We start from the raw sequence: 57,671 nt of genomic DNA, 5'->3' as shown, positions 1-57,671 counted from the left end.
TCGGGGAGGAACTTGGCCTGGTGGGGACCCTGGTGGTCCTGATACTTTTTGCCATTCTGGGCATCGCCATTTTCCGGGTGGTGGTCCGGCAAACCGACCCGTTCCAGCGCACGCTTGCCGGTGGGATCATGGTTTGGCTGCTGGGCCAGGCAAGCATGAATATGGCGGTCGTAACACAGCTCCTCCCCGTGGTGGGTGTACCGCTTCCCTTCATCTCTTACGGTGGTTCAGCACTGATCATGTCGCTCTGCGGTATCGGCGTAGTCTTGTCTTTGGCCAGAGGCCAGTTGCCGCCGCAGCAACGTCCTCGTTTCCTGCCCCGCCGTTCTCCAAAAACCGCACGAAAGCGTACCTAGTACTTCATGACTCCTGACTCCCGCAACGCGTCCAAGCCTTTGTCCGTCGTCCTTGCAGGCGGCGGTACTGCCGGGCACGTGAGCCCGCTGCTGGCCATCGCCGATGCCATCAAGGACAAGCGCCCGGATGCTTCCATCCTGGCTGTCGGCACGCCGTCGGGCATGGAAACGCGGCTCATCCCGGCGGCCGGCTACGAACTGGCCACCATTGACCGGGTCCCGTTCCCGCGCCGGCCCTCTCTTGACCTGATCAAGCTTCCGGGCCGGTTGCTGGCCGCGGTCTCCCAGGCCGGCCGGATCCTGAAGGATGCCAACGCCGACGTCCTGGTGGGCGTAGGCGGCTACGTCTGCACTCCGATGTACCTTGCCGCCCGTAAACTCCGCATCCCCGTGGTGATCCACGAGGCCAACATGAAGGCCGGTTTGGCCAACCGGGTGGGAGCCCGATTCAGCAATCACGTCGCAGTGGCCTTCTCCGGCACCCGGTTGCGGGGCGCCCGTCATGTGGGCATGCCCATGCGGCGCGCCATTTCCGGTCTGCGCCGGGCAACGGCGGCACCTGCAGCAAAGGAAGCCTTGGGCTTTGACCCGAACCGTCCCGCGTTGATCGTCACCGGCGGGTCCTCAGGAGCCCTCAGCATCAACCGTTCCATCGCAGCGGCTTTGCCGGCCCTGGCGGCCGCCGGTATCCAGACCCTGCACATCACCGGTAACGGCAAAGCAGTCCTGAACGACGACGGCGGCCTGCTCGCTGCCGAGGGGTATCGCCAGGTTGAATATGTGGACGGGATGGAAAACGTCTACGCAGCGGCGGATGTCCTTCTTGCCCGCGCCGGCGCCGGAACTGTCAGCGAAGTGGCCGCCGTCGGAGTCCCCGCTGTGTTCGTGCCCCTGCCCATCGGCAATGGGGAACAGGCACTGAATGCTGCCCCGTTGGTGGATGCAGGCGGGGCACTCCTGGTTGCCGACAAAGACCTCAGCCCGGAATGGCTCGAGAGAGAACTCATTCCGCTGCTCTCGGACCACAGCCGGCTCGTCGACATGGAGCGCAAATCCGAAGCACTTGGTATAAGAAACGCCGATCAGCGCATGGCTGATCTAGTCCTGGAAGCGGTATCCGCATGACCACCAGCATCGCCCCCCTCGAGTCCTTGGGCCGTGTCCACTTCATTGGCATCGGCGGCGTGGGAATGTCCGCCGTCGCACGCATTATGGTGGCCCGCGGTGTCCCCGTCAGTGGTACCGATGCCAAGGACCTTCCAGTCATGCACGACCTCGCTTCGGCTGGGGCGCGCATCGCGGTGGGATACCACCAAGGCAACCTGGAAGACGCCCAGACGATCGTGGCGGGCTCGGCCATCCGCGCCGACAATCCGGAACTCGCCGCAGCGCGGGCCGCCGGGTTGCCGGTGTTGCACCGTTCCGAAGCTTTGGCAGCCACCATGGCCGGTCACCGTGTTGTGACAGTGGCGGGTACGCACGGCAAGTCCACCACTACCTCCATGATTGCCGTCCTGCTCAAGGAAGCCGGCGTTGACCCTTCCTTTGCCATTGGGGCCAACGTCCCGGCATTGGGAGTGAACGCAGCCCACGGGACTTCGGACATCTTTGTTGCCGAGGCGGACGAGTCCGATGGTTCCTTCCTCAACTACCGGCCGCTGATCGCCGTAGTAACCAACGTCGAAGCAGACCACCTGGACCACTACGGAACACCGGAAGCGGTCTTCGCCTCCTTTGACAACTTCGCGGCGCTCCTGCCGGCTGACGGCGTTCTCCTGGCCTGCGCCGACGACGCCGGCGCCAGGGCACTGGCCGAGCGCACAGCATCCCAGGGGACCACGCGGGTACTGACGTACGGGACTTCGGACGACGCCGGCATCCGGCTTTTCGACGGCGGTCCGGGCGACGTATCGGTGGCTGTCGGGGACAAGGTCCACAGGGTCGAGTTGCAGGTTCCGGGCCGTCACAACGCCCTGAACGCGGCAGCCGCGTTCGCGGTCGCCGTCGAACTTGGTGTGGAACCGGAAGCCGCCGCCGCAGCGCTGGGCCACTTCTCCGGAGCCTCGCGGAGGTTTGAGCTGAAAGGCCAGGGGAGGGGAGTGCGGGTCTACGACGATTACGCCCACCACCCCACGGAGGTTCTCGCAGCCTTGTCGGCAGCCCGTTCGGTAGCAGGCGGCAACAAAGTCCACGTCCTCTTCCAGCCGCATCTGTTTTCCCGTACGCGTGAATTTGCCAAGGAATTCGCCGAAGCATTGGACGCAGCGGATACTGCCTTGATCCTGGATATCTACGCTGCCCGCGAGGATCCTGTTCCCGGCGTTACCAGTGCCTTGATCGCCGATCAGCTGGCCACAGGACGGCTGGTGGCGGCCGGCGAAGCAGTGGACGCCCTGACGGCGGTCGCCCACGACGGCGACGTCGTCCTGACCGTGGGTGCTGGTGACGTCACTGCCTATGGGCCAGTGATCGTGGAGGCGTTGGGTGGCTAGCACCCGCAAGCCGACGTACAGGTCTGGAACGGAACCCCGGTCGGGTGCCTCGCGGCCGGGCAGCGGATCCGACCGCGTCATCAGCGCGCAACGCTCCATTGAGCCGGAGGGTAATTCCGTCGCGGCCCCGCCGCCAGCGGCCACCGGCGCATCCGCCACCGGCAAATCGGCCGCCTCCACCGCGTCCTCGGACAACGTCATTGTCTTTCCGGAGCCGAAGCGGCGGCGCCAACGGAGGCTGGTGATGTGGACGCTGTCCATCGTGGCAGCCGTGGTGGCGGCGCTGATCGCAGGAGCGGTCTTCTCGCCGGCGCTGGCGGTCAGGACCATCACGGTGGACGGCACCACGCTGCTGACGCCGGAGGACGTGCAGAAAGCTCTTTCGGGCCTCGAAGGCAAACCGCTGCCCCAGGTGGGTGAACAAGAGATCAACGAGCTCTTGAAGCCACTGGTGCAGGTTCGCTCGGCCACGATGGAGGCGCGGCCGCCGTCGGAGTTGCTGGTGCATGTCAACGAGCGCGTTCCGGTGGCCTTGCTGAAGCAGGGAGACTCCTACGTGATGGTTGATGTGGACGGAGTGCAGCTCGGGGCTACCAAGGACCAGTCAGCGGTGGCGCTGCCTTTGATCGATGCCGGAGCCGGAGCCACCAACACGGAGTTGTTCAAGGCCATTGCGGCCGTCCTGGACACCCTGCCGGCCGATGTCCGAGCCAAAATGTCCACGGCCTCTGCCGCCTCCCCGGACGCCGTGGAGCTGAAGTTGGTGGACGGAAAGACGGTAGTGTGGGGCAATGCCGAGGACAGGGAACTGAAGGCGAAGGCACTTGAAGCGCTGCTGAAGATGCCTGCGGACCCAAAGGTTAAAGTGAGCGTCTACGACGTCAGCGTTCCGCGGCATCCATTCACAAAATAAGCAGCTTTGAGGACGTAACCTGCGGCCGGCGGTGACCTTATTTCGCGGCAATCACACGACACGCGCAAGCGGAGATTGCATGTGCGAAGCATAGGAAATACCGTCGCAGTAGAGTTACTTGACATAACTATAACCTTCAACTAGAGGGTTAAGGTCCAAGGATTCACGTTGGACTCGATCAGTTTCGCTATAGGACACAAGCAAGGGGCACGAAACGTGGCAGCACCGCAGAATTACTTGGCCGTCATCAAGGTCGTCGGCATCGGCGGCGGTGGCGTGAACGCAGTCAACCGCATGATCGAGGTGGGCCTCCGGGGCGTTGAGTTCATCGCAATCAACACTGACGCGCAGGCGCTGCTCATGAGCGACGCCGACGTCAAGCTTGACGTCGGACGTGAACTCACGCGTGGCCTTGGCGCCGGCGCGAACCCCGAGGTGGGCAAGCAGGCCGCCGAGGACCACGCCGACGAGATCGAAGAAGTTCTCCGCGGTGCTGACATGGTCTTCGTGACCGCCGGTGAAGGTGGTGGCACCGGTACCGGTGGCGCCCCCGTGGTGGCGCGCATCGCCCGCTCGTTGGGCGCGCTGACCATCGGTGTAGTGACGCGTCCGTTCACCTTCGAAGGCCGCCGTCGTGCAGGGTCGGCCGAGGCCGGCATCGACGCCCTGCGTGACGAAGTGGACACCTTGATTGTCATCCCCAACGACCGCCTCCTGTCCATCAGTGATCGCAACGTCTCCGTCCTGGACGCCTTCCGTTCCGCGGACCAGGTGCTCCTCTCCGGTGTCCAGGGCATCACGGACCTCATCACCACCCCCGGCCTGATCAACCTCGACTTTGCCGACGTCAAGTCCGTCATGCAGGGCGCGGGCTCGGCCCTGATGGGTATTGGATCCGCCCGCGGCGAAGACCGCGCGGTCAAGGCTGCCGAGCTGGCCATTGCTTCGCCGCTCCTGGAAGCTTCCATCGACGGCGCCCACGGCGTCCTGCTCTCCATTCAGGGTGGATCGGACCTTGGCCTCTTCGAAATCAACGAGGCCGCCCGTTTGGTTCAGGAAGTGGCACACCCCGAAGCCAACATCATCTTCGGCGCAGTCATTGACGACGCCTTGGGCGATGAAGCACGCGTGACCGTCATTGCGGCGGGTTTCGATGACGTGAAGGCGACCTCGCCTTCCATGGACCAGTCGCGTCCGGCGCAGAACCCCGTCCCCTCGGATCGTCCCGCTGCGCCGAGCAGCGCGCCGTCGAGCGCCGCTGCGCCGCAGCACGCAACGGCCGGAATCGGTGCCGCAGGCTTGAGCAACTGGGGCCAGCAGCGTCCGTCGGCACTCCCTGCCGACTCCGGCTTCGACGTCGATCTCCCGGCGGTAGTGGAGCCCGATCTTTCGGGCAGCCGTTCCGACGACCTCGACGTCCCCGACTTCCTGAAGTAAACCGCGTTCGGAGACTCATTCCTGGTGTTCTGGTGGCGCAATGAAGTTCGGCCCGGCGTCTCTGTAGCCTTCACGGATACAGGCGCCGGGAACCTGGCTCTCCACGTGGGAGACAACCCCGCCGAGGTCCTGGCGCGTCGCGTTCGAGTTGAACAGGCCGCCGGATTGGAAGGCGGCAAATTCCAGTACATGAACCAGGTTCATGGCAACACCGTGGAGTTCATTGACATCCACAGGGCAGGGCCCACCGCCGACGCCATGGTTTCAGCGGTTACCGTTTCCAACACTGCTGCACAGCCATTGGCTGTCATGGTGGCTGACTGTGTGCCCGTGGTTTTCGTTGGGAACGGTGCCGATAACGAACCCGTGATCGCTGTGGCGCACGCTGGCCGGCCCGGTGTGGCTTCCGCCGTGGTACCCGCAACCGTTGAAGAAATGCGCAAGCACGGCGCAGTGGACATCCGTGCTTGGCTGGGCCCGTCCATCTGCGGTTCTTGTTACGAGGTTCCCGCGGAATTGCGCGATGAAGTCGCCGCCCTCGTTCCTGCTACCTGGTCAGCCACCACCTGGGGTACGCCCTCCCTGGACCTTCCCGCCGGCGTCAGGGCCCAGCTGGAAGCCATGGATGTCACCGTGGAGTACTCGGGGGAGTGCACGCTGGAGCACAATTCACTTTTCTCATACCGCCGGGACTCCCGGACGGGTCGATTTGCAGGTTTGGTGTGGACGCATGATTAGCCTTGGTCGCGACGACGAAAAGCGCGATGGCCTGACGGGCGATGCCCGGACCGCCGAACTCTCCCACCGGCTTGACGCGGTAAGGCGCCGGATTGAAGCCGCTGTCGCTGCTGCCGGACGGACTGACCCGCCACGGCTGATCGTGGTGACCAAGTTCCATCCCGCAGACGATGTACGCCGGCTGGCGGCACTGGGAGTGACCGATGTTGGAGAGAGCCGCGATCAGGAAGCGGCCGCCAAAAGCGCCGGTCTTCCCGACGTAGGCGTCCGATGGCATTTCATTGGGCAACTCCAAAGCAACAAGGCCAAGTCCGTCGTCAAATATGCTGCGTCGGTTCAGTCGATCGACAGGCTTCAGGTTGTCGACGCCCTGGCCAAGGCCGTCGCGAGGGAGCAGGATGCTACCGGGCGCAGCGACCTCGACTGTTTCATCCAGGTTGGTTTGGATGACGACGCCGGTGCCCACCGTGGAGGCGCAAGCCCCTCGGACATCGGGGTGCTGGCCGACAGGATCGAATCGGCTCCCGGCCTGCAGTTGTCCGGGCTCATGGCAGTAGCGCCGTTGGGAGCGGATCCGGAGGCGGCATTCGAGAAACTTGCCGGTATTTCGGAGGCCCTCCGGGCGACTTATCCAGCTGCCACACGGATATCGGCGGGGATGAGCCAGGACCTCGAAGCGGCAGTGAAATTCGGGGCGACACACCTGAGAATAGGCTCCGATATTCTCGGTTCCCGTCCAGCCGTGGGGTAGCGTCAAAGTATTGGAATGACGGGCCGGGGTTCCAATATGTCACGTCATGGCGGCCCGCCTACTGCAGAAACGATAGGAGTGCACCATGGCTGGCGCTCTGCGCAAGACAATGATCTATCTTGGGCTCGCCGACGGCGATGAACACTACGAATCTGAGCAGGCCGTCGCCTCGCACCACGACGAAGAACGCCCCCAGGCACAGGAACGGGAAGAGCGCAGGGCGCCTGCTCCCGTCCGGGAAGTTGTCCGTGAAATGCCCACTGTTGATGCTGAAGAGGAATACCGCGCACCCGTGACACCCATCAAGCGTGCGGCCTCCAGCCGCGAAGATGCCTCTGGCCTGAGGCAGATCACCACCGTTCACCCCCGTTCCTACAATGACGCCAAGACCATCGGTGAGAGCTTCAGGGATGGCATTCCCGTCATTATGAACGTCACCGACATGGGTGAAGCCGATGCCAAGCGCCTCGTGGACTTCTCCGCCGGCCTGGTGTTCGGCCTCCACGGCAGTATCGAGAGGGTGACCAACAAGGTCTTCCTGTTGTCGCCGTCGTATGTTGAAGTCATCGGAGATGACAAAAAGGCCAGCGAAACCCAAGCCAGCTTCTTCAACCAGAGCTGACATCGATCTTTTGCGGATGCCAGGCGGGTCAACCTGCCTGGCATCTGTGTTGCAATAGTAGGGACCGATCTGCATTCCGGAACAAGTGGGAGATCTGAGCTAACTCGTGGGCATTGTTTTCGGCCTTATCTATATTGTGTTGTTGCTGTTCTTCATTGCCCTGATCATCCGGCTCATCTTCGAATGGGTCCAGATGTTTGCCCGCCAGTGGCGGCCACGGGGTGTGGCGTTGGTTACAGCGCATGTGGTCTACTCCGTGACGGATCCTCCGCTCGGGAGGCTCCGGAGGCTGATACCGCCACTTCAGTTGGGCGGAATCTCCTTGGATTTGGGCTTCCTGATCCTGATTATTGCCGTCAGTATTGCTATGGCGGTAACCAGCAGCCTGGCGTAGCTGCTCCGCGGAACCCGGACCACCGATGGTCCAAAGGCCGCAAATTCGCCAATTCAACACGATGGTGTTGAATTGGAGGAACCAGATGATATTTAGGTACCGTAGTTTTGAACGGCCGGAAGGCCTACTGACTAACTAGACCAACGAGGTGACCAGATGGCTTTGACGCCAGAAGACGTTGTCAACAAGCGCTTTCAGCCGACCAAGTTCCGCGAAGGCTACGACCAGGACGAGGTAGATGACTTCCTCGACGAGATCGTGGTGGAACTTCGCCGCTTGAACCAGGAAAATGACGAACTTCGCAAGAAGCTCGGCGAAGCCGGTTCGGCAGTGCCTGCTGCAGCTGCTGCGGCGCCGGTGGTTGAGAAGGTTCCGGCCCCCGTCAAGGTCGACAAGGAAGCTGAAGCCAAGGCAGAAGCCGAAGCCAAGGCTGCTGAAGCTGCCAAGAAGAAGGAAGCCGAGCAGGCTGCGGCCGCCGCCGCCGCTGCCAAGGCTCCCGCTGCGAACAACAGCGTCACGCCCTCCGCTGAATCTGCTGCCGGTCTGCTTGCCATGGCCCAGCAGATGCACGACAAGCACGTCTCCGACGGTGCGCAGCAGAAGGAAAAGATCATTGCCGAGGCTCAGATCGAGGCTTCCAGCCTCGTCAACGACGCCCAGGAGAAGTCCCGCAAGATCCTCGGTGCCCTGGAGCAGCAGCGCTCCGTCCTTGAGCGCAAGGTTGAGCAGCTCCGTGGCTTCGAGCGCGACTACCGTTCACGCCTGAAGGCCTACATCGAAGGCCAGCTGCGCGATCTGGACGCCCGTGGTTCCGTTGCCGCCCCCGAGGTCGGCGAAGCAACCGCAGACGTTTAGCAAGTATTCTGAAAGCCGGTGGCTGAGGACTCCTCGGCCACCGGCTTTTGCTGTTAAAGCCCATGGCAGTACCCGCTACGCTTCCCGAATGAAAGCACTATGACCGATTTCACCGATGACGCCCCGCAGCCGGCGCCCGCCGCCCGCCGCAAGTGGCGCCCGGCCATGCTCTGGCTGTTTGCCGGCTTCGCCGTGTTTGCCTACACCTTTGACCAGCTCACCAAGCTTTGGGTGACCAGCACCATGACGGAGGGCGAGCGGATCCCCGTCCTTCCCCCGTTGCTGCACTGGTACTACATCCGGAATTCGGGTGCTGCATTCTCCATCGGCGAGAATGTCACGTGGATCTTCACGATTGTCATGGCTGTTGTTTCCGTGGCGATTCTCTTTCAGTTGCGAAAGTTGGGCTCGGCCTGGTGGGCGTTGTCGTTGGGCCTGCTGCTCGGGGGAGCGTTGGGCAACCTCACAGACCGCTTGTTCCGGGAACCGTCGTTTGCGATGGGACATGTGGTGGATTTCATCCAGCTTCCCAACTTCGCCATTTTCAATATTGCAGACTCAGCCGTGGTGTCCGGCGTTGTCATCATCTGCCTTTTGACGCTTCGCGGCATTGGGATGGATGGGACGCGCCAGACGTCCTCTCCCAAACCTGCCAACGGGTCAAAGGACGCCAATGATGCCAAGCCGGCCGGCGGTTCCACCGGGGAGCCTGCCGGTGAGTAGCCCTCTGGTAGTGCCCGAAGAACTGGCGGGGGTCCGGGCGGATGCAGGCCTGGCCCAACTGCTTGACATCTCGCGGTCGGCGGCGGCGCTGCTGATCGCCGAAGGCAATGTGACTGTAGGCGGCGTTGCGGTCGGCAAGTCGGCTAAGCTCGCCGCCGGCTCGGTGCTGGATGTCACCGTCCCTGATCGTAGGGACCCCTTGGAAGTGGTGGAGGAAGTTGTGGAAGGCCTGAAAATCCTGTTGGACGACGACGAATTCGTTGTCATCGACAAACCGGTGGGGGTCGCGGCCCATCCCTCACCTGGCTGGGTGGGACCTACGGTGGTGGGCGGCCTTGCTGGTGCCGGGTACAGGATCTCTACATCCGGCGCACCTGAGCGCGCCGGGATCGTCCACCGGCTCGACGTCGGGACATCGGGTGTCATGGTGGTGGCCAAGACCGAGCATGCTTACACCGTGCTGAAACGCGCTTTCAAGGAGCGCACGGTGGAGAAGGTCTACCACGCAGTGGTCCAAGGCCTGCCTGATCCCTTGGAGGGCACCATTGACGCGCCGATCGGGCGCCACCCAGGTCACGACTGGCGGTTCGCGGTGATCGAGGACGGCCGGCCATCAGTGACCCACTATGAGGTATTGGAAGCATTCGGCAAGGCAACCCTGGTGGAAGTACACCTGGAGACCGGCCGGACGCACCAGATCCGCGTCCACTTCTCGGCCTTGCGTCACCCGTGTGCCGGAGATCTCACGTACGGCGCGGACCCCCGTCTGGCAGCGACCCTGGGATTGACCCGGCAGTGGCTGCACGCTCGCCAGCTTGGATTCACGCACCCCGGCAGCGGTGAATGGGTGGAAGTGAGCAGCGAATATCCAGCGGACCTTCAGTACGCCCTGGATCTCCTCGCCACAGGCGCAGCCTAAGGAACCTCCGCCAGGGCCCGGGCCCCGCTGACCGACGGTAGACTGTCGTGGTGACTTCCAGCAATGATTCGTTCGTCCACCTGCACACCCATACCGAGTACTCCATGCTGGATGGAGCGGCCCGTCTGGGTGAGCTGTTCGATGAAACCGAACGTCTCGGGATGCCGGCCCTGGCCACCACGGACCACGGCTACCTGTTCGGTGCGTTCGACTTCTGGCGCAAAGCCACCGACAAGGGCATCAAGCCGATCATCGGCGTCGAAGCCTATGTCACCCCCGGAACCGCCCGCGGCGACAAAGAGCGTGTTCGCTGGGGCGACGAGAGCCAGCGCAAGGACGATGTGTCCGGTGGTGGCTCGTATACCCACATGACGCTCCTCAGTTACAACAATGTGGGTATGAGAAACCTGTTCCGGGCCTCGTCCATTGCTTCCCTCGACTCCGTTTTTGGTAAGTGGCCCAGGCTGGACCGGGAACTGCTCAACACGTACTCCGAAGGTTTGATCGCCACCACGGGCTGCCCTTCCGGGGAAGTGCAGACCAAGCTGAGGCTTGGCCTTTACCGCGAGGCCGTTGAAGCCGCAGCGGAGTTCCGCGACATCTTCGGGGCAGAGAACTACTTCTGTGAACTGATGGACCACGGCCTGGACATTGAACGTCGCGTGACCGGCGACCTCCTGCGCCTGGCCAAGGAGCTCAACCTCCCGCTGGTGGCTACCAACGATCTCCACTACACGCACGAGCACGATGCCAAAGCCCACGAGGCCCTGCTGGCAATCCAGTCCGGTTCCACGCTCCTGGAGCCCACGTATGACAACGGCGGCTCCCGCTTCGCTTTCTCGGGCAGCGGCTACTACCTGAAGTCTCCGCAGGAAATGCGGGAACTGTTCCGCGACCACCCCGAGGCGTGCGACAACACGCTGCTCATCGCCGAGCGCTGCGAAGTTTCCTTCAATACAGGCGCCAACTACATGCCCCGTTTCCCTTGCCCGCCCGGGGAAGACGAGACCTCCTGGCTGGTCAAGGAAGTAGACACCGGCCTCAAATACCGCTACCCCCAAGGCATTCCGGACAAGGTCCGCAAGCAAGCGGACTACGAGCTCGGCGTCATCACGTCCATGGGCTTCCCGGGCTACTTCCTGGTGGTGGCCGACTTCATCAACTGGGCCAAGAACAATGGCATCCGTGTGGGTCCCGGCCGTGGTTCCGGTGCAGGTTCCATGGTGGCCTACGCCATGCGCATCACCGACCTCGACCCCCTGCAGCACGGCCTGATCTTTGAGCGCTTCCTCAACCCGGACCGCGTTTCCATGCCCGACTTCGACGTCGACTTCGATGATCGGCGCCGCTCCGAAGTGATTGACTACGTCACCAAGAAGTACGGTGACGAGCGCGTGGCGATGATCGTCACGTACGGCACCATCAAGACCAAGCAGGCGCTGAAGGACTCCTCCCGCGTTCTGGGTTACCCGTTCAGCATGGGCGAAACCTTGACCAAGGCGCTTCCGCCGGCCGTCATGGCCAAGGACATTCCACTCGCGGACATCCAGAACCCGGAGTCCAAGCGCTACAGCGAAGCAGGCGATTTCCGCCAGCTGATTGCTACCGATCCCGAAGCCGCCAAGGTCTTCGAGACGGCCTTGGGCATCGAGGGCCTGAAGCGCCAGTGGGGTGTCCACGCTGCTGGTGTCATCATGTCCTCGGACCCCATCATCGATGTCATTCCCATCATGCGCCGTTTCCAGGACGGCCAGGTCATCACCCAGTTCGACTACCCGACGTCCGAAGGCCTCGGCCTGATCAAGATGGACTTTTTGGGCCTCCGAAACCTGACGATCATTTCGGACGCCCTGGAAAATATCAAGATGAACCGTGGCATCGACCTGGACCTGGAAAACCTCGAACTCGACGACGCCGCTTCCTATGAACTCCTTGCCCGCGGTGACACCCTGGGCGTTTTCCAGCTTGACGGCGGACCCATGCGGTCCTTGCTCAAGCTGATGAAGCCTGACAACTTTGAAGACATCTCCGCTGTCCTGGCGCTGTACCGCCCGGGTCCCATGGGCGCCAACGCCCACACGGACTATGCATTGCGCAAAAACGGGATCCAAGAGGTTATTCCCATCCACCCGGAGCTGGAAGAACCACTCAAGGAAATCCTCGGCGGCACCTTCGGCCTGATCGTGTATCAGGAGCAGGTTATGGCTGTGGCACAGAAGCTGGCAGGGTACTCACTGGGCCAAGCTGACATTCTTCGCCGTGCCATGGGTAAGAAGAAGAAGTCCGAACTGGACAAGCAGTTTGCCGGCTTCTCCCAAGGCATGCAGGACAACGGCTACTCCATGGCTGCCGTGAAGACCTTGTGGGACATTCTGCTTCCGTTCTCCGACTACGCGTTCAACAAGGCCCACTCGGCTGCGTACGGCGTGATCTCCTACTGGACGGCCTACTTGAAGGCGCACTACGCGCCGGAATACATGGCTGCACTGCTGACCTCGGTGGGCGATGACAAGGACAAGTCGGCCATCTACCTCAATGAGTGCCGGCGCATGGGCATCACGGTCCTGCCGCCGGATGTCAACGAATCCTCGCTGAACTTCACGCCTGTGGGTACGGATATCCGTTTCGGCATGGGTGCCATCCGGAACGTCGGTGTCAACGTGGTGGACGCCATGGTCTCAACGCGCGCCACAGAGGGCAACTACACCTCGTTCAAGGATTTTCTCTTGAAGGTTCCGGCTGTGGTGTGCAACAAGCGCACCATCGAATCGCTGATCAAGGCCGGCGCTTTCGATTCGCTGGGCCATCACCGCCGGGCCCTGGCCATGATCCACGAAGAAGCCATCGACTCCGTGATCACCCTCAAACGCAACGAGGCAATTGGCCAGTTCGACCTCTTCGCAGGCTTCGAGGACCAGGAGCCCGAAGCGTCGCTCACCACGGAAATCCCGGACCTGCCTGAGTGGGAGAAAAAGGACAAGTTGTCCTTCGAACGGGACATGCTGGGACTCTACGTTTCGGATCATCCCCTGCAGGGGCTTGAGGGCGTTCTCAGCCAGCACGCGGAACAGTCCATTACCTCGATCATCGGCGAGGATGGACCGCACGACGGCGCGATTGTCACCATCGCGGGCATGATCACCTCGTTGAGCCGCAGGATCGCCAAGGCCAGCGGCAACGCTTACGCCCGGGCGGAAATCGAAGACCTCGGCGCTTCCATGGAGGTCATGTTCTTCGGGCAGGTCTATGGTCCCATCGCCTCCGTCCTGGCGGAGGACCTCATTGTGGTGGTCAAGGGCAGGCTCCAGCGCCGGGACGATGGCGCAGTGACGTTGAACTGCATGGAGCTCTCAGTGCCGGACCTCAGCGAAAGCGTCAATGGTCCCGTGGTGATCACCATTCCCACGTTCAAGGCCACCGAAGCTGTAGTTACGGACCTGCGTGATGTGCTGCGCACTCACCGCGGGAACTCCGAAGTCCGGCTCAAGCTGATGGGCGATACCAAAGTGGAGGTCATGGGGCTGCCCGTGCATATGCGGGTCAACCCCAGCCCGTCCCTTTTCGGTGACTTGAAGGTCCTGCTGGGCCCGGCCTGCCTGGATAACTAGCGGCTAAAAGCCGCCAGGCCGGATTCCGCCCGGTCAGATTTCGTAGTCGAGCGGCGCCGGCTTGCTGTAACCGCCGCTGTGGTAAAGCAGGGGAGTGCCGTCGTCGCCTACTTGGCCATCGATGACCTCCACAACTACCACTGCGTTGTTCTCGAACGAGAGCCGCATCTGGATCTTGCCCACCAGCCAGCCACTGACATCCTTCAGGATCGGCACCTCGTGGGGTCCAGGTTCCCAATGGTCGCCTTCGAACCGGTCACGAGTCCGTGCGAAACGGTTGGCGAGGGCCTGGTTCTCAAGCCCCAGCATGTGGACGCCGATGTATTCGGCATTGGCTACGGCCGGCCACGAACTGGAGCTCCGGGCCATGTTGAAGGTGAACCGGGGTGGCTCGGCCGACAGCGACGCCACAGAGGTGGCGGTGAAGCCGAAGGGCTTTCCGTTCAGGTTCGCCGTAATGATGGCAACCCCGGCGGCATGCCTGCGGAACATCTCCCGGAAAGTCTGGTCAAAGCCGGATGGTTCGCTTGTCACGTTGGTGAATCTCCTGGACTGGGGGCTGAGTCTCCCTTCAGCGTATTCCTCCGGTAGAGCCGGGTCCTCATTTTGTTGAGCATGCATGAACCTTTGTTAATGTGAGGGGTATGACCGAGCCAACCGTGCACGTACCTGCTGTTGCCGAACCGGCTCCGGCCGCTCCTTCCCGCAGTTTCAAAGAGGCTCTCTGGCTTGTCCTTCCGCCGGCCGCCGGCGTCCTTCTTGGTGTGCTCTGGTGGCTGCTTGCTCCGGGTGGGCTCAATCTGGTCTCCGGCAACCCCGCGCTTGCCGACGCAGCGAATCCCGGGTCCTGGCTTCCACGCGACCTGGTCCTGGCGGGTTTGGTACTCGTGGCGGGGTGTTTCACAGGTGTCATGCTGGACGGGAAACTGCAGGGCCACAACGTGGGGCGACGATTGACATTCGCACTTGTTGGCGGCGCCCTGGGTGGCATCGTGGCGTGGTTGGTTGGCTTGCTGACCGCACAGCTGTTTGGTCCGGCCCCCAACCCCGCCCTTGGCCCGGGGTATGGATTCACGCTCCGTTCCTTCGCTGTGCTGGTGCTGTGGCCGGCCGCGACGGCGTTCATCACGTTCGTCCTGGCGCTGTTCGGAGTTCTTTCCAAGAAGCCCGTAAAATAGCCAAGTGACCACTTCTTCGGATACTTCCGCCCGCGCTGCTGCTTCCCTTGATTTCCGGAGCATCGATTTCCGGGGCCGCCACCTTTCCTTGGCTGAGCTGCGTGCCGCAGTCCCCAGGGCGCGCCATCAGACCATGGCCGACGCCGAGCAGAAGGTCCAGGACATCATTTCAGCTGTCCGCGGCCGTGGCTTTGCAGCCCTCGCTGAGCTGGCCAGGACGTTCGACGGCGTGGAACAGTCCCACCCGCGGGTTCCGGCTGAGGCGCTGACCCAGGCGTTGGCCGGGTTGGATCCCGATGTCCGCGCTGCTTTGGAAGAGTCCATCAGCCGCGCCAGGCAGTTTGCAGAGCAGCAGCGTCCCGCCAATGTGGACGTTGCCTTAGCCGATGGCGCCGTCGTCAGCCAGAACTGGATTCCGGTGGGCCGCGTTGGGCTGTATGTGCCCGGCGGGCTCGCTCCGTTGGCCTCTTCAGTGATCATGAACGTGGTGCCGGCAGTTGCGGCCGGGGTTGAGTCGATTGCGCTGGCTTCACCGCCCCAGAAAGACTTCGACGGTCTTCCGCACCCCACCATCCTGGCTGCGGCCAAGCTGCTGGGCATTGATGAGGTCTATGCGATCGGCGGTGCACAGGCGATTGTTTCCTTCGCCTACGGGATCCCGGGATCCGCTGACGAGTTGCCCATTGAACCCGTGGATGTGGTGACCGGCCCGGGAAACATCTTCGTGGCTACGGCCAAGAGGCTCGTCAAGGGTGTAGTGGGCATCGACTCCGAGGCCGGCACCACCGAGATTGCCATTCTTGCTGATTCCACTGCACAGGCCCCCCTTGTGGCCGCCGACCTCATCAGCCAGGCAGAGCACGATCCCAAAGCAGCTTCGGTCCTGGTGACGTACTCCGCTGACCTGGCTGACGCCGTCGTACGTGAACTGGCGCGGCAGGCTGCCGTGACCAAGCACAGCGCCCGGGTTCTGGAGGCGTTGTCCGGGCCCCAGTCCGGTGTGGTGCTGGTGGATGACCTTGAACAGGGGATCGCGGTCTGCAATGCCTACGCGGCTGAACACCTGGAAATCATGACGGCGGATGCTGCGGCCGTTGCGTCGCGGATCCGCAATGCCGGTGCAATTTTTGTGGGTGACTACAGCCCCGTCAGCCTGGGTGACTACTGTGCCGGATCCAACCACGTATTGCCCACCAGTGGGACAGCTGCCTTCTCTTCAGGCTTGAATGTCACCACGTTCCTCCGCGCCGTGCAGGTCATCAACTACAACCGTTCCGCGCTGGAACAGGTCAGCGGCCACATCGTGAGCTTGTCAGGTGCCGAGGATCTTCCCGGACACGGCGACGCGGTCCGGATCCGCTTCGCGTAAGCTGCCCCAACCACTACATATACGGGTGGCCACCACTACATGTAGTAATTACACGCTTGTCATTACGTAGTGAACAAACGTAAACTGGTGCCGGAAGTTAAACTTCCGGCACCTTTTGCGTCCCCGGCAACCCGCCGGACCCGTTCCGTGCCGGAACTGTCAGGGGAGGCCCAGCGTGTATTGTCCGTTCTGCCGGAATCCCGACTCCCGCGTCGTGGACAGCCGTATGGCCGACGACGGTTCTTCCATTCGCCGCCGCCGTCAATGCCCCGAATGTGGCCGCCGGTTCACCACAGTGGAGACCACCAGCTTGTCCGTTATCAAACGGTCCGGCGTCGGCGAGCCCTTCAGCCGCATCAAGGTGATCAGTGGCGTCCGAAAGGCATGCCAGGGACGCCCGGTCACTGAGGACGATCTCGCCATGCTGGCCCAGGAAGTCGAAGAGAACATCCGATCCTCGGGTGCGGCGGAAATTGACGCGCACGAGGTTGGTTTGGCCATTCTTGGCCCGCTGCGGAAGCTGGACGAGGTGGCCTACCTTCGTTTCGCCAGCGTCTACCAGGCCTTTGAATCCCTGGAAGATTTCGAATCGGCCATTTCCCTGCTTCGCCACGAGCATGAAGAGCATGCAAAGGCCGGCGCCAACGAAGCCAAGGGTTCAGAGAAGAGCCCGCTTTAGCTCCGGTGGCGGTGCGGAGGGGAAGCCGCAACCGCCACCGGCACCAGGACCGACACGCGTCCGGATGAGCGTTCCCGGGACAACTGTCAGCGGCCGCCGGACACAGGAAGCACAGCCCCGGTGATGTACCCGGCCTCGGCGGACATCAGCCACAGGACGGCCGCCGCCACTTCTTCGGGCTCAGCCCCGCGGCCCATGGGAATGGTGGGGTTCAACCTTTCCACCCGGTCCGGCATCCCGGCGGCGGCATGCAATCCGGTGTTGGTGCTGCCGGGGGCCACCGCATTGACCCGGATGCCCTGTTTGGCCACCTCGGCTGCCAAACCAACCGTGAGGACATCCACAGCACCCTTCGTGGCAGCGTAGTGGACCCAGGTCCCGGGGGAGCCCGCCTTGGTGGCGGTTGACGAGATATTGATGATGGATCCGCCGCTGCCGCCGTTGTCCGTGGAGAGTCGTCGCACGGCTTCCTGGCACATGTAGATCATGCCGGACACGTTGACGTCCACAACCCGTTGAATGGTCTCGCCCGGTACGCCCACCAGGGGGCCGATCAGGTTGCCGGTAATGGCAGCGTTGTTGATGATAGCGGTCACCTGACCCAAGCCCGCGGCTTCGTCGAACAAACGCACGACGTCGGCAGGGCGGCTGACGTCCGCCTGGACGGTCAGTGCCCGGCCGCCCAGGCCGATGATGTCCTCAGCCACGGTTTTAGCGCCGGCGCTGTCCTCGGAGTAGTTGACCACTACGGCGTGTCCGGCGCGGGCCGCAGCATGGGCCACGGCAGCTCCGATGCCTCGGCTGGCCCCCGTGACGATAACCGTTCCGACTCCCGGAACCGTGCCCTCAGCCATCCCGCGGGACTACTTGGTGAGCTTGTGGTGCAGGGCGACCTCAAGCGCAGCACCGACAATACCGGCGTCGTTCTTCAATTTCGCAGTCACGATTTTGGTGCGCAGGTCCAGGTGCGGGAAGTACTCATCGGAGCGCTTGGAGATTCCGCCGCCCACAATGAAAAGTTCGGGGGAGAACAGGAACTCAACATGCTGGAGGTAGCGGTTGAGCAGGACGCCGTACTCGTCCCAGCTCAGGCCATCGCGTTCACGGGCTACGGCGGAGGCCTTGGTCTCGGCGTCGTGTCCATCCACCTCCAAGTGGCCCAGCTCGGCGTTGGGGACCAACTGGCCGTTGAAGATGAAAGCAGAACCTATGCCGGTTCCCAGAGTGATGACCAGGACAGTTCCATCCACGCCTTCGCCGGCTCCGTAGCGGGCTTCCGCCAGACCGGCCGCGTCGGCGTCGTTGATGACCTCAACGGGACGGCCAAGACGCTTGGTAAACCTTGCGTCGATGTCAGTACCGAGCCAGGTCTTGTCCACGTTGGCAGCTGAGTTGACCACGCCGTGCTGGATGATGCCGGGGAAAGTCACACCCACCGGGGAGTCCGCAGCCGGGGCGTCCGGGCGGCTGGAGAGTTCTTCGACAATTTGGGCTACAACCTCGGCTACTGCCTCAGGAGTTGCGGGCTGGGGTGTGGGAACACGGAAGCGGTCACCGATCAGCTTGCCCTTTTTCAGGTCGACAATGCCGCCCTTGATGCCGGTGCCGCCGATGTCGATACCGATCAGCGGTGCGTTCTTGTGGGTCTTCTCATCCTTCTTGGACAATGCAATTCCGATCATGGCAGGAGGGGATGGGCATGGCGCAGCCGCCCGGGCTGCTGGACCTTCCGAAGAGCTCAGGGAAGGGTAAGGATTTCCGCGCCGGCCTCAGTGACCAGCAGGGTGTGTTCGAACTGGGCCGTGCGCTTGTGGTCCTTGGTAACGACTGTCCAGTCGTCGGCCCACATGTCCCATTCGATGGTGCCGAGCGTCAGCATGGGTTCAATGGTGAAGACCATGCCTGCCTCGATCACGGTGTTATACGCCGGGGCTGCGTCGTAATGCGGAATGATGAGGCCCGTGTGGAAGGCCTCACCCACGCCGTGGCCAGTGAAGTCCCGCACCACGCCGTAGCCGAAGCGTTTGGCGTAAGACTGGATGGCACGGCCGATTACGTTGATTTCGCGGCCAGGGGCCACGGCCTTGATGGCCCGGTTGAGCGACTCCTGCGTACGCTCAACCAGCAGACGGGATTCCTCATCCACGTCGCCAACCAGGAAAGTGTAGTTGGTATCCCCATGGACTCCACCGATGAAGGCTGTGATGTCGATGTTCAGGATGTCGCCGTCCTTCACCACAGTGGAATCGGGGATCCCGTGGCAGATGACTTCGTTCAGCGAGGAACACAACGACTTGGGAAAGCCGCGGTAGCCAAGCGTGGAGGGATAGGCCTTGTGGTCCAGGAGGAACTCGTGGCCGATTTTATCCAGGTAGTCCGTGGTGACGCCGGGCTCCAGGTGCTTGCCGACCTCGACGATTGCCTGGGCAGCGATTTTGCCGGCGATGCGGATCTTCTCGATGGTCTCCGCCGACTTCACCTCGGAACCCGTGAACTTGGCCGGCGCCTTCTTGCCGACGTACTCAGGCCGCGGAATGGAGGCCGGGACGGGCCGCTCGGGGCTGATGGTTCCCGGGGTGAGGGCGCCGATGGGTGCAGTCGAAGCAAGAGAAGGCATAGATTGATCATATAAGGCACACAAGAGACGTAAGTAACAAAGGGTGGCTGGGTTCCTGTGACACCGCCAACGTTACGCGTCCAGCCGCCCGAGGACCGAGGAGGAGACGTGACGGAGTACTGGTACAACGTCAAGACGCACGAGATCGAAGAGGACGCCATGTCCGATTGGACGCAGCTGATTGGCCCTTACAAAACCAGGGAAGAAGCCGAGCACGCCTTGGAAAAGGTTAAAGCCCGAAACGATGCCTGGGACGCCCAGGACGACGACTAGAAGGAATGCTCAGGTCCGGGAAACTGCCCGGACCTGACGTCCTCGCCGAAGGCGGCGGCTGCGCCGCTGAGGGTGGTGCGCAGATCGGCGTATTGCTTGACGAACTTGGCCATTTTGCCTCCTCGCAAACCAGCCATGTCCTGCCACACGAGGACTTGGCCAGTGGTGGTGTTGCCCGCGCCGATACCTACGGTTGGTACCCGCAACGCGGCATCGACGGTGGCTGCCGTTTCCGCCGGAACCATTTCCATGAGCACGCTGAACGCGCCGGCGTCCTGCAATGCAAGGGCGTCGTCCACGAGTCGTTGTGCGTCGTCTCCGCGGCCCTGGACGCGATAACCACCCAGGGAGTGTTCGCTCTGCGGGGTGAAGCCAATGTGGGCCATGACGGGGATGCCGGCCTGAACCATGGCTTTTACGGTGTCCGCATAGTAGGCGCCCCCCTCGATCTTGACGGCGTGCGCCAGGCCTTCCTTGAGGAACCTGACGCCGGTAGCGACTGCGTGCCCTGGCGAAACCTCGTAGCTGCCGAAGGGAAGGTCCGCCACGATCAGGGCCCGCTTGGCCGCACGGCTCACCGCCCGGGTGAGGGGCAGGAGCTCGTCCACAGTGACGGGGAGGCTCGTCTCGTTGCCAAAGACGTTGTTGGATGCCGAGTCTCCGACGAGGAGGACTTCGATTCCTGCCTGGTCGAAGATCTCTGCGGTGTACTGCTCATAGGCAGTCAGCATGGCGAAGCGCCCGCCGTTGTCCTTGGCTTGCTGGAGGTGGTGGATCCTGACTCTGCTGATCGGCTTACCGGCGCTGGAGGCGGGCGTCGTGGCAGCAGATGCCGGGCCGGTCCCGTAAGGTGCGGGAACTTCGGCGGGCGTGGTGGACTCAGGGAGGTTGCTCGGGGCCATGGGTAGAGCCTAAGGGGTGCCGACGACGCCTGCCACCAGTGTGCCAAGCGTCACTGAATGTAAACGCTGTGTTACGCGCAGGTACTGCTGCGGCATAAGCACCGAAGACTTAGTAGAGTGAAGGCTGAGTTGTCGTGGCTCCAAACCATTGGAACCAGCGGCATGGACACTGAATCGGAAAAGAGGCCCTATGGACCGCCAGCAAGAGTTCGTTCTGCGGACGATCGAAGAGCGTGACGTGCGCTTCGTACGCTTGTGGTTCACCGACGTCGTGGGTTCCCTGAAATCGGTGGCGCTTGCGCCTGCCGAGGTTGAAGGAGCTTTTGAAGAGGGCCTTGGCTTTGACGGTTCAGCGATCGAGGGCCTCGCCCGCGTCTTTGAGTCCGACATGCTCGCCCAGCCGGATCCGTCGACCTTCCAGATCCTGCCGTGGCGCGGTGAGACGGAGCAGACATCGCGCATGTTCTGCGACGTCCTGACCCCTGACGGCGAGCCCTCCGCAGCCGACCCCCGCAACGTCCTCAAGCGGACCCTGGCCAAGGCTGCGGACATGGGATTCACCTGCTACACCCACCCGGAGATCGAGTTTTACCTGCTCAAGTCCAAGGACCTCGGCCCCGATGGCTCGCCGGTTCCCGTGGATGAGGGGGGCTACTTCGACCACGTTCCGGGCGGCGTTGCCCAGGACTTCCGCCGTACGGCTGTCACCATGCTCGAATCCGTCGGCATTTCCGTGGAGTTCAGCCACCATGAAGGCGGCCCGGGCCAGAACGAGATCGACCTCCGTTATGCGGATGCCCTGCAGACCGCCGACAACATCATGACCTTCCGTACGGTCATCAAGGAGGTTGCGCTCCAGCAGGGGACTTACGCCACCTTCATGCCCAAGCCGTTCACCGACCACCCCGGCTCCGGCATGCACACCCACTTCTCCCTGTTCGAGGGCGACACCAACGCGTTCTTTGAAGCCGGAGCTGAGTTCCAGCTGTCCAAGACGGCACGCCAGTTCATCGCGGGAATCCTGAAGCACGCTCCCGAATTCACGGCAGTCACCAACCAGTTCGTGAACTCCTACAAGCGGCTCTGGGGCGGCGGCGAGGCGCCGAGCTACCTGAGCTGGGGACACAACAACCGTTCTGCGCTTGTCCGTGTTCCGCTGTACAAGCCCGGCAAGGGCCAGTCGGCGCGCATCGAGTACCGCGGGATCGACTCCGCCACCAACCCGTACCTGGCCTACGCTGTCCTGCTGGGCGCCGGCTTGAAGGGCATTGAGGAAGGCTACGAACTTCCCGCTGCAGCCGAAGACGACGTTTGGTCGTTGACCACGGCTGAGCGCAGGGCCATGGGGCATGCGCCGTTGCCCGCCAGCCTCCACGACGCCATCCGCGCCATGGAAGAATCGGAGCTTGTAGCCGAGATCCTGGGCGAGCAGGTCTTCGAGCACTTCCTGCGCAACAAGCGCGCGGAGTGGCAGGATTACCGCCTCCAGGTCACGCCGTACGAGTTGCAGCGCAACCTCGGCATTCTGTAGGCAGGGCCAATGAGCCTTGCACGTCGGCTCATTTCAGCCGGTTTCAGTGATCTCGAAAAGGCGGAACGTTTCCTTACTGCCCCTGAACTGGAGGGCATTGACCAGGAAGCGCTCTTTGCCGGGCTCTCCATGTCGGCGAGCCCGGACACGGCCCTGCAATCGTTGGTCCGGCTCCTTGAGAAGAATCCGGGACTGAAGAAGCTGGCTGCGGCGGATCAGGACACCAGCGAGCCCATGTACCGTCTGTTGGGCGCTTCCGAAGCGCTGGGGGAGTTCCTCATGCGCCGGCCGGAACACCTGGATGTCTTCGATGTCCGCGTCAGCCCGGAGCCGCTCCAGGCTTCCAGCGAAGAGCTCCGGGCCATGCTGCTCCGTTCTGTGAAAGCCGAACCCGGAGCCCAGCGCCCTGTGGCGGGAATGACCGGGATGCCGGCGTACGCGGCCCTTCGGAGCGCCTATCGACGCGGGCTGACAGAGCTGGCCATCAAGGATCTTTGTGCCGCATCGCCGCAGGACTTCATGCCGGCTGTCGGCGCCGAGCTGGCCGACCTTGCCGGTGCGGCCATCGAGGCTGCCCTCGCCGTGTCCCGGGCCGAGGCGGCAGGACAGTACGCTGCAGCGGAGATCGCCGACGTCGGGCTTGCCGTCATGGGCATGGGCAAGTGCGGCGCCCGTGAACTGAACTACATCTCCGATGTCGATGTCATCTACGTCATTGAGGCAGGGGAGCTGGAGGACGCCCGGGCGTCCACCATCGGTACCGCCCTGGCGTCCGGGATATCCCGCGCAATTTCTTCCTCGGCGCCGGAGCCCGGGTTGTGGGAAGTCGACGCCAACCTCCGTCCGGAAGGTAAGTCGGGGCCGCTGGTCCGTACCCTGCCTTCCCATCTCAGCTACTACGCACGCTGGGCGGAAAGCTGGGAGTTCCAAGCGCTGCTCAAGGCGAGGACCATCGCCGGTGACCGGGAACTCGGCCAGCGCTATGAGAAGGCAGTGGAACCGCTGGTGTGGGCCTCAGCGGGCCGCGAGGGGTTCGTTGAATCCGTGCAGGCGATGCGCCGCAGGGTTACCGATTACATTCCCGCGGCCGAGGAACAGCGCCAGATCAAGCTGGGGCGGGGCGGCCTTCGCGATGTCGAGTTCACCGTCCAGCTGCTGCAACTGGTCCATGGAAAATCCGACGAATCCCTTCGGTGCAGGGACACCACGTCGGCCATAGCCGCACTGTCTGCCGGTGGCTATATTGGCCGCACGGATGCAGCCGCTTTCGACAACGCCTACCGTTACCTCCGGTTGCTGGAGCACCGCATCCAGCTTTTCCAGCTGCGGCGAACCCACCTCATGCCTGTGACAGAGGACGCGCAGCGGTTCCTGGCCAAGGCCGTCCTGGGGCCCTTTTCGCTGGAGCGGCCCCATCCGGACCAGTTGATGGCGACATGGCAGAAGACCAAGAAAGCCGTGCGGGAGCTGCATGAGCGCATCTTCTACCGTCCCCTGCTCAACACTGCGGCCAAGCTGAGCAGCGAGGATGCCAAACTCAGCCCCGAGGCAGCCCAGGGCCGGCTTGCTGCCCTGGGTTACTCGGATCCGCAAGGAGCCATGCGGCACATCGAAGCACTGACGGGCGGAGTCAGCAGGCGGGCGGCGCTGCAGCGGCAGCTTCTCCCCATTTTGCTGGGCTGGCTCGCTGAAGGCGTGGACCCCGACGCCGGTCTGCTCGCCTTCCGCAGGGTCAGCGAGGCCCTGGGAACCACTCATTGGTATTTGGGTCTTCTGCGGGATTCGCAGGCGGCTGCGGAACGTTTGTGCCAAGTGTTGGCCAATTCCCGGTTAATTTCGGATCTATTGGAAGTTTCCCCTGAATCCGTGGCATGGCTGGGCAGCGACAAAGAGCTGGTGCCCATCAGTTTCGAAGCGCAGTGGCAGGAGATCCGGTCCAAGCTTTCACGCCACCCGGATCCTGAAAGCGCCATGAGGCTCATTCGGTTGATCCGGCGCCGCGAGATCCTGCGGACAGCGATTGCCGACAGCTCCGGTTTGCTGGACCAGGACGCGGTTGGTCTTGCACTGGCTGAAACCGACCGGGCCGCTGTCCTGGGGGCGCTTCATGTAGCCGAATCCGTCATTGCCGGCGATGGTCCGTTGAAAACCGATGTCCTGGTGGTTGCCATGGGACGGCAGGGTGGACGGGAGATTGGTTACGGCTCGGACGCAGACGTCATCTACGTGCATCGCGCCCGGCCCGGGTTCTCTGACTCAGAGGCCCAAGAGCAGGCGACGGCGATCGTCGCCAAAGTCTCCAGTTTCCTCACCCAGCCGCTCAAGCCGGCCATCATGGCTGAGCGGGTTCTCATGGTGGACGCGGACTTGCGGCCCGAAGGAAAGAACGGCGCGATGGTCCGGTCGCTGGAGTCGTATGCGGAGTACTACCGCCGGTGGTCGCTGATCTGGGAGGCCCAGGCGCTGCTGCGGGCGCGTCCCATGGCCGGTTCCGATGAGTTGGCTGCCGATTTCGTCAGGCTTATTGATCCGATCCGCTATCCACGTGAGTTGGCGGAGCAGGATGTGCGGGAAGTCCGTCGAATCAAAGCGCGTGTGGAATCCGAACGCCTGCCGCGTGGCGCTGATCCTGCGCGTCACGTCAAGCTTGGGCGTGGCGGACTGAGCGACGTCGAATGGCTGGTGCAGTTGATCCAGCTGCAGCACGCAGGCAAGCACCCGGAGCTGCGGACAAGTTCGACGCTTGAGGCCCTCGCCGCAGCGGAGAAACTGGATTTCATAGGCCACGATGACGCTGCGCTCCTGCGGGATGCGTGGCGGTTTGCCAGCCGGATACGCTCAGCGAATGTGATCGTCACGGGACGGGCTTCGGACCTCCTGCCGTCATCGCGGAAGGACCTTGAGGCCGCGGCGCGATGGTGTGGATATGCTCCGGGAAATGCCGGCCAGTTCGAAGAGGACTACCTACGGCTCAGCCGGAGGGCAAGGGGAGTGTTCGAGAAGGTCTTCTACGGACATTAGCCAAGGGAAAGGGCCGCTTCGGCCTTCCCCCGGGCATGCCGCAACATGGAGACCACCGGAACGCCGGGCACCAGCGTGCCGTTCACCACGTAACCTTCTTCACGGTCCCGGAGTGCCTCCACCATCCGATCCCGCCAGCAATGCAGTTCAGCGAGGCTCGCGGGGTCGTCGGCGAGGTTGAAGCGTTCCTGCGGGTCGGCGTCGAGGTTGAACAGTTCCTCTGTTCCCTTTCCGGACCCCCAAATGTACTTGTGGTGCCCGTCGGTCAACCAATGCAGGTTCTGCCCCCAGTAGACGTGTTCGCCGTGCAGGAACTCCCGGACGGATTCTGTATTCCCGCCGCGCACCAAGGGCGCCAGGGACTTTCCATCGACAGAGTCGGGGATGGGCAAACCGGCAAGATCCAGCAGAGTGGGCATGATGTCCCGCAGTTCCACGATGTGGTCCACTACGGTCCCGCGCGCTGCGTCCTTGGCTGCAGGTGGGTTGGCGATAATGAAGGGTATGCGGGCGGATCCCTCGTACGGCACGGCCTTGCGGAACATGTGGTGGTCTCCCATCATTTCACCGTGATCGCTGGTGAAAGCGATGACCGTGTTGTCATCGAGTCCAAAATCGGCCAGCGACTCCCTGATGCGGTTGACCTGCAGATCGATCTGCGCCATCAGGCCGTAGTACCCGGCCCTGGCACGGTGGACTACGTGGTCCGGCATTCTGCCGTAGCTTGCCTGGTAGTCTCCGTCCCTCCGGTTCTCATCCCAGTGGTGCTCCCAATTTCCCACCACGGCCTCATACCCGGGAATGTTCAGGTACTGCTCAAACGCCCACGACGGCGGGTCGTACGGTGGGTGCGGACGGTGGAAGGAAAGGTAGAGGAAGAAGGGTTTCACGGGATCGCGGCGGTGCATCCATTCGATGGCCTGCGTGCCGATCCAATGCGTAGGGTGCAGGTTCTCTGATTTGTCCCAGGGCCGGGCGACAATCGAGTTGCAGTTCACGCCGTGATCGAAATATTCGGCATCCGGGCCCATCCCCGGCTGCCTCCGTAGCCATGGCACGTAGTCGTCAAACATGGCGAAATGCTGTTGGTGTTCCCGCCGAGCGTGATGAAGGTAGCCATCATGGAGGATCACGTCGTCGAAGCCGAGCCGTGAGCGTTCGGGCCACACATGCATCTTTCCAATTGCTTGTGTGTGGTAACCGCCCTTTCTGAACTCGCCCTGTACTGTCACCGGGTGGACTGCGTGAAACGGTACGCCGTCGTTGTACCCCACCCGGCCGTGCCGTTCCTGCGACTGGCCTGTAAACAGGGCCGCGCGGGCAGGGACACAAGACGGCGTAGCAGAATAGCCTTTGGAGAACCGCACACCGTTTCGGGCGAGTTCGTCGAGATGGGGTGTTTCGACGTAGGGATGGCCGTCCGAGGACAGGCAGTCGCCCCTCCATTCATCCACGCAGATCAGAATGACGTTCGGCCGGCTCATGGAAAGGTTCCTTCGACGTAGGGAACTGATGTGACAACCCTAGTAGGAAGACCTCGCGAAATGCTTGAATATGACTCGGAAGATCTGTTTTCGAGCGTAAATGATCATCATGGTGTGGGTGATGTCTGGCTTATTCCCCTGAAGTTTCTGGACGACGACGCGCGGGCCATACACCTTGGTGCCGTGGCTGCGTTGTCTGTCGGGGAGGGGCAGCGTGAGTTCGTTGGCGATCCCCTCAGGATGATGCTGCTGGGCATGGAGGAGGAGTCCCGCCTGCCCTATGTCATTGAGTCGGGCGGGCTGGCGGTGGGCGTGCTGACCCTCCAATACGGGGCTGCGGGATTGGCGGGTTGGTCCGATGACGATTCTGCATGGCTCCTCAGGGGCTTCCTGATCGACTCGGCCAGCCAAGGGCGTGGCCTGGGGACGAGGGCTGCGCGAGCGGCAGTGGAGGAGGCGCGCAAGCTGACGGCCCGGCTGGACGGCGACCAGGCCGGCGTCGTTCTGTCCGTCAACGAGCGCAATCCGGCGGGCCAGGCGGCTTACCGCAAGGCTGGCTTCCTCGATTCGGGCAGGTACCTGGGTGGCAGTTCCGGTCCGCAGCGGATCATGTGCAGGGCCTTCGAGTGACGATGGCGTCAACACTGGTTGACGGTCATTATGCCGTCAACTATGGTTGACGCTATGGAGGTGGACCGGATGAAGACGCTGGTGGGATCGATGGATGGAATGGGCCCGGCGGAAGCACTATACGCCGTGGCGGAACTGCAGAAGGAAGTAGGGCGGCGGGAGGCTTCGCTGGTACGTGCGGCCAGGCAGTCCGGGTTGTCATGGGAGGCGATAGCGCTTTGCTTGGGCGTCAGTAAGCAGGCGGTGCACAAGAAGTACGGCAAGCAGTAGAAATACTGCCACGGCCTGGGTCTGGCCCCGGCGGCTGGGGTCGCTTAGGATTCTCCCGTGACAATCAGCGTGGATTCGGAAGGTGCAACTTTCTCCACCATGTGCTGTTTCCGCTGTGAGCAGGCAGGGCCGCACTGGTCCTCGCGTCACGGCCGAGCCGGAATTTTCGTGTGCCGGCGCTGCTTTGCCACCTTCTCCGATGATGAACCTGCTGCCGTCGTCGGGGGAGCTTTAAGCCTCGCTTCGGCGACCGCCGAAGAACTGCGCCTCTTCGAATCCAAGTAGTCACGGCACCTGGAAGGCGAAAAAACGAGTACACGCTACTCGTGTCCCCGCTATTGCCGCAGGGGCAGCATGGTGGTTATGACAACGTATGTGATTGAACCAGCGGCCCTGCTCCATCGCTGCCAGTGCTGCGGCGAAGAAACCGATCGGGTGTTCTGCCCCGACTGTGCGGCACCGGACGTGCCGGGGCAGGCGCCCAGAACCCAGCACTGATCGCGTCGCCTCCGTGAGCGCCGCGGCTGGGTCTTGTTGGGACACCAGGCTGCGCAGACGCTAAGTATCCTTATAGACTTCATCTGTCACTGTTCTCGAGACAGAGGGAAAGTCCATGGAATACAACGGAAGTTCGACAGAGAAGACCGTCCTTGCCGGGGAGTTGGACCGGCGCCATGTGGGTCAGTCCGTGAGCTTTCAGCCCAATGACTTCACTGTGGTTTTCGGAACCATCGCAGGCATTGCGCGAACCGAAGCGCTGGTCTACCTGTCGCTGGATGGTGTCGGCGGCGGTACCCACCTGAAAGACGAATACGACCTCCCGATAGACCACAAGGTCTATCTTCAGCTTGATCCCCTCGGCAGCGCCGAAAAGGGTCTCTCGGAAGCCGCGGGTTTCGTCAAGGAGAAACTGGACGAGATCGCCAGGAACATCCGCGAACGCGATCAGGATAAGACTGAGTAGTCCGCTACTGCACCAAAAAGGCGATCCCCGGTCCGTATGGACCGGGGATCGCCTTGGTTAATGCCTGCGGTGGAGTTTAGACGCCGTAGTAGAGCTCGAACTCATACGGGTTCGGGCGCAGCGACAGGGGGCGGATCTCGTTCTCGTACTTGTAGTCGATCCAAGTATCGATGAGGTCCTGGGTGAAGACACCGCCGGCCTGCAGGAACTCGTTGTCCTCGCGCAGGGCTTCAAGAGCTTCTTCGAGAGAGCCCGGAGCCTTGGGGATGTCCTTGGCTTCCTCGGCCGGGAGCTCGTAGAGGTCCTTGTCGATGGGAGCCGGGGGTTCAATGCGGTTGCGGATACCGTCAATGCCGGCCATCAGCTGGGCAGCGAACGCCAGGTACGGGTTGGACGAGGGGTCCGGAGCGCGGAACTCGATGCGCTTGGCCTTCGGGTTGGTGCCCGTGATCGGGATACGGATACCGGCGGAGCGGTTGCCCTGCGAGTAGACCATGTTCACGGGGGCTTCGAAGCCCTTGACCAGGCGGCGGTAGGAGTTGACCGTCGGGTTGGTGAAAGCCAGAACTGCGGAAGAGTGCTTCAGCAGGCCGCCGATGTACCAGCGAGCCATGTCGGAGAGGCCTGCATAGCCCTTCTCGTCATAGAACAGCGGGTCGCCGTTGCTCCACAGCGACTGGTGGCAGTGCATGCCCGAGCCGTTGTCACCGAAGACAGGCTTCGGCATGAAGGTGACGGACTTGCCCCAGGCATCGGCAGTGTTCTTGATGATGTACTTGAACTTCTGCAGGTCATCTGCAGCCGCGGTCAGCGTGGTGAACTTGTAGTTGATCTCAGCCTGGCCGGCGGATCCAACTTCGTGGTGGGAGCGCTCAACCTCAAGGCCGGCCTTGTCCAATTCGATGCACATGGCGTCGCGAAGGTCGGCCTGCTTGTCGGTGGGGGAGACCGGGAAATAACCGCCCTTGACGGGGGTCTTGTAACCGAGGTTTCCGCCCTCTTCCTTACGGCCGGTGTTCCAGTGAGCTTCTTCAGAGTCGATCTTGTAGAAGCTGCCCTGCGGTGAGGACTCGTACTGGATGTTGTCGAAGACGAAGAATTCAGCCTCGGGAGCGAAGAATGCGGTGTCGGCGATGCCCGTGGAAGCCAGGTAGGCTTCAGCCTTCTCGGCTACACCACGGGGGTCGCGGTGGTAGGGGTCACCGGTGCGGGGGTTCACGATGGAGAAGTTCAGCGCAAGCGTCTTCTCGATGCGGAACGTGTCGATGAAGGCCGAGGTCACATCCGGGATGAGCTGCATGTCGGACTCAGCGATGCCCTGGAAGCCTCGGATGGAAGAACCATCGAAGAGCTGGCCATTGACGAAGAAGTCAAGGTCGACACTCTTGGCCGGCACATTGAAGTGCTGCTGGACACCAGGAAGGTCGGTGAAGCGGATATCGACGAATTTGACGTCTTCGTCTTTGATGAACTTGAGGACTTCGTCCGCAGTCTTGAACATCTATGCTCCTTATGCATATCAAGTAACAGGCCCGGAAGGCCGCTTGGTGCAGCCCATGCCAAAGCTCCGGAGACACAAAGACATCCCCTTGCAGTGGTGGCTGGCAACTCATACCACCATAGGGAGATGGGATTTCCCGGGGGTGTCAGTATTGTTTCCGGCAGGTTACAGAATCATCTGTTGTGTAAACGGTAGTCGGCTTCCCGGTGTCCGGTCCACGTCGGTCCGGTGGGCGAACACATTGCCCGCACAAACACCTTGGCGGCCCCTTCAGCTGTTGTGCCGGGTCGGACACCAAGCGTGCCAGCCGTTAGGCTTGAGGTGTGGTTGATCGAAAAGACATAGGCTCCTGGTTGAGCGGTCCGGACACGTCCGGAATCTCCAAATACCCCGGTGAAAGACTCGGGTTGCCTGAGTCGGGTCCCGGCTCCACCGCGCGCGCCGGTCGCCGCATCCTGGGCATCGTGGTGGATTGGACCATCGCGTTGGTCATCAGCAACTTTGCCTTCGGCGGCGACGCGTGGGCTACGTTGGCTATTTTCGCCGTTGAGCAGATTCTTTTGATTGGCACTTTGGGCTACAGCATCGGACACAGGGTGGCTGGAATCCATGTGGTCCGCCTGGGTGGTGGGCCGGCCGGCCCGCTGGCCGCAGTGGTACGGACGGTCCTCTTATGCCTGGTTATTCCGGCCGTCGTCTTTGATCCCGACCAGCGGGGCCTGCACGACAAAGCCATGAACACGATCCTCATACGGATGTAGGGCTGCCCGCAGGCAATGAACACAACGCAATGAACACAACAAAAAACCGCTGCTCCCCGCAATCGGGGGAGCAGCGGTTTTTTGTTGTCACCAAGAGCGTCCGCGTCAGCGTCCGCGTGCGGCCTTGCGGTCCGGGCGCGCTTTGTAGGGATCGATGCCTTTGGGGATCGGCAGGCGGTTCCCCAAGGAGTTGATGCGTTTGCTGACAGCGTTTACTTCAATCTTGGTGAGCTCCTTATTGAGCTTGCCCATGGTCTTCGCCAGCTTGTTCAGGGGCACTTGGCCTTCTCCGCGTCCGGATTCCAGAACGTGGATGGTGACGTTCGGAAGAATGCGGGCAAGGCGCTTGCGCTCTGCATCCACAAGGGGCTTTACACGGTGTGTGGGGCCTTCGCTGACCAGGACAACCCCGGGGCGGCCAATGGCCATGAAGACGGCGTCCTGCGTGCGTGGGTTGACCGCTACAGGCTGGTCCTGCGTCACCCAACCACGGCGGAGGGTTCCCAAGGCGGCGCCAGATGCGCCCGGCTGGTTCTCGATCTGCGCGAAGGCGGCCTTTTCGGCCCTTCGGGACAGGATGAACACCGCTGCCAGGAGACCCAGCGGAATACCAATGATCAGGCCGGTGACCCAGTTCTCCAGAAGGAAGCCGATCAGGAACGCGACAGCCACCACGGCAAGGAACGCCAACACCATGATCCACACGACCTGGGGATCATTCCGCCGGGTCATTTTGAAGACTTCAGCGATTTGCTTCAGCTGGCCAGGCTTCTTTGCCTTGGTTTCCTTGGGCTTGCGCTTGAACAGCCCACGCTTGGGTGCGTCGGCCGAGGGGGTCGAGTTGCTGGAATCAGGGGAGTTCGCCATAGTGCCTCAATTCTACGTGATATACGCCCAGGCACCGGACGCCTTGTGGACCACGGCCGGGCTGCGGGCGAATCGTTTTTGATTTCTCCGTCATGAACCAGCCCGCTGTGTCACTTGGTTTAAGTGACTCCCAAGCTCCGGAGTCACTCGATACTGCGCATTCCCCACGTTCGATCCCCATAGGAACCACATGACTGATTTGCCGCCACTGCTCACCATCGTCCTTGAGGAAACCGGACAACTTGACCGCGAGTCAGCCATGTATCGGCGATTGATAGCTGCACGCCTGCGCCTTGAATCGCATTTCGCTGTCCTCCATGTTGCTGAGTCCTTGACGACGGCCGTCATCTCCAGGCTCTGCCGGCAGATCGACAGCAAGTACGTCATCTTCATGCGGACTTCCCATCTCTTGTCTGCGAACTACGTGGCCACTCTCTTCGAATACCTCAAGTCGCGCACCGTCTATCTCGCCGAGCCCGTCATGTACACAGGCCCCATCCCGAAGAATGCAGCCGGAACCAAACTCGACGACGCGTACCACTACGCCCGCGACACCGACGTCTTTGGCAGTGCCTTCAACACGAGGAGATTGTCCGACGCACTGGAAGCGCTCGGGGACGTGGATCGCTCCGCCATCTACACCAGCTACCGGATGTACTGGTCCATAGCGAAGGTCAGGCCGCTCACCACAGGTTTTTCCGTAGCATCGGACACCAAGGCCGCGATCGGCCTCCGGATTGCTGCGGAAGCCAACCGTCTGATGCCGGTGATGCCCGTTGACTCCAAAGAGATCAGGCTGCAGGTCCTGCGCTACGTTGCACTGTTCCTCCGGGGTATCCGGGGTCAAAAGGCGACGTCCATTACCTTGAACCATCTTCGTGACTTGATCAGAGGCTTCGAGCTGATGGAATTGCTGGCAATGGTGGAGCCGCTGCAGCCTTTCGAAGCTGCTTGGATCCGCTGGCTGGATGACCCGGCAGACGGCAAGCAGTTCTACAAGCAGCTCAGCAACAAAGACGCCTACCTGGTTTTCCGGCACAAACCGGATGCCCGCGCGAACGAGATCCCACTGTATGAGTTGCTGTTCAACGAGGAAACCCTGACGATCGGAAAGTGCTATCTGGCACGCAACCTCAGGTCCGGCCATGCCAGGCCCGGCAGCTACAACTTCTATAACCGGCCGATCAGTTCCTCCTCGACGATCCTCTTCTTCGACCGGCCCCATCAAGCGGACGACAATGCCGAGCATTTGTACGAGTACTTCACGGCAAAGCATCCCGAATTTACCCATGCGTATTTCGCCATCAACCCCAAATCTCCCGACTGGGCGCGCCTTGAGTCCAAGGGCTTCAACTTGATCTCCATTTTCACCAAGGAGTTCTACGAGAAGTTCCTCATATCGGACCTTGTGGTGTCCTCGCAGATCTACAGCATCAGATACCGCGGTAAATCGTTCGCCAACTCCAGATTTGTCTACCTTCAGCATGGAATCCAACTCAACGACATGTCTGATTGGGTGCTCTCCAAATACTTTGACGTCTTTGTTGCCACGGGCAGGATCGAAGCGGACTACATGAGCAAATTGGCTCCTGTTGAGACCCTGAACAGCGGATTGCCGCGATACGAGTCCTTGGCCCGTGACATCCACGGACAACAACATCTTCTCTTCATGCCCACATGGCGCTTCAACCTGCACCAGTCCTCGACAGAGCACTTCGTGCAGTCGAGCTACTTCCATGCCATCGACACCTTGCTTTCGGACCCACGGCTCATGAGGTTCCTTGAGGACACAGACCGGATCATGCATGTGAAGCTTCACCCCAACGTAGAAAAGCGAGCCGGCCAGTTCAGGTTTACCGAGCGCATCGTGAAGTCCGATTTGAGCTACCGGGAAGCGATTCGCGCCGCTGAACTCGTGGTGACCGACTACAGTTCCGCGGCCCTTGACGCGGCCTTCGTGGGCACTCCAATTGCGTACTATCACTGGGACGCAGCCGACTTCTTCAAGGACCAGCCCTACGAGAGCCGCCTGGACTACAGCGACGACGGTCTGGGCCCTGTGTTCAGTGAGCACTCTGAGCTGGTGAGCCACATCGTCCACAACGATTTCGCCGTGAGGGATCCCAAGTACATCAGGCGTCGTGAGCGATTCTTCGAGGGAGTGGATCCGGCGCGCATCAACGAAAAGATCGTCGAAAGGATGTTGAGTCTCTGATGGCGTTGATCCATGGTTTCAAGAGGAGCATCACCAAAGCCGGCCGGGCGGCTGCCTACTCGCCTGCCGGGCTGGAGGTCGCCAGGGCAGTCCTTGCATCCCGGGCTGATTCACCCGTGCGGCGCATCATCAAGGCCAAGGGCCTGGAGGGGAGGATCCGCCGTGTTGCCTCCGAAAGCCTCCCTCAAGGGCTCTACTTCGCGAAGCTGACCTTGGGCAATTGGGAAGCTTGGAAGGGGCAACAGTTCCGTCTGTTCCAAGACGGGAAGGTGGTCTATGGCAACATGGTGGAACCACCGGCCCGGGGCTTTCCTCTCGAGTACCGCAACATCATGGTCACCTCGGACGATGTCTCCCGTTTCGCCGTCGATATCGACACGCCCTATGAGTTGAAGATCGGGCGGGGAGCGTTCACGACGCCACAACAGCTTGCGTACGACGAGCAGTACGGTGTGGAGCAACACGGGGACGTGTTCTACTCACTGCGCGGGAACACAACAAACCCGAAAAAAATGCTCATCACCTTCCCCGGTTTTGGCCCCTCGACAACGCGGATTTCGTACGCAGTAAGTTACCTCAAGGACCTCACGGAGACGGACCTGCAGGACACCCTGATGGTGTGTTTCCAGGACCGTTACCTGGTGGCCGGTTCGTACATGATGGTGGACAACGCAGGCAGGCCCCTGGAGAGCCGGGTGGGGGGAGCCATTGAAGGGCTGCGGAGCCGGTTCCACATAGATCGTCAAGAGATGCTCTTCTTCGGCGCCTCCAAGGGTGGTTCCATCGCCATCCACTACGCCAAGGACTATCCTGACGCCGCCTTGCTGCTTGCAGTGCCGCAAATGAACCTGCCGTACTACTTCAACAAACCGTTTTTCAAGGACAACCTCTTGCAGAACCGTGCCCTGCGCGATGTCGGGCAACCAGAGGACCGCCTCCGGCGGTATTTCGCCGAAGGACGCAAAATTGATTACTTCTATACGAACTCCGACGAACTAAGCAACCATTCACTGATCGAGTTGGCCTCCGACATACCCAATCTCTCGAAGTACCGCATCAATGGCGGACACTCCGAGGTGGCCAGGGCCGCGCTGCCAGCCATGTTGGGGATCATCCGGAGATTTCTCAGCCACCGGAAGGAGGAACAATTCGCGTGCGAAGAGATGCGTACCTTCCGCCACGATCAGACCCTCCAGGTGCAGGTCCGGATCGATGCTGAAGCCTCCATGGTCACCGGGGCCAACTGGTTCATCGCCGGGAGCTCGGGGAGAACACGGTTCCTGCAGCTGATGACGGAGCACTCCTATCACTTCGTCAAATACACCGCAGGTGAACAGAGCCTTTTCCCCGCCTATGACCCCATCGACCAGCTCTCCCAGGTGATCGCCATGAAGGCCGATGGCACCACGTGGACCGGTGCCCTGCCTGAGGCGGTGAAACCGGGGACACGGATAACAAAGAAGAGCTTGAGCTCCCAGGCGTTGACCCTCCAGACAGAGGCCACGCAGGACTATTCAGTGCTCGACGGCGATACGTTCGCGCGTTTCCGCTATCGCTGCCGCACACTGGCCCCTGACGGTGACACGATGGAAATCCATTTCGTTTCCGACCCCGAAGCAGTCATTACAGACGTCGAGGACAGTGATGCCCGGACGGCGTGCAGGGCTGCGGTCCAAGCCGTCGATGGCTGGGCCATGGCGGACATCGCAGCTCTAAGGTTTGTCATCGCAGCCGGAGTCCAGCGCTTGCTGGTTGTCGTCCATGGGGACACGCACGCCGAAGCTGCCGAGGTACTGTCCGCCATCGATTGGGAAGACACCTGCGTTGTGCTTGCGGACTCCCGGGAGGTGTTGGCCGGTGTCGGAGAACACTGATTCCACCAGAGGTGCCCACGCCCCGAAGAACCAAATCATCCGTTCCTACGCGGACGTGGCCTCCATTCAAGACAACGTAGTACACCTCAAAGAAACGCCCGGTTCTGAATTCACCTCATCCAGCGTGGAATTCGCGGGAACCGGAAACGTGCTGTTTATCGAGGACGGAACCAGGCTCCGCAACACAAGGCTCCGCTTCCTGGGAAACGACGCCGTGATCCATCTCCGGAAGTCCCATGGTTTCCTCAGGCTGATTGTGACGGTATTCGAAGAGTCCGTCTTCTATTTGGGGCCGGGTGCAACTTTCACGGCAGAAGCACGTGTACTTCCCACTGAACGCAAGCACGTGATCGTGGGCAGAGATGCAATGTTCTCGTCGCGGGTTGCCTTCAGGACGGCCGACCCACACTTGATCTACTCAGTGGAGCACCACCAGCGGGTCAATCCGAGCGGGTCCATTTGGGTGGGGGACCATGTGTGGTTGGGGGAAGACACGCTTCTTCTCAAGGGAGCCAAGGTCGGTTCCGGCAGCATTCTTGCTGCCCGGGCCTTGATTACCAAGAACGTCCCCTCCAACGCTACTGCCGCAGGCGTGCCCGCGAAAATCGTCAGCAAAGGGATCTTCTGGACGCGGCCATCCGTTCACGGGTACACGGTGGCCCAAACGGAAAAGAGCCTTGTTCATTCGGGGGATGAGTTCATCTTTGTCCCCGACGAACAGGTCATAGACGTCTCTACCTTGGAACGCGGATTGGACGCCGCTACCTCCGGCATAGGACGGGCAGCCTGGTGCTTCCAGTTGGATCACCTGGGCGCCAGAAACCGGTTCTACGTGGGGTGAAACAACTCAGCCGCGCCGCCTGGTGTTGGCGACGCGGCTGGGAACGGATTAGCCGTGGGGGCTTAGCCGTGGGTTTTGCTTAGCCGTGAGCGGCGAGGATGGTGGAGGCTTCCTGGCGGGTGGTGCCGGAGTCCTGGATGCCCTCGGCAATGTGGGCGAGGTGGGCGGGGATGTCCCGGCCCTTCTTCCGCATCGCGGTGGCCCACAACCTCCCGGCCCGGTACGAGGACCGCACCAACGGTCCGGACATCACACCAAGGAACCCGATCTCCTCGGCCTCGTGCTGGAGGTCCACGAACTCCTGCGGCTTGACCCACCGGTCCACCGGCAAGTGCCGCTCGGACGGGCGCAGGTACTGGGTGATCGTGATCAAATCACACCCGGCCGCGTGCAGGTCCCGCAGCGCCTCGGAGATTTCCTCGCGGGTCTCGCCCATGCCCAGGATCAGGTTGGACTTGGTCACCATGCCAAGGTCACGGCCCTGCGTGATGACATCCAGGGACCGCTCGTACCGGAACGCCGGGCGGATCCGCTTGAAAATCCTCGGCACGGTCTCCACGTTGTGCGCGAACACCTCGGGCTGGGAATCACAGATCGCCGCGATGTGCTCAGGCTTGCCGGAGAAGTCCGGGATCAGCAGCTCCACTCCGGTGCCCGGGTTCAGTTCGTGGATCTTCCGGACCGTTTCGGCGTACAACCACACGCCCTCATCGGCGAGGTCGTCACGGGCCACCCCGGTCACCGTGGCGTACCGCAACTGCATGGCCTGCACGCTCCGGGCCACCTTGGTGGGTTCGAACATGTCCACCGGGGACGGCTTACCGGTATCGATCTGGCAGAAATCACAGCGCCGGGTGCACTCAGACCCGCCGATCAGGAACGTCGCTTCCTTGTCTTCCCAGCACTCAAAAATGTTCGGGCAACCGGCCTCTTCACACACCGTGTGCAGGCCTTCCTTCTTCACCAGGTTCTTGAGCTGGACGAACTCCGGACCCATCTGGACCTTGGCCTTGATCCACTCAGGCTTGCGTTCAACCGGGACCGCCGAGTTACGCTGCTCAACGCGCAGCAACTTACGGCCTTCAGGTGCCAGGGTCACTGGAGTGCTCCTTCGTGGGTGGAAATGAGTGCTTCTTCATGCTTGCGGAATTCTTCCACGAAGCGGTCAACGATGTCGGCCGGGTTGATGGTCCGGCCGGCTTCCAGCGACATGGTGGTGACACTGGCGTCGGTAATTCCACAGGCAATGATCTGTTCGTAAGGCGCCAGGTCATTGCTGCAGTTGATGGCGACACCATGCATGGTGACGCCGTCCAGTACCCGGATACCGATAGCGGCAATTTTGCGGTCCGGACCTTTGTCATCGGCGAGCATCCATACGCCTGCCCGGCCTTTCACAGTCACGGCGTTGATGCCGTAGTCAGACATCACGGCGATCATGATGGCCTCGAGCCGTTCCACATAGTCGCGGATGCCGGCGCGGTTCTTGAGTTTGAGGATGGGATAGGCGATCAGCTGTCCGGGACCATGCCAGGTCAACTTCCCACCGCGGTCCACAGGAACGACGGGAGTCCCGTCAAAGGGTCGCTCGTGATCTTCCGTGAGCTTGCCGGCCGTATAGACGGCAGCGTGTTCCAGGAGTAAAACGGTGCTGTTCTTCTCGCCCGCAACAACTTTGTTGTGGATCTCGCGCTGCAGGTCCCAGCCCTGCATGTAGTCAACGAAATCCGGGGCAAGACCCAGTTGTGAAAACTCAAGAGTCATGGGTTCAAGCTTAGACCCAGCGGGGGACTGGCCATGATTTTGTGGCGAACCTCTCAGTCGCATCGCGTGCTGGAGGTCCCACGGCGCGAGCCAGGCGCGGCCTGTGGATAACTTCTGCGAAAAATCCCGTACTCCGGTAGATCTTGTCTATGGAAACTCTGGATCCGCCCGCCGCCGTCACGCCGTCCGTTCCGGGCTATGAGACATCCCGCATCTTGGGCCAAGGCAGTACTTCTACTGTTTGGCTCGTCACCAGGAGAGGCGACGGGGCACGGTTTGCCGTTAAGTGCGCCAGCCCCAGCGGCCAGGTGGCGCACTCCAGGATTCATGAGGAAGCATCGCGGGAGGTCAAGGTCCTGTCCGGACTGAAACACCAGCACTTGGTTCAGATATACGACGTTGTTCCGCTTGAAGGCCATTCCGTGGGGACACTGGGCATCGTCATGGACTACGCGGCCGGTGGTTCGCTGGCCAACCTGATGGCAGGGCGGGGAAGGCTCCAGGTAGGCGAAGCTGTCACCATTCTGACCCCTCTTGCTCAAGCATTGGACTACCTCCATGCCCACGGCACCGTGCATGGCGACGTGGCGCCAGGGAACATCCTGTTCACTGCTGAGGGGAAGCCACTGCTCGCGGACCTGGGCATTGCCTCCATGGTGGGAGGTGGCCGTCCAAACCTTGAGGCTGGAACACCCGGCTTTACCTCTCCTGGCGGTGCAATGGCCGGCAGCGGGACTGACGACTTGCAGGAACTCCAGCCGGCGCGCGATATCTATTCCCTTGCCGCCGTAGGGTGGTACTGCCTGACAGGGGCGGCCCCGGAGACCACTCAGCACCGGCCGCCGTTGTCTGTGGTGGTTCCGGATGTTCCGAGGTCCTTGGTCGCGGCGTTGGAGGCTGCGCTGGATCTGGATCCGTTGGTGCGGCCAACAGCCAAAGAATTGGCCATGGCAATCTTCAGGAGCGCAGCGCCTGAGCCGGTGGATTTGTCCGGCGCTGTACATTCCTCCGTCATTCCTGAACTGCTGACGCGGCGCCAGGCTTTGGGGCGTTCCGTACGCCGCACACCCCGATGGGTCGGATCATGGCGGAGATTCCTGCCGCGTGGACTACAACGGAGCCTTCGATCCGAGGGCCGACGGACGCGACGTCGTGGCCGGTGGTTCAGAGGCAGTGCTGCCATAGTGACCACCGGGCTGCTGCTCGGGATTTTGGCATGGAACCTGTGGCCGCAGAACCCGCAGCAACAGAGCATGGAGCTATCTGCCCAGCCGCAGGAAGTAGCGGCGGAAACCGGCAAAGCGGACCCCGGGCCAGAAACCACGGTGTCTGCCGCTCTGCCGGAAGGACTGGCCGAAGGGCTCCATGCCGATGACCCTGCAGTGGCCGTTGCCACACTGTCATCCCTGCGCGATATGGCACTGGGGCAAGGAAGGCTTGAGCTATTAGCCTTGGTCAATGCCTCTGGATCACCCGCGGAATCCTCTGACCAGCTGCTGGCGGACCACCTGCGGAAAACCGGAACGATGTACGCCGGCTTCTCCACGACCATATCCGGGGCTGGCGTTTCCGGACCCAGAGAGGCCGTCGACGCAGTGGTTACGCTGACTGTCGCGACATCCGGGTACGAAGAACGCGATGCTTCAGGAGCCAAAGTCCGGTCACGGCCTGCCCGCCCACCGCAGGAGCTTCGCGTTCACGTCGTTCGCGCTGACGGGCGATGGTGGATTTCGGAAATCCTTGCCCCGGGCACCGGCCCGGAAAGCCCGGAAAACCCGGAAAACCCGGAAAAAACAGACCCAGCGACCATCGGCTGACCAGTCAACCGCCCGGTCAGCGTGCCTTGTCTTTCGTCAACCAGGCCATGGCGTCCGATAAGGATGGGTGCTCCCACGTGAAACCAGCGTCCGACAGCCGGGCAGGTTCCATCCTCTGATTGGCCAGAACCAGCTCATCGGCAAGCCGCCCCAGCACCAAGCGCAAAGCGGGACGGGGGACACGTAAGAAGGCTGGCCGGTGGAAGGCTTTGGCCAGGGCGGCGACGATCGTATTGACGTCTGCGCTTTCCGGGGCGCAAACATTCACCGCGCCATCAACGTCGGTGGTCAGCAGGTGCGCCAACGCAGCCACCTCATCGGCCAACGTGATCCACGGCCAGTACTGCCGCCCGTTTCCAAACGGCCCGCCCAGCCCGAGCTTCAGCAAGGGGAGAAGGGGTCCGAGCGCACCCCCTGAGGTGCTGAGGACTACTCCGGTTCGCGGAGTCACTACGCGCACACCAGGTGGTGCGGTCCGGGCTGTGCGTTCCCATTCAACGCACAAGCTTCCCAGCACGCCATGGCCGGGCCCCGAATCCTCCCGTAGAAGGCCCTCGCGTGAGGCACCGTAGTAACCGGAGGCGGATTGGCTGATGAAGGTGGCCGGTGGCGTGCCGAGTCTTCCCATGGCGTCGGTCAGGGTCCGGGTGGCTTCGAGCCGGGAGTCCCGGAGGTCCTGGATGCGCTTTTTAGTCCAGGGGCGGTCCCCGATTCCAGCTCCGGAGAGGTTGATGACGGCCTCTGCCGTGTCCAGGACGGCCGCGTCGAGTTGCCCAGCGGCCGGGTTCCATGTCCATTCACCCGGGTCCGCGGCCGGCCTCCGCACCAACCGGATGACCTCATGGCCGTGGCCGGCCAGATGCTCCGATAAAGCCGTTCCGATCATTCCTGACGCTCCGGACATCACGATTCTCATGACCCATCTCACCATGGGAAACGCGTGTGGCGGAAACGCCTGTCGGTGCGGCAGAGGGTGGGCGCCTCTTGACTATGATCGAACAATGACCTCCTCCAGCTACCTCCGTTTCCCGCATGTGCACGGCGATCTGGTCACTTTCGTGGCCGAAGACGACATCTGGCTCGCCCCCGTTTCCGGCGGGCGTGCCTGGCGGGTTTCGTCCCAGCAACTGCCGGCAAGGAACCCCCGCTTCACTCCGGACGGGAAACGACTCGTGTGGACGGTGATTGTGGGCACGTCCCCGGAGGTTGTCACGGCAAACGTCGACGGCGGCGGCTACAGGCAGCTGACGTACTTCGGCCACAGCACCACTAAAGTCAAAGGCTTCACCCCGTCAGGAAACGTTGTGGTGACCAGCGCCTTCCAGCAGGCGGAAAGCCGCCACACGCATGCTTACAGTGTTCCCCTGGACGGGGGTGCCGCCGTCGAACTTCCCTTTGGACCCGTTGAGGCAGTTGCCTTTGGCCCCGAAATCGGTGACGAGAAGCCTGTGGTGTTGGCCAGTGTCCTTTCCCGGGAGCCGGCTTGGTGGAAGCGGTACCGGGGCGGCACCGCGGGCAAACTGTGGATCGACTCCGACGGTAACGGTGAGTTCGAACGCCTGGTGACGAAGATCGACGGGAACCTCACCGACCCCCTGTGGGTCAAGGGACGAATCGCCTTCCTTTCGGACCACGAGGGGTATGGCAACCTCTACTCGGTACTTCCGGACGGGTCGGGGCTGCGCCGCCACACCGATCACGAAGACTTCTACGTCCGGCATGCGAGCACGGACGGTGGCCGGGTGATCTTTGAATCGGCCGGCGAGCTGTGGATGCTTCCTTCACTCGACGCCAACGCCGAAGCAAGCAAATTGGATATCACGCTGGGTTCGGCGTCGCCGGCCCGCCGTCCCGCGCCCCTCAAAGTCGCTGCACACCTCGGTGACGTCGTTCCCAACGCTTCGGGTACGGCCAGCGCCGTGGAGTCGCATGGTACGCTCCACTGGCTCCGGCACAAGGACGGGCCCTCGCGTGTAGTGGAGGCGACGCCCGGGGTGCGCGCCCGCCTGCCGCGCCCGCTGACGGGAGGCCGGATTGCCTACGTCGCTGACCATGAGGCCGTTGAAGCCCTGTATATCAAGCGCATCGCCTCGCGGTTGTCGGCAGTCGTCGACGTACCCGACGCAGTTGTTCCGGCGCCGGCTCCGGTCAATGAAGCCGATCCGCTGCCCAAACCGGTAGCCGCGTCCAATGTGTTGGGGCAGGCAAGCACTGCGGCGCGAACAACAGCCCCTGTTACGCCGCCAGCCGTCACGCCGCCAACCGGCACGGCGGCCGAGCCGTCCGCTGACACTGTCAGTGCTACGGACGCGCCGGCGATCCCTGAAACGGCGGAGGACGCGGTTGAGGTGCGAATCGATTTTCCGTCGCCCACCCGCACGAGTGCACTGGAGGCGAGCCCGGATGGACGATGGCTCGCAGTGGGAACCTCCTTCGGGGACGTCTATGTTGCTGATACCGCCCAGGGAACGTTGACCCTTGTTGTCAGCGTGGGTGAGGGCAGCATCGAACAACTGGCGTGGTCCGGGGATTCGCAGTGGCTGGCATGGTCAGAGCCGGTCACATCCTTTGGTTCGCGGAGTAAGCTCCGCATCACCCGCCCAGGCGACGCTGGGACGGGCATCATCGATGTCACTGACGGACGTTTCTGCGACGAATCACCCCGGTTCACCCCGGATGGGAAGTTCCTGGCTTTCCTGTCGAACCGAAGCTTCGACCCTGTCTATGATGGCCACTCCTTCGACCTGTCCTTCCCGAGCCCCATCAAGCCGTATTTGGTTGCCCTGGCGGCGGACACCCCTTCGCCGTTTGGCCCGTCCGTTGATGCGCTGGAGGATGTGGCGACTGCCTCGGAAAAGTCCGACGACGGCGGCGCACCTGCCGTGCGCGTCGACCCGGAGGGCCTGGCCCACCGCGTCATCGGTGTGCCGGTGCCGCAAGGGAATTACTCGCAGCTGGCTGCCACAGACGGTGCCTTGCTGTGGCTCGATACTGAACTTTCCGGCGTGACGGGCGAGGGCAAGGGCAGCCTCGCAGACAAGAAGACCGCACCGGCCTTGGTGCGCTATGAACTCGCCAAGCGCAAGAAAACCACCTTGGTTGCCGGAGTGGACGGCTACAGGTTGTCGGGCGATCTCAAGCGGGTTGTGTACATCCTGGACCAGCAGGTCACCTCGGTGCCCTCCGACACGAAGGTGGACGAGGAATCCGGAGACCTGGTGAAGGTGGAACTGAACAGGATCCGGGTCATTCTTGACCCGGTTGCCGCATGGGGGCAGGCCTTTGAGGAGGCCTGGCGGCTTCAGCGGGACTTCTTCTGGACCGCGGACATGGCGGGCCAGGATTGGGACTCCGTCTACAAACGCTACCGCCCGATGGTGGACCGGCTGGGCTCGCATGACGACCTCGTGGACCTGCTGTGGGAGGTCCACGGTGAGCTGGGAACATCGCACGCCTACGTCAAGCCTGCCGCTGTCAGCGAGCCTGGGCGCAACGGCCAGGGTCGCCTGGGTGCTGAGCTTCACTTCGGCAGCAAAGGCTGGGAAATCACGCGCATCCTGGCGGGGGAGTCCTCGGACCCGCTGGCAACGTCGCCCTTGACGCGACCGGGCGCCGACGCGAAGGCCGGTGACGTCCTCCTGGCGATTGACGGCGTCGAACTTTCAGCGGCGTTGACGCCGGCAATGCAGCTGGTGGGAGCGGCCGGCCGGACAGTGGAGCTGACCCTGCTGAACGGAGAAGGGCACGCTGGGGCCGCCGGGGCCCAGCGTCGTGTGGCTGTTGTCCCTGTCCGTGATGAAGAGAGGCTCCGGTACCAAGACTGGGTCCGGGCCAACCGCCGCACTGTGCGCGAGGCCTCGGATGGCAAGTTCGGCTACCTGCACGTCCCGGACATGATGGCCAACGGCTGGGCGCAGCTCCACCGCGATCTGGATACCGAAACCGCACTGGACGGCCTGATTGTGGATGTACGGCGCAATCGTGGCGGGCACACCTCCCAGTTGGTCGCCGAACTCATCGGCCGGAAAGTCACTGGCTGGAGCATGCCGCGTGGGGAGAAGCCGCGGACCTACCCGGATCACGCGCCGCGGGGTCCGGTGATCATCCTCGCCGACGAATTTGCTGGATCGGATGGCGACATCATCACCCAGGTATCCAAGCTAAGGGGCATTGGCCCCGTGATCGGTACGCGGACGTGGGGAGGCGTGGTGGGCATCGACAACCGTTTCGCCCTGGCAGATGGCACGGGCGTGACGCAGCCCCGATACGCCACCTGGTTCAGCGGCGGGATCGGCTGGGATGTTGAGAACCGGGGCGTGGAGCCGGATATCGAAGTCCTGTTCCCGCCTCACGCCTACGCCGCGGGCACTGATCCGCAGTTGGAGTACGGTATTGGCGCCCTTAAGGAAATGATCCAGGAACTGCCCACTGACCGGCCTCCCCTCCGCGAGGGCTACCGCAAGGTCCGTCCGGAGCCGTTGCCCGCACGTCCGCAGGGCTAAGGGCAAAAGCAAACAGAGAAGAGCCCCGCTGTTTCCGGTGAAGGAAGCGGCGGGGCTCTTCTTGTGGTTCAGTGGTGCTGTTCAGCACAAGGTGGAGCTACACCGAAAGTGTGGCATCCAAGGTGATCTCGATGCTGGCCAGTGCACCAGAAACGGGGCAACCTGTCTTCGCATCTTCGGAGATCCGGCGGAAGTCCTCTTCGGACAGGCCAGGAACCTTTGCGGTCATGGTCAGGTGGCTGCCGGTGATACCGGTACCGGGAACGAAGGTGACATCGGCCTTGGTGTTGACTTCCTCAGCGGTGAATCCTTCACCGGCGAGGGCGTGGCTGAAAGCCATGGAGAAGCAAGCGGAGTGGGCCGCGGCGATCAGTTCTTCGGGGCTGGTCTTGCCGCCGGACTGTTCGGTACGGGCCTTCCAAGTGACATCGAACGTGCCCAGGCCTGAGCTGTCCAGCGTCGTGTTGCCGGCGCCCTCGATCAGGTTGCCGTTCCAAACCGTGTGTGCGGTGCGTGTTGCTGCCATGTCCACTCCTTGAAGTCGTTGTGAGTCGGCAACCCGCCTGAGGCAGGTGCCACCGGTTTCCATCCTAGGGATTTGCCCGTGGGACCGCACGGCCATTCCGCTGTCAGTGGATTGTGACCCCTGGACTGGCGGACCTCCACGACGCCGACGCTGATGCTTGGCGGCACAAGGCTGAAGTGCAGGGAGCTCCCTTCGGTTCCCCGGGCGGCCTTTCCGGCATGTCCAGCCACAAAAAAGCAGCCGTCCCATTCCGCATGGTGCGGAGTGGGACGGCTGCCGTGCTTCAGGAAGCGCCGGATCAGTTCCAGAGCGTGGCGATCGCGATGTTCACCAGGGCGAGGCCGCCCACACCATGAGCCAACCCGGTGGAGACAGGCTCGCCCTTTTTGACTTTGCGGGAGCCAATGACGGCGAGGACTGCCACGGCCACGCCAATGGCGAACTTAACCCCGAGCTTGAAGTAGTTGGGATCGGCATCAGGCAGCAAGGGGAACAAACCCATCATGGCGATGCCGGTCAGGAGCTGCAGGAACGCGCCATCGCGCTGGCGCGGGTGGATTGTTGGCTCCTTGATGGTGGCGATCCAGTAGCCCACAATCATGGCCGCGCCGACGATGTGCAAGAACACCAGAATGCTGAAGAGAATACTCATGGACCCAGCTTATCGAGTCGGTTCTACGTCCCGTAGCAAAGCCACGCGGATGGGGATACAGCAAAAGGGGCAGGTCACCGGATTTCCCGGTGGCCTGCCCCTTTTGCGTCAAGGGCGGACCTTTGTGGCGCTAAGCCCTAAAGGCCAAGGTCAGCTTCGAAAGCACCTTCCTCAAGGCGGGCCTTGAGGGTCTGCAGGAAGCGACCGGCATCTGCGCCGTCCACCAAACGGTGGTCGTACGTCAGGGAGAGGTACATCATGGAGCGGATGGCAAGCGAGTCGTCGCCATTCTCGTCGGCAACCACCACGGCACGCTTGACGATCGCGCCGGTCCCGAGGATACCCACCTGCGGCTGGTTGATGATCGGAGTGTCGAACAGTGCTCCGACAGATCCGATGTTGGTGATGCTGAACGTACCGCCGGACAGCTCGTCCGGGCCGATCTTGCCGTCGCGGGTGCGGCCTGCGACATCGGCGATCTTGCCGGCGAGGCCCGCAAGGTTCAGGTTGCCGGCGTCAGAGATGACCGGAACCAGAAGGCCCTTGTCGGTGTCGACGGCGATCGCCAGGTGCTCGGCGTTGTGGTAAGTGATTTCCTGCTTGGATTCGTCGTAGGCTGCGTTCAGCTTGGGGTGCTGCTTCAGGGCTTCAGCGACAGCCTTGGCGATGAACGGCAGGAAGGTGAGCTTGACGCCGTTCTGGGCCAGGAACTGGTTCTTGGCCTTGAGGCGGAGCTTGGCGATCTTGGTCATGTCGACCTCGTGCACCTGCGTCAGCTGGGTGGAGACCTCAAGGGACTCGCGCATGCGGCGTGCGATGACCTGGCGGATACGCGGTGCCTTCTCCGTGGTGCCGCGAAGCGACGATGCAACTACCGGAGCAGCAGCCTTGGCAGCGGGGGCTGCCGAAGGAGCCGATGCTGCAGGGGCAGCGGCGGCCTGCTTGGCTTCGGCCGCGGCCAGGACATCCTGCTTGCGGATTCGGCCACCGACGCCGGTACCGGAGACGGAAGCAATATCCACACCGTGCTGGTTGGCAAGCTTGCGGACCAAGGGAGTGACGTAACCGGATTCCGAAGAACCCTCAGCCGCGGGAGCAGCCGGAGCCGGAGCGGGAGCAGCAGCAGGTGCCGGCGCAGCAGCGGGAGCGGCCGGAGCGGCGGCAGGTGCCGGTGCTGCAGCCGGTGCGGGTGCAGCGGCGGGAGCGGCCGGGGCAGCGGCAGGTGCCGCCTGAGCGGGAGCGGCGGCCGGGGCAGCTGCGCCGGAACCGATGACGGCAAGGACGGAGCCAACCTCAGCGGTCTCGTCCTCGTTCACGCGGATCTCCTGCAGGGTGCCTGCAACCGGCGACGGGATTTCGGTGTCGACTTTGTCGGTGGAAACCTCCAGGAGGGGCTCATCCACCTCCACGGTGTCGCCTATGGCCTTGAGCCAGCGGGTGACGGTACCTTCGGTGACGCTCTCACCCAATGCGGGGAGGGTCACTTCGTGGCCTTCTCCGCCGGAAGCGGCGGGGGCCTCGGCAGCGGGAGCTTCCTCTGCTGCTGGTGCAGCCGGAGCTTCCTGTGCCGGTGCTGCCTGCTCTGCAGGAGCAGCAGGTGCTTCCTCGGCGGGTGCAGCCTCGGCCGCAGGAGCAGCCGAGCCGGAACCGTCGCCGATGCGGACCAAGGGGGCGCCAACTTCAGCCGTCTCGTCTTCAGCGACGAGGATTTCTTCGATGACGCCTGAGATCGGAGAAGGGATTTCGGTGTCTACTTTGTCGGTTGAAACCTCGAGCAACGGCTCGTCGATCTCTACCCGGTCACCAACCTGCTTGAGCCAGCGGGTGACGGTTCCTTCGGTGACACTCTCACCGAGGGCGGGCAAGTTAACGGATTCAGACATGTCGTCCCCGTTCTCCTTATTGATCTTTGTGCGGATGAATTCTGCTGGTCCGGTTCAGGTGCATGCGGCATATTCCGCCGCATGCACCTGAACCGTGGGTCTTGGTAAGACTTAGCCGTGGAGAGCTTTGCCCGCGAGGGCAAGGTGGGCTTCGCCCAGGCTTTCGTTCTGGGTGGGGTGGGCGTGTACCAGCTGGGCCACGTCCTCCGGGTAGGCTTCCCAGTTCACGATCAGCTGGGCCTCACCGATCTGCTCGCCCATGCGGGAGCCGATCATGTGGATGCCCACCACAGGGCCATCCTTCTGGCGTACGAGCTTGACGATGCCACCGGTGCCGAGGATCGAGCTCTTGCCGTTGCCGGCAAGGTTGTATTCCTGGGTCTGCACCTGGTCGTCGCCGAACTTCTCCTTGGCGGCCTTTTCGGTGTAGCCGACCGTGGCGATTTCGGGCTCGCAGTAGGTGACCTTGGGGATGTTGATGTCCTCGACGATTGCCGGGTTCAGGCCCGCGATTTCCTCGGCGACGAAGATGCCCTGCTGGTAGCCGCGGTGTGCCAGCTGTACGCCGGGGACGATGTCGCCAACGGCGTAGATGTTGCCGACGCCGGTGTGGAGACGTTCGTTGGTGATGACGAAACCGCGGTCAATGGTGAGGCCGGCTTCTTCGTAGCCCAGGTTGGCGGTGACAGGACCACGGCCAACGGCAACGAGCAGGAGGTCGGCTTCGAAGGTCTGGCCGTCAACCAACGTGACCTTGACGCCGTCGTCGTTCTGTTCGACGCCCTGGAAGAAGATGCCGGTGGTGAACTTGATGCCGCGCTTCTTGAAGGCACGCTCAAGGTTCTTGACGATCGAGGCGTCTTCGTTGGGAACCAAGGAGGGGAGGCCCTCGATGATGGTGACGTCCACGCCGAACGACTTCCATACGGAAGCGAATTCGACGCCGATGACGCCGCCGCCGAGGACGATTGCGCTCTTGGGGATGTAGTCCATGGTCAACGCCTGGTCGGAGGTGATGACCTTGCCGCCAATTTCCAGGCCAGGCAGGGAGCGTGAGTAGGAACCGGTCGCCAGGACAATGTTCTTGCCCGTGTAGGGGGTGCCGTTGACTACTACCGTGTTGTTGCCCTGGAGCTTGCCTTCACCCTCGATGACGGTGATGCCCTTGGACTTGATGAGCCCTTGGAGTCCCTTGTACTTGCCGGCGATGATGCCGTCCTTGTAGGCGTTCACGGCCGGCATGTCGATGCTGTCCAGCGTGACGTTCACACCATACTTGGCGGAATCGCGTGCATGGTCGGCCAGTTCGGCCGAGTGCAGGAGTGCCTTGGTGGGGATGCAACCGTTGTGCAGGCATGTTCCGCCGAGCTTTGCCTTTTCCACAAGGCCAACGGTGAACCCAAGCTGTACGGCCCGCAGGGCAGTGGCGTAGCCGCCGCTGCCGCCACCGAGTACCAGGATGTCGAATTCTTGCGCAGTTGCCTGATCGGCCACTAAAACGCTCCCTCGCGTGAATGATGACACGGGACTGCGTGCCATCTGGTCTTTGGAACTTGTTCTGCCGTGATTATGCCAGCACCTAAGTTCTCTTGCATTTGTGACTATCGAGTTCACCTTAGCGAACCACCTACCCATGCTCCACCCTCTGCGGGCGTTTTGTGGAGCGCTTGTGTCGAGACTCACGTTCACTTGTGACACAGCGCTACACGCCGCATAATTCCGGGGTTGCGCGGCCCTTGCAGGGTGTCCGGCAAGGGCCGCCGCAGACCGGGTGGGCGGGGGCGTGCCGCTTAGGCGGAAACTGCGAGGAGATCCTCGGCGTAGGCAACCAGGGTGCGGACGGTGCATCCGGTTCCCTGCTTGGGGGTGTAGCCGTAGGGGCTGCCGTTATTGAACGACGGACCCGCAATGTCGACGTGTGCCCAAGGGATCTGCTGGCCGTCGCCGTTCTTGCCGACGAATTCCCGCAGGAAAACGGCTGCGGTCATCATGCCGCCGTTACGCTCACCAATATTGGCAAGGTCCGCCACCTGGGAGTCCAGGCTCGGGCGCAGTTCTTCCGGCAGCGGCATCGGCCAGACCAGCTCGCCTGCCCGGTCTGCCGCTGACTTCAGGGCAGCAGTGACTGAGTCGGAGCCCATGACGCCAGCCGTACGCAGTCCCAGGGCGATGAGCTGGGCGCCGGTCAGCGTAGCGACGTCAATGATGGCATCCGGCTTTTCCAGGCTGGCAGCGACGAGGCCGTCGGCCATGACCAGGCGCCCTTCGGCGTCGGTGTTGAGGACCTCGACGGTCTTCCCGCCATAGATGGTGAAGACGTCGGCAGGACGTGCCGCAGCACCCGAGGGCATGTTCTCCGCAATGCAGAGCCACGCGGTCGCCTTGATGTTCAGGCCAAGCGAAGCGATGGCCAGGACAGTATTAAGGACGACGGCGGCGCCCGCCATATCGCTCTTCATGTCGCCCATGCCGAGGGCAGGCTTGATGGATATGCCGCCGGTGTCGAACGTGATGCCCTTGCCCACGAGGGCAATCTTCCTGGTGGCCTTGGCCGGCGTGTATTCGACCTTCACCAGGCGTGGCTGACGGGTTGAACCCTTGCCAACGCCAAGGATGCCGCCGAAGCCTTCCTTTTCCAGTCGCTTTTCATCCCAGACAGTGACCTTAACGGGCAGGCCCTTGGCCAGTTCCTTGGCGGACTCTGCAAAGGACTCCGGGTAGAGGTGGCTGGGAGGCTGGTTGACCAGGGTCCGGGTGGCGTTGACGGCGCGGGCCACAACAGCAGCACGGTCCAGTGCCGGTTGTGCATCCTTGGGATCGACATCGGAGAAAATCAGGGCCTTGGCTACAGGGGCTTTCAGTCCCTCCTTGCTGGAACGGTGCTCCGTGTAGGAGTAGGCGCCAAGGGCGGCACCCTCGGCGATGGCCGCGACATCGGCGACGCCGGTGGTGGGCAATGCCAACGTAACTGACGTGACGCCGGCGAGTTGCCGGACGGCAGAGCCCGCGGCGCGACGCAGGGACTCTTCGGGGAGGCTGCCGGATTCCGGGAATTTGCCCACGCCGGCGAGGACCAATATTCCCGAGCCGGTCTCAGGCAAGCCCGGGAGCCGGTGTGCCTGATCGGCGGCGCCGGTGATCCCCAACAGTTTGAGCGAGCCCGCAACGGACTCGGCTGCCTTTGCGCTCAACGGATTAGGGAGCAGCACTGGCCCATCCGCGCCTTGCGCAACTCCAATCACAAGTGCGTCGCTGGGGGACTTTTTCAGGTCCTTGGCGATGATGCCCAGGATGATGTCAGTAGTCTTGACCACGAGGATGTTGCCTCACTTCTCTCTGCATTGCATGGCTGGGCCGCATGTTTGGCGGCCTGCCCCGGTACGCGCCCGACGTCCTCTTCCGACGGCGGCCTTGGTCTTCAGGGGCCAGCGTCGCAGGAGGATACCGGCCCGGTTCGATCGTAGTCTCTTGAGCGCTGCGGACAGCAATTAAATGAGAGCTGCGGCACATCCGGTGCAGGAATGCCCGCTGGAGGTGCAGCGTTGTAAGGATTAATGGAATCCCGCCGCTGCTCCCAAAGGCCCCGTTGGCGCCATGTGGCCGGCACCTCCGGGATCTTCCCCTATTTTGTCATTGCGAAAGGAACACGCCGTGTTTGAACGGATATCCGGCTCCCTCCTGGACCCTGAATCGCTGTACGCGCGCAACATCGAGACCTTCCACAGCCCTGAGCTCCGCGGGCTGAACATGGTCATGGGATTCACCGGCTTTGCCGACGCGGGCCAGGTGGTCCGGCAGATCAACGCGGAACTGCTGGATGAGCTCGACGCCGAGGTAGTGGCCATGTTCGACGCCGACCAACTGATCGACTACCGTTCGCGCCGCCCCCATATCAGCTTCGTGGAAGATCACGTGCAGGATTACCAAGCCCCCAAGCTTGGCCTGTATAAGTTGACCGACGGCCTCGGTCAACCGTTCTTGTTGCTGGCCGGCTTCGAACCGGACCTCCAGTGGGAGCGTTTCTCGCGGGCCGTCGTCGGGATTGTTGAAGAGCTGGACGTCAACCTGGTCACCTGGATCCACTCCATTCCGATGCCTGTCCCGCACACGCGGCCCGTGGGAGTCACCGTCCACGGCAACCGGCCGGACCTCATTGAAGGTATTTCCAGCTGGAAGCCCACGGTGGACGTTCCCGCTGCCATCGGCCACATCCTCGAACTGCGGCTGACCGAAGCGGAACGCAATGTGGCGGGCTATGTGATCCATGTTCCGCATTACTTGTCGGAAGCCGAATATCCTCCGGCAGCCGTAGCCGGCCTGGAGTACCTGGGGGCGGCAACATCGCTGATGTTGCCCACCGACCGGCTCCGTGAGTCGGGCCGGGAAGTTGGTCGCCAGATCGCCGAACAGATTGAGGCGTCGGAAGAGGTCCAAGCGGTAGTCACCAATCTTGAGACCCGGTACGACGAGAAATCCGAGGGCGTAGTCCGCCGCTCACTGCTGGCGGACGAGAACGATGAGTTGCCCAATGCCGAGGACATCGGAGCCGCCGTCGAGGCCTATCTGGCCCGTAAGGACTCGCCTCAATAAATCATCTTTGAGGAGGTGACAGGCATAATTGAGGGGTGAATGCACCCCGCGCCTGGCTTATCTGGACGATCGGCGTGTTCGCCTACCTGGTGGCGGTGGCGCAACGAACGTCCTTCGGCGTGGCTGGATTGGAAGCTACTGAGCGGTTCCATGCCAGCGCCGCTGCCATCTCCTTTTTCACCGTGCTTCAACTCCTGGTCTATGCAGGGCTGCAGATTCCGGTAGGGGTCCTGGTGGACAGGTTCGGTTCACGGGCCATGATCGCCGGGGGAGCAGTCCTGATGGGGCTGGGCCAGTTGCAGCTCGCGTTCGCGGACAGTGTGCCCGGGGGCGTCCTGGGCCGGGTCCTTGTGGGTGCCGGTGACGCCATGACCTTCATTTCGGTGATCCGCCTGGTGCCGTTGTGGTTTGCTCCGGCCAAGGTTCCGTTGGTAACCCAGCTCACCGGGATGTCCGGACAGTTGGGGCAGCTCTTCAGTGTGGTTCCGTTTGCGCTTCTCCTTCACGCCTCGGGGTGGACCCCCGCGTTCCTCACCCTGGCCGCCATGTCAGTGCTGGCTGTGGTGTTGGTTCTCGCGATGCTGCGGGATGCTCCTCCCGGGCATCCGCCCAAGGAGTCCGGGCAGGGCCTGAGGGCCACGGGAGTTTCCCTGTCACGCGCTTGGAAACAGCCGGGGACCCGGCTGGGGCTGTGGAGCCACTTCACCGTCCAGTTCAGCGGAAACCTGTTCGCCATGACCTGGGGCTACCCGTTCCTTCTTTCGGCCCAGGGCCTTGATGCCGGAACGGTCTCCGCTTTGATGGCGCTCTTTGTGGCAACCGCCATCATTGCCGGTCCCGGCTTTGGCCGTTTCGTCTCCAAGCACCCCATGCGACGTTCAGCGATGGTCCTGCTGATCACCTTGGCCACCGCCGTGGCGTGGGCTGCCGTGCTCCTTCTTCCTGAGCGTGCTCCGCTGTGGATGCTGGTGGTGCTGGTAGTGGTACTGGCGGTGGGAGGTCCGGGGTCCATGATCGGTTTCGACTTTGCCCGGACCTTCAACCCCTCGCACCGGATCGGCACGGCAACCGGCATTGTGAATGTTGGTGGCTTCATTGCGGCACTTGTTGCGATCTACCTCATCGGTTTGGTTCTGGACCTCCTGAATGCCAGCGGTTTCTCGGGCGGCGATTTGTACGGCCTGGCACCGTTCCGCATCGCCCTCAGCGTGCAGTTCCTGCTCCTTGGCCTGGGAACGGTCCTTATCCTCGTGACCCGGCGTAAAGTCCGGCGGCAGATGGCCGCCCAGGGAATCCATGTACAGCCGTTGGTGGCGACCTTGGCCAAGCAGCGCCGGGAGCGTATGGAGAGAAGGCGCGCCTCGCGTGCCACCGCCCCAAAGGATCAATAGGGCGGCTGCCGCCTCCCCCGGCGTAATTCTGACCGGCTTTTCCACATAGGCAAGGTGTGGTCTGTATTGGCTTGCCGGATGTACGCAGGCTGGATGCATGACCACCAAGAGAACACTGAGCATCCACCGACCTGAAGACATTCTTGGCTATATCCCCCACCTGCTGGGCTATTGGCCCGAAGACAGCCTGGTTGCCATCACCATGCAGGGAAAGATCCTGGGCGCCACGCTCCGGGTGGATCTTCCGTCCCGCTGGTCGTCCCGGGCACTTGCCGGTTTCGCTGAACAGATCCGCCACTACCTGGTGGCAGACGAAGCCGCCAACGGTGTGGTGCTTGCTGTCTACACTGATGCCGGTTGGGTCGATGGCACCGTCGTCAGCCAGATGATGCCCATGATTGAAGCCTTGCAACTGTCCCTCGACGAGGTTGACTTATCGGTGCGGGATGCCTGGCTGGTCGGGAACCAATACTGGCGCAGTGCCTTCTGTTCGGACACAAGCTGTTGCCCGGATCCAGGACTTCCGGTGGCCCGCATCAAGGACAGCCGGCTGAACGCTGAGCTCGTGTACCAGGGGAGTGCGTTCGGTTCGTCGCCGGGGAGCGGCACCGGACAACCTGCACTGGCCAGATCAGGGCCGCTGGATCCGTCCGTGATGGAAGCAGAGTCCCGATTCGGGGACCGCATCCTCGGCATGTCGCGCAGCTGGCGGTGCCTGGAGTCCGTCCTTGCGGTCTGGCATCACGTCCTTGCCAGGGTTGAGCATGGTGCTCCTTTGCAGGCGGAGACAGATGCGCAACTCATCGGATTTCTCAGGACCACGCTGAAGGTGCCTGCGTGGCGGGATGCCGTGGTGGTGATGGCGGCCGCCGGCATGGACTCTGCAATATCCGGCGCGGCTGCTTTTGAACTCTTCAGCGATGAAGAGTCATGCGAGCCGCCGTTTGATGTTGGCGAACTCGGCATAACGGCATCCGCAGTCAACCCGCAGGCCACTCCAACGAGTGGTTCATGTGGAGATGTGTTCACTTATGGCGATGTCCTGCTGGGAATGCACCCCGATACGCCGTGCTGGGGCCGCGTTGATGCGTTGCACCGTGTTCTTGCCGGGCTGTGCGTCGAAGAGGAGTCAGGCGATGTTGCTGCCGCAGCGTTCACGCTCCAAGGGTGGATCTCATGGTGCAAAGGCAGCGGTTCAATCGCCCATGCGTGCCTCGTTCGGGCTAAAGCAGCCCGTCCTGGTTATCGATTGGCCGAGCTGCTGATGGAAGTCCTGGGACGGGGCGCCGTTTGCCGTTGGGCGGCCCGGCCCGGCTCGGCGTGGCGGGGGTCCAGGCAAGCACATGCTTAGGACGCCTGTACCCATGTGGTGGGACTTCGACAGGCATGGGTTTCACAAAACCGTGAGACAATGGATGCCGAGACCCGGTTGGGTCCGCGTTTGAATGCCTGCTTGAGCCCGGAAACGGGAACAAATCAGCGTTGTCGGGAGTTCTATCTACAGACTCTGCAGACGGCGATCGCATTTGAAATTGATCGCGGACTTGACAGGGTCATAGTGGTGTTGCCCGTATGGTGATTCCACAGACCGCCGCTAGAAAGGTTTTCTGTGACTCCGTCTTCCGTCGAGAAGGAACCCGCCGCCCAGGCTGAATTGACCGCCGAGGAAAAGAAGGCGGCCACGTCGGCAAAGCGCGCGGCGACACGCGCTGCCAACAAGGCTTCAGAGGGTGACTCTGACAAGCCCGCACCCAAGAAGCGCGGGCCCAAGCCCGGCGCGAAGGCCGCCGCTGAGGCCGCGAACAAGTCTGGCTCCGACTCCGAGGAAGCCACTGCCGAGGACGAAGACTTTGATCCCGCAGCAGCGGAGGAAGTCGAAGTTGGGGAAGATGACACCGAGGATGGTGCAGCTGCCGCCAAGGACAAGCCCGCCCCGTCCGGCTCGGGATTCGTCTACTCAGACGCCGACGACGACGACGCCCCGGTCCAGCAGGTCATGTCCGCGGGCGCAACCGCCGACCCCGTCAAGGACTACCTGAAGCAGATCGGCAAGGTCGCCCTGCTGAACGCAGAGCAGGAAGTTGACCTGGCCCTTCGCATTGAAGCCGGCCTTTTTGCCGAGGAAAAGATCAACGCTGATGACGGATCCATGGATCCTAAGCTCAAGCGTGAACTTGAGTTCGTCATTCACGACGGCAAGCGCGCCAAGAACCACCTGCTCGAGGCCAACCTGCGTCTCGTCGTTTCCTTGGCCAAGCGCTACACAGGCCGTGGCATGCTCTTCCTGGACCTGATCCAGGAAGGCAACCTTGGCCTTATTCGTGCCGTGGAGAAGTTCGACTACACCAAGGGCTTCAAGTTCTCCACGTACGCCACCTGGTGGATCCGCCAGGCCATCACCCGCGCCATGGCTGACCAGGCCCGCACCATCCGTATTCCGGTGCACATGGTGGAAGTCATCAACAAGCTGGCACGTGTCCAGCGCCAGATGCTCCAGGACCTCGGCCGCGAACCAACGCCGGAAGAGCTGGCACTGGAGCTGGATATGACCCCCGAGAAGGTCGTAGAGGTCCAGAAGTACGGACGCGAGCCGATCTCGCTCCACACCCCGCTCGGCGAGGATGGAGACTCCGAGTTTGGTGACCTGATTGAGGACTCGGAAGCTGTAGTTCCGGCCGACGCTGTCAGCTTCACCCTTTTGCAGGAGCAGCTTCACTCGGTGCTGGACACCCTGTCCGAGCGTGAAGCCGGCGTGGTGGCCATGCGGTTCGGCCTGACTGACGGCCAGCCGAAGACTTTAGACGAAATCGGCAAGGTCTACGGAGTGACTCGTGAGCGCATCCGCCAGATCGAATCGAAGACAATGTCCAAGCTGCGGCACCCGTCCCGCTCGCAGGTCCTCCGGGACTATCTGGACTAAATCTGCCCGCACTGCAAAAGCGGCCCAATCGGATCACCGATTGGGCCGCTTTTTGTTGATCGCGGCGTGAAAAGCACACCCCGGGCACACCGGGAAAGCAACAAGGCCCCTCCCTGGTGGGAGGAGCCTCGTTATTTGATCAACGCAATGTTTGCTGAAGAAGGGAGTCCGGCTGTGCGGGCTGCCCTGCTTAGTCGACGGGGACGTGTGCCTTCTCGTTGAGGCGCTCGGTCTCATCGTGCCAGTCCGAAGTCATGGGCCGGAGCGTAGCTTCAACTGCACGTGCGTGGTGGCCGCAGAAAAGCAGCTCACCACCGGAGGACTCGAGTACAACGCGGACATATGCTTGGGCTCCGCAACGATCGCACCGGTCAGCTGCGTTTAGCGTGCGGTCTGCAACTGCTGTTGTCATGTCGGCCTCCTTAGTAGTTCCGTACATCCATATAACCAGCATTCGACGCAGATCCATGGCAAGGATGGGTCACTTTCGCTGTCCGCGTATCACATGTGCGTAACGTAACCACGCAGCTTGGCCCCCACCGGGAGTGGCAACCAGTGCCACCGGGCGGTCGGGGCTAGCCTAGTATGGGCAGTGTTTGCCCTGAGTTCCCAGCGATTACCGGCTAGTAGCAGCTGCTAGCAGCAATGAGCAGCAACTGGACGGCTGGGAAGCACCCCAAGATTCACCTTGAGATATACCCCGAAGGAGCACACCGCGAGTGGCACCGAGTTCTGAATACAACGCCCGGCACCTGTCTGTCCTTGAAGGCCTGGAAGCCGTCCGCAAACGCCCGGGCATGTACATCGGTTCCACCGACTCCCGTGGACTTATGCACTGCCT

51 protein-coding genes (2 of these 51 running past the window's edge) are annotated in these 57,671 nt (G+C 62.3%); 34 read left to right on the top strand and 17 right to left on the bottom strand.

The features are described 5' to 3' along the window. The 13 genes from ftsW to dnaE form a co-directional block, all read left to right on the top strand. A protein-coding gene (gene ftsW, locus ACIQLI_RS07350; protein WP_400386638.1) for a putative lipid II flippase FtsW crosses the window boundary here: on the top strand, positions 1 to 356 show its 3' portion. The gene continues 946 nt to the left of window position 1, outside the view; the window shows 356 of its 1,302 coding nt (coding positions 947-1,302); the start codon falls outside the window, past its left edge; the stop codon is at positions 354 to 356. 6 nt (positions 357 to 362) lie between these two features. Beyond that, positions 363 to 1,481 carry an undecaprenyldiphospho-muramoylpentapeptide beta-N-acetylglucosaminyltransferase gene (gene murG / locus ACIQLI_RS07345; RefSeq protein WP_400386635.1) on the top strand — a complete coding sequence of 373 codons (1,119 nt, stop codon included), beginning with the start codon at positions 363 to 365 and terminating at the stop codon, positions 1,479 to 1,481. Beyond that, a complete protein-coding gene (murC, locus tag ACIQLI_RS07340) occupies positions 1,478 to 2,848 on the top strand; it encodes a UDP-N-acetylmuramate--L-alanine ligase (RefSeq protein ID WP_400386633.1) in 1,371 nt (456 codons plus the stop codon). The genes murG and murC overlap by 4 nt, the downstream gene beginning before the upstream one ends. Next, positions 2,841 to 3,761 (top strand): cell division protein FtsQ/DivIB, encoded by a 921-nt coding sequence (locus tag ACIQLI_RS07335; RefSeq protein WP_400386630.1) that lies wholly within the window; start codon positions 2,841 to 2,843, stop codon positions 3,759 to 3,761. Before murC ends, ACIQLI_RS07335 begins: the two co-directional genes overlap by 8 nt. 216 nt (positions 3,762 to 3,977) lie before the next feature. Then, positions 3,978 to 5,198 carry a cell division protein FtsZ gene (gene ftsZ, locus ACIQLI_RS07330; protein WP_011774419.1) on the top strand — a complete coding sequence of 407 codons (1,221 nt, stop codon included), beginning with the start codon at positions 3,978 to 3,980 and terminating at the stop codon, positions 5,196 to 5,198. A gap of 24 nt (positions 5,199 to 5,222) precedes the next feature. Next, on the top strand, positions 5,223 to 5,936 hold the full coding sequence (gene pgeF, locus ACIQLI_RS07325) for a peptidoglycan editing factor PgeF (protein WP_400386626.1): 714 nt from the start codon (positions 5,223 to 5,225) through the stop codon (positions 5,934 to 5,936). Then, positions 5,929 to 6,687 (top strand): YggS family pyridoxal phosphate-dependent enzyme, encoded by a 759-nt coding sequence (locus ACIQLI_RS07320; RefSeq protein WP_400386624.1) that lies wholly within the window; start codon positions 5,929 to 5,931, stop codon positions 6,685 to 6,687. The genes pgeF and ACIQLI_RS07320 overlap by 8 nt, the downstream gene beginning before the upstream one ends. A gap of 85 nt (positions 6,688 to 6,772) precedes the next feature. Then, the gene (locus ACIQLI_RS07315) at positions 6,773 to 7,309 is read left to right on the top strand and encodes a cell division protein SepF (protein ID WP_400386621.1); all 537 of its coding nucleotides are present in this window, start codon (positions 6,773 to 6,775) and stop codon (positions 7,307 to 7,309) included. 106 nt (positions 7,310 to 7,415) lie between these two features. Further along, positions 7,416 to 7,703: a YggT family protein gene (locus ACIQLI_RS07310; RefSeq protein WP_017200850.1), complete on the top strand. Its 288-nt coding sequence runs from the start codon at positions 7,416 to 7,418 to the stop codon at positions 7,701 to 7,703. 156 nt (positions 7,704 to 7,859) lie between these two features. Next, positions 7,860 to 8,558: a DivIVA domain-containing protein gene (locus ACIQLI_RS07305; RefSeq protein ID WP_089594507.1), complete on the top strand. Its 699-nt coding sequence runs from the start codon at positions 7,860 to 7,862 to the stop codon at positions 8,556 to 8,558. Positions 8,559 to 8,657: 99 nt separating this feature from the next. Then, on the top strand, positions 8,658 to 9,281 hold the full coding sequence (gene lspA, locus ACIQLI_RS07300; protein WP_400386616.1) for a signal peptidase II: 624 nt from the start codon (positions 8,658 to 8,660) through the stop codon (positions 9,279 to 9,281). Then, on the top strand, positions 9,274 to 10,200 hold the full coding sequence (locus tag ACIQLI_RS07295; protein WP_354232795.1) for an RluA family pseudouridine synthase: 927 nt from the start codon (positions 9,274 to 9,276) through the stop codon (positions 10,198 to 10,200). Before lspA ends, ACIQLI_RS07295 begins: the two co-directional genes overlap by 8 nt. 50 nt (positions 10,201 to 10,250) lie before the next feature. After that, entirely contained in the window at positions 10,251 to 13,808 is a 3,558-nt protein-coding gene (gene dnaE / locus ACIQLI_RS07290; protein ID WP_400386613.1) for a DNA polymerase III subunit alpha, read from the top strand. A 33-nt stretch (positions 13,809 to 13,841) separates the two neighbouring features. On the opposite strand, the gene ACIQLI_RS07285 is transcribed toward dnaE, so the two are convergent. Continuing rightward, on the bottom strand, positions 13,842 to 14,342 hold the full coding sequence (locus tag ACIQLI_RS07285; RefSeq protein WP_354232797.1) for a flavin reductase family protein: 501 nt from the start codon (positions 14,340 to 14,342) through the stop codon (positions 13,842 to 13,844). A gap of 110 nt (positions 14,343 to 14,452) precedes the next feature. Between ACIQLI_RS07285 and ACIQLI_RS07280 the strand changes: the two genes are divergently transcribed. The 3 genes from ACIQLI_RS07280 (at position 14,453) to nrdR (ending at position 17,034) form a co-directional block, all read left to right on the top strand. Next, entirely contained in the window at positions 14,453 to 14,986 is a 534-nt protein-coding gene (locus tag ACIQLI_RS07280; RefSeq protein ID WP_400386610.1) for a hypothetical protein, read from the top strand. 4 nt (positions 14,987 to 14,990) lie between these two features. Next, complete coding sequence (gene hisD, locus ACIQLI_RS07275) at positions 14,991 to 16,355, top strand: histidinol dehydrogenase (protein WP_400386607.1); 1,365 nt, start codon at positions 14,991 to 14,993, stop codon at positions 16,353 to 16,355. Positions 16,356 to 16,530: 175 nt separating this feature from the next. Next, positions 16,531 to 17,034 carry a transcriptional regulator NrdR gene (gene nrdR, locus ACIQLI_RS07270; RefSeq protein WP_354232800.1) on the top strand — a complete coding sequence of 168 codons (504 nt, stop codon included), beginning with the start codon at positions 16,531 to 16,533 and terminating at the stop codon, positions 17,032 to 17,034. An 86-nt stretch (positions 17,035 to 17,120) separates the two neighbouring features. Here nrdR and ACIQLI_RS07265 read toward each other — a convergent pair whose 3' ends face one another. The 3 genes from ACIQLI_RS07265 to map form a co-directional block, all read right to left on the bottom strand. After that, a complete protein-coding gene (locus tag ACIQLI_RS07265; RefSeq protein ID WP_400386604.1) occupies positions 17,121 to 17,888 on the bottom strand; it encodes an SDR family oxidoreductase in 768 nt (255 codons plus the stop codon). Positions 17,889 to 17,897: 9 nt separating this feature from the next. Beyond that, entirely contained in the window at positions 17,898 to 18,701 is an 804-nt protein-coding gene (gene ppgK / locus ACIQLI_RS07260) for a polyphosphate--glucose phosphotransferase (RefSeq protein ID WP_278251957.1), read from the bottom strand. 71 nt (positions 18,702 to 18,772) lie between these two features. Continuing rightward, positions 18,773 to 19,651: a type I methionyl aminopeptidase gene (map, locus tag ACIQLI_RS07255; RefSeq protein WP_400386601.1), complete on the bottom strand. Its 879-nt coding sequence runs from the start codon at positions 19,649 to 19,651 to the stop codon at positions 18,773 to 18,775. A 108-nt stretch (positions 19,652 to 19,759) separates the two neighbouring features. On the opposite strand from map, the gene ACIQLI_RS07250 reads away from it, so the two are divergent. Further along, positions 19,760 to 19,924, top strand: coding sequence for an SPOR domain-containing protein (locus ACIQLI_RS07250; RefSeq protein WP_011774435.1), 165 nt, complete (start codon positions 19,760 to 19,762; stop codon positions 19,922 to 19,924). Here ACIQLI_RS07250 and panB read toward each other — a convergent pair. After that, positions 19,921 to 20,826 (bottom strand): 3-methyl-2-oxobutanoate hydroxymethyltransferase, encoded by a 906-nt coding sequence (gene panB, locus ACIQLI_RS07245; protein ID WP_400386598.1) that lies wholly within the window; start codon positions 20,824 to 20,826, stop codon positions 19,921 to 19,923. The genes ACIQLI_RS07250 and panB overlap by 4 nt on opposite strands. A gap of 190 nt (positions 20,827 to 21,016) precedes the next feature. Between panB and glnA (ACIQLI_RS07240) the strand changes: the two genes are divergently transcribed. Continuing rightward, positions 21,017 to 22,357 carry a type I glutamate--ammonia ligase gene (gene glnA / locus ACIQLI_RS07240; protein WP_026542529.1) on the top strand — a complete coding sequence of 447 codons (1,341 nt, stop codon included), beginning with the start codon at positions 21,017 to 21,019 and terminating at the stop codon, positions 22,355 to 22,357. A gap of 9 nt (positions 22,358 to 22,366) precedes the next feature. After that, positions 22,367 to 25,378 carry a bifunctional [glutamine synthetase] adenylyltransferase/[glutamine synthetase]-adenylyl-L-tyrosine phosphorylase gene (locus ACIQLI_RS07235; protein WP_400386595.1) on the top strand — a complete coding sequence of 1,004 codons (3,012 nt, stop codon included), beginning with the start codon at positions 22,367 to 22,369 and terminating at the stop codon, positions 25,376 to 25,378. Here the strand turns inward: ACIQLI_RS07235 and ACIQLI_RS07230 are convergent. Beyond that, the gene (locus ACIQLI_RS07230) at positions 25,375 to 26,862 is read right to left on the bottom strand and encodes an arylsulfatase (protein ID WP_400386592.1); all 1,488 of its coding nucleotides are present in this window, start codon (positions 26,860 to 26,862) and stop codon (positions 25,375 to 25,377) included. The two genes, ACIQLI_RS07235 and ACIQLI_RS07230, sit on opposite strands and share 4 nt — an antisense overlap. Before the next feature lie 60 nt (positions 26,863 to 26,922). Between ACIQLI_RS07230 and ACIQLI_RS07225 the strand changes: the two genes are divergently transcribed. The 4 genes from ACIQLI_RS07225 (at position 26,923) to ACIQLI_RS07210 (ending at position 28,726) form a co-directional block, all read left to right on the top strand. Then, entirely contained in the window at positions 26,923 to 27,492 is a 570-nt protein-coding gene (locus tag ACIQLI_RS07225; protein ID WP_400386589.1) for a GNAT family N-acetyltransferase, read from the top strand. A 54-nt stretch (positions 27,493 to 27,546) separates the two neighbouring features. Continuing rightward, on the top strand, positions 27,547 to 27,762 hold the full coding sequence (locus ACIQLI_RS07220) for a hypothetical protein (protein ID WP_026542533.1): 216 nt from the start codon (positions 27,547 to 27,549) through the stop codon (positions 27,760 to 27,762). 57 nt (positions 27,763 to 27,819) lie between these two features. Further along, positions 27,820 to 28,047 carry a hypothetical protein gene (locus tag ACIQLI_RS07215; protein ID WP_354232807.1) on the top strand — a complete coding sequence of 76 codons (228 nt, stop codon included), beginning with the start codon at positions 27,820 to 27,822 and terminating at the stop codon, positions 28,045 to 28,047. A 328-nt stretch (positions 28,048 to 28,375) separates the two neighbouring features. Further along, entirely contained in the window at positions 28,376 to 28,726 is a 351-nt protein-coding gene (locus ACIQLI_RS07210) for a hypothetical protein (protein WP_354232808.1), read from the top strand. A gap of 76 nt (positions 28,727 to 28,802) precedes the next feature. Here the strand turns inward: ACIQLI_RS07210 and glnA (ACIQLI_RS07205) are convergent, their stop codons facing one another. Beyond that, the gene (glnA, locus tag ACIQLI_RS07205) at positions 28,803 to 30,227 is read right to left on the bottom strand and encodes a type I glutamate--ammonia ligase (RefSeq protein WP_089594519.1); all 1,425 of its coding nucleotides are present in this window, start codon (positions 30,225 to 30,227) and stop codon (positions 28,803 to 28,805) included. Positions 30,228 to 30,550: 323 nt separating this feature from the next. Here glnA (ACIQLI_RS07205) and ACIQLI_RS07200 point away from each other — a divergent pair, with 323 nt between their 5' ends. Continuing rightward, positions 30,551 to 30,988: an RDD family protein gene (locus tag ACIQLI_RS07200; protein ID WP_400386585.1), complete on the top strand. Its 438-nt coding sequence runs from the start codon at positions 30,551 to 30,553 to the stop codon at positions 30,986 to 30,988. A 105-nt stretch (positions 30,989 to 31,093) separates the two neighbouring features. Here ACIQLI_RS07200 and ACIQLI_RS07195 read toward each other — a convergent pair whose 3' ends face one another. Then, a complete protein-coding gene (locus tag ACIQLI_RS07195; RefSeq protein WP_354232813.1) occupies positions 31,094 to 31,855 on the bottom strand; it encodes a DUF4191 domain-containing protein in 762 nt (253 codons plus the stop codon). Between the two features lie 190 nt (positions 31,856 to 32,045). On the opposite strand from ACIQLI_RS07195, the gene ACIQLI_RS07190 reads away from it, so the two are divergent. From ACIQLI_RS07190 to ACIQLI_RS07180, 3 genes are read left to right on the top strand one after another with little or no spacing between them, the layout of a single operon-like run. Continuing rightward, positions 32,046 to 34,070, top strand: a complete 2,025-nt coding sequence (locus ACIQLI_RS07190) for a CDP-glycerol glycerophosphotransferase family protein (RefSeq protein ID WP_400386582.1) — start codon at positions 32,046 to 32,048, stop codon at positions 34,068 to 34,070. Next, entirely contained in the window at positions 34,070 to 35,944 is a 1,875-nt protein-coding gene (locus ACIQLI_RS07185; protein ID WP_400386579.1) for a hypothetical protein, read from the top strand. The genes ACIQLI_RS07190 and ACIQLI_RS07185 overlap by 1 nt, the downstream gene beginning before the upstream one ends. Next, positions 35,928 to 36,785, top strand: coding sequence for an acyltransferase (locus ACIQLI_RS07180; RefSeq protein ID WP_400386576.1), 858 nt, complete (start codon positions 35,928 to 35,930; stop codon positions 36,783 to 36,785). Before ACIQLI_RS07185 ends, ACIQLI_RS07180 begins: the two co-directional genes overlap by 17 nt. Positions 36,786 to 36,864: 79 nt before the next feature. Here the strand turns inward: ACIQLI_RS07180 and lipA are convergent, their stop codons facing one another. Next, complete coding sequence (gene lipA, locus ACIQLI_RS07175; protein WP_400386573.1) at positions 36,865 to 37,884, bottom strand: lipoyl synthase; 1,020 nt, start codon at positions 37,882 to 37,884, stop codon at positions 36,865 to 36,867. After that, the gene (gene lipB, locus ACIQLI_RS07170) at positions 37,881 to 38,549 is read right to left on the bottom strand and encodes a lipoyl(octanoyl) transferase LipB (RefSeq protein WP_354225522.1); all 669 of its coding nucleotides are present in this window, start codon (positions 38,547 to 38,549) and stop codon (positions 37,881 to 37,883) included. The genes lipA and lipB overlap by 4 nt, the downstream gene beginning before the upstream one ends. A 149-nt stretch (positions 38,550 to 38,698) precedes the next feature. Here lipB and ACIQLI_RS07165 point away from each other — a divergent pair, with 149 nt between their 5' ends. After that, positions 38,699 to 40,366 (top strand): serine/threonine-protein kinase, encoded by a 1,668-nt coding sequence (locus ACIQLI_RS07165; RefSeq protein WP_400386570.1) that lies wholly within the window; start codon positions 38,699 to 38,701, stop codon positions 40,364 to 40,366. A gap of 16 nt (positions 40,367 to 40,382) precedes the next feature. On the opposite strand, the gene ACIQLI_RS07160 is transcribed toward ACIQLI_RS07165, so the two are convergent. Continuing rightward, entirely contained in the window at positions 40,383 to 41,282 is a 900-nt protein-coding gene (locus ACIQLI_RS07160; RefSeq protein WP_400386567.1) for a TIGR01777 family oxidoreductase, read from the bottom strand. A gap of 85 nt (positions 41,283 to 41,367) precedes the next feature. Here ACIQLI_RS07160 and ACIQLI_RS07155 point away from each other — a divergent pair, with 85 nt between their 5' ends. Continuing rightward, complete coding sequence (locus ACIQLI_RS07155) at positions 41,368 to 44,868, top strand: S41 family peptidase (protein ID WP_400386564.1); 3,501 nt, start codon at positions 41,368 to 41,370, stop codon at positions 44,866 to 44,868. Between the two features lie 97 nt (positions 44,869 to 44,965). Here the strand turns inward: ACIQLI_RS07155 and ACIQLI_RS07150 are convergent, their stop codons facing one another. From ACIQLI_RS07150 to ACIQLI_RS07130, 5 genes are all read right to left on the bottom strand, one after another. After that, positions 44,966 to 45,394, bottom strand: coding sequence for an OsmC family protein (locus tag ACIQLI_RS07150; RefSeq protein ID WP_089594529.1), 429 nt, complete (start codon positions 45,392 to 45,394; stop codon positions 44,966 to 44,968). A gap of 298 nt (positions 45,395 to 45,692) precedes the next feature. Next, positions 45,693 to 46,046: a hypothetical protein gene (locus ACIQLI_RS07145; protein WP_207597150.1), complete on the bottom strand. Its 354-nt coding sequence runs from the start codon at positions 46,044 to 46,046 to the stop codon at positions 45,693 to 45,695. A gap of 137 nt (positions 46,047 to 46,183) precedes the next feature. Further along, the gene (gene sucB, locus ACIQLI_RS07140; RefSeq protein WP_400386560.1) at positions 46,184 to 47,929 is read right to left on the bottom strand and encodes a 2-oxoglutarate dehydrogenase, E2 component, dihydrolipoamide succinyltransferase; all 1,746 of its coding nucleotides are present in this window, start codon (positions 47,927 to 47,929) and stop codon (positions 46,184 to 46,186) included. 111 nt (positions 47,930 to 48,040) lie between these two features. After that, positions 48,041 to 49,423: a dihydrolipoyl dehydrogenase gene (gene lpdA, locus ACIQLI_RS07135; RefSeq protein ID WP_207597152.1), complete on the bottom strand. Its 1,383-nt coding sequence runs from the start codon at positions 49,421 to 49,423 to the stop codon at positions 48,041 to 48,043. Between the two features lie 296 nt (positions 49,424 to 49,719). Further along, positions 49,720 to 51,243 (bottom strand): leucyl aminopeptidase, encoded by a 1,524-nt coding sequence (locus ACIQLI_RS07130; protein WP_400386557.1) that lies wholly within the window; start codon positions 51,241 to 51,243, stop codon positions 49,720 to 49,722. A 337-nt stretch (positions 51,244 to 51,580) separates the two neighbouring features. Between ACIQLI_RS07130 and ACIQLI_RS07125 the strand changes: the two genes are divergently transcribed. The 4 genes from ACIQLI_RS07125 to ACIQLI_RS07110 all read left to right on the top strand — a co-directional run bounded on the left by ACIQLI_RS07125 (position 51,581) and on the right by ACIQLI_RS07110 (position 56,830). After that, complete coding sequence (locus tag ACIQLI_RS07125) at positions 51,581 to 52,519, top strand: proteasome assembly chaperone family protein (RefSeq protein WP_089594534.1); 939 nt, start codon at positions 51,581 to 51,583, stop codon at positions 52,517 to 52,519. Between the two features lie 35 nt (positions 52,520 to 52,554). Continuing rightward, the gene (locus ACIQLI_RS07120) at positions 52,555 to 53,910 is read left to right on the top strand and encodes a nitrate/nitrite transporter (RefSeq protein ID WP_400386553.1); all 1,356 of its coding nucleotides are present in this window, start codon (positions 52,555 to 52,557) and stop codon (positions 53,908 to 53,910) included. 97 nt (positions 53,911 to 54,007) lie between these two features. Next, complete coding sequence (locus ACIQLI_RS07115) at positions 54,008 to 55,261, top strand: DUF4192 domain-containing protein (protein ID WP_400386550.1); 1,254 nt, start codon at positions 54,008 to 54,010, stop codon at positions 55,259 to 55,261. A gap of 258 nt (positions 55,262 to 55,519) precedes the next feature. Then, positions 55,520 to 56,830, top strand: coding sequence for an RNA polymerase sigma factor (locus ACIQLI_RS07110; RefSeq protein ID WP_089594537.1), 1,311 nt, complete (start codon positions 55,520 to 55,522; stop codon positions 56,828 to 56,830). Positions 56,831 to 57,020: 190 nt separating this feature from the next. Here ACIQLI_RS07110 and ACIQLI_RS07105 read toward each other — a convergent pair whose 3' ends face one another. Next, entirely contained in the window at positions 57,021 to 57,242 is a 222-nt protein-coding gene (locus tag ACIQLI_RS07105; protein WP_400386546.1) for a hypothetical protein, read from the bottom strand. 307 nt (positions 57,243 to 57,549) lie between these two features. Between ACIQLI_RS07105 and ACIQLI_RS07100 the strand changes: the two genes are divergently transcribed. Further along, positions 57,550 to 57,671, top strand: partial view of a type IIA DNA topoisomerase subunit B gene (locus tag ACIQLI_RS07100; protein WP_400386543.1) — the 5' portion only. Its footprint extends 1,987 nt past the window's final position; 122 of the gene's 2,109 nt are visible here — the first part of the coding sequence; its start codon is at positions 57,550 to 57,552; its stop codon lies off the right edge, out of view.

Origin of the sequence: Paenarthrobacter sp. NPDC091669, from assembly GCF_044756725.1 — a bacterium.
Classification (GTDB): domain Bacteria; phylum Actinomycetota; class Actinomycetes; order Actinomycetales; family Micrococcaceae; genus Arthrobacter; species Arthrobacter bambusae_C.
The sequence above is the reverse complement of the archived record's forward strand: the minus strand, read 5'-3'. Positions and strand labels throughout refer to the sequence as shown.

Excerpts from the sequence above, each read along its gene's own strand:
- murG (WP_400386635.1), top strand. The coding sequence starts at position 363 with ATGACTCCTGACTCCCGCAACGCGTCCAAGCCTTTGTCCGTCGTCCTT.
- murC (WP_400386633.1), top strand. The coding sequence starts at position 1,478 with ATGACCACCAGCATCGCCCCCCTCGAGTCCTTGGGCCGTGTCCACTTC.
- ACIQLI_RS07320 (WP_400386624.1), top strand. The coding sequence starts at position 5,929 with ATGATTAGCCTTGGTCGCGACGACGAAAAGCGCGATGGCCTGACGGGC.
- ACIQLI_RS07315 (WP_400386621.1), top strand. The coding sequence starts at position 6,773 with ATGGCTGGCGCTCTGCGCAAGACAATGATCTATCTTGGGCTCGCCGAC.
- ACIQLI_RS07305 (WP_089594507.1), top strand. The coding sequence starts at position 7,860 with ATGGCTTTGACGCCAGAAGACGTTGTCAACAAGCGCTTTCAGCCGACC.
- lspA (WP_400386616.1), top strand. The coding sequence starts at position 8,658 with ATGACCGATTTCACCGATGACGCCCCGCAGCCGGCGCCCGCCGCCCGC.
- ACIQLI_RS07280 (WP_400386610.1), top strand. The coding sequence starts at position 14,453 with ATGACCGAGCCAACCGTGCACGTACCTGCTGTTGCCGAACCGGCTCCG.
- ACIQLI_RS07265 (WP_400386604.1), bottom strand. The coding sequence starts at position 17,888 with ATGGCTGAGGGCACGGTTCCGGGAGTCGGAACGGTTATCGTCACGGGG.
- map (WP_400386601.1), bottom strand. The coding sequence starts at position 19,651 with ATGCCTTCTCTTGCTTCGACTGCACCCATCGGCGCCCTCACCCCGGGA.
- panB (WP_400386598.1), bottom strand. The coding sequence starts at position 20,826 with ATGGCCCCGAGCAACCTCCCTGAGTCCACCACGCCCGCCGAAGTTCCC.
- glnA (WP_026542529.1), top strand. The coding sequence starts at position 21,017 with ATGGACCGCCAGCAAGAGTTCGTTCTGCGGACGATCGAAGAGCGTGAC.
- ACIQLI_RS07235 (WP_400386595.1), top strand. The coding sequence starts at position 22,367 with ATGAGCCTTGCACGTCGGCTCATTTCAGCCGGTTTCAGTGATCTCGAA.
- ACIQLI_RS07230 (WP_400386592.1), bottom strand. The coding sequence starts at position 26,862 with ATGAGCCGGCCGAACGTCATTCTGATCTGCGTGGATGAATGGAGGGGC.
- ACIQLI_RS07225 (WP_400386589.1), top strand. The coding sequence starts at position 26,923 with ATGCTTGAATATGACTCGGAAGATCTGTTTTCGAGCGTAAATGATCAT.
- ACIQLI_RS07220 (WP_026542533.1), top strand. The coding sequence starts at position 27,547 with ATGGAGGTGGACCGGATGAAGACGCTGGTGGGATCGATGGATGGAATG.
- ACIQLI_RS07210 (WP_354232808.1), top strand. The coding sequence starts at position 28,376 with ATGGAATACAACGGAAGTTCGACAGAGAAGACCGTCCTTGCCGGGGAG.
- glnA (WP_089594519.1), bottom strand. The coding sequence starts at position 30,227 with ATGTTCAAGACTGCGGACGAAGTCCTCAAGTTCATCAAAGACGAAGAC.
- ACIQLI_RS07195 (WP_354232813.1), bottom strand. The coding sequence starts at position 31,855 with ATGGCGAACTCCCCTGATTCCAGCAACTCGACCCCCTCGGCCGACGCA.
- ACIQLI_RS07190 (WP_400386582.1), top strand. The coding sequence starts at position 32,046 with ATGACTGATTTGCCGCCACTGCTCACCATCGTCCTTGAGGAAACCGGA.
- ACIQLI_RS07185 (WP_400386579.1), top strand. The coding sequence starts at position 34,070 with ATGGCGTTGATCCATGGTTTCAAGAGGAGCATCACCAAAGCCGGCCGG.
- lipB (WP_354225522.1), bottom strand. The coding sequence starts at position 38,549 with ATGACTCTTGAGTTTTCACAACTGGGTCTTGCCCCGGATTTCGTTGAC.
- ACIQLI_RS07165 (WP_400386570.1), top strand. The coding sequence starts at position 38,699 with ATGGAAACTCTGGATCCGCCCGCCGCCGTCACGCCGTCCGTTCCGGGC.
- ACIQLI_RS07160 (WP_400386567.1), bottom strand. The coding sequence starts at position 41,282 with ATGAGAATCGTGATGTCCGGAGCGTCAGGAATGATCGGAACGGCTTTA.
- ACIQLI_RS07155 (WP_400386564.1), top strand. The coding sequence starts at position 41,368 with ATGACCTCCTCCAGCTACCTCCGTTTCCCGCATGTGCACGGCGATCTG.
- ACIQLI_RS07150 (WP_089594529.1), bottom strand. The coding sequence starts at position 45,394 with ATGGCAGCAACACGCACCGCACACACGGTTTGGAACGGCAACCTGATC.
- ACIQLI_RS07145 (WP_207597150.1), bottom strand. The coding sequence starts at position 46,046 with ATGAGTATTCTCTTCAGCATTCTGGTGTTCTTGCACATCGTCGGCGCG.
- sucB (WP_400386560.1), bottom strand. The coding sequence starts at position 47,929 with ATGTCTGAATCCGTTAACTTGCCCGCCCTCGGTGAGAGTGTCACCGAA.
- ACIQLI_RS07115 (WP_400386550.1), top strand. The coding sequence starts at position 54,008 with ATGACCACCAAGAGAACACTGAGCATCCACCGACCTGAAGACATTCTT.
- ACIQLI_RS07105 (WP_400386546.1), bottom strand. The coding sequence starts at position 57,242 with ATGACAACAGCAGTTGCAGACCGCACGCTAAACGCAGCTGACCGGTGC.